At 76.3% G+C, this 43,026-nt stretch carries 20 protein-coding genes and 1 pseudogene; 11 read left to right on the top strand and 10 right to left on the bottom strand.

Translation table 11 applies throughout. The annotated features are described in order from the left end of the window. The 6 genes from ABZW30_RS37925 to ABZW30_RS37900 form a co-directional block, all read left to right on the top strand. The coding region (locus ABZW30_RS37925) for a condensation domain-containing protein (protein ID WP_355675837.1) at positions 1–1,866 on the top strand (1,866 nt) is incomplete at its 5' end. Between the two features lie 5 nt (positions 1,867–1,871). Next, the gene (locus ABZW30_RS37920; protein WP_355675836.1) at positions 1,872–17,939 is read left to right on the top strand and encodes an amino acid adenylation domain-containing protein; all 16,068 of its coding nucleotides are present in this window, start codon (positions 1,872–1,874) and stop codon (positions 17,937–17,939) included. 58 nt (positions 17,940–17,997) lie between these two features. Beyond that, positions 17,998–18,213 carry an MbtH family protein gene (locus ABZW30_RS37915; RefSeq protein WP_355675835.1) on the top strand — a complete coding sequence of 72 codons (216 nt, stop codon included), beginning with the start codon at positions 17,998–18,000 and terminating at the stop codon, positions 18,211–18,213. Between the two features lie 90 nt (positions 18,214–18,303). Then, a complete protein-coding gene (locus ABZW30_RS37910) occupies positions 18,304–19,065 on the top strand; it encodes an alpha/beta fold hydrolase (RefSeq protein WP_355675834.1) in 762 nt (253 codons plus the stop codon). A gap of 30 nt (positions 19,066–19,095) precedes the next feature. Next, entirely contained in the window at positions 19,096–19,620 is a 525-nt protein-coding gene (locus ABZW30_RS37905) for a thiamine pyrophosphate-binding protein (RefSeq protein ID WP_355675833.1), read from the top strand. Beyond that, on the top strand, positions 19,617–20,180 hold the full coding sequence (locus ABZW30_RS37900) for a thiamine pyrophosphate-dependent enzyme (RefSeq protein WP_355675832.1): 564 nt from the start codon (positions 19,617–19,619) through the stop codon (positions 20,178–20,180). Before ABZW30_RS37905 ends, ABZW30_RS37900 begins: the two co-directional genes overlap by 4 nt. A gap of 27 nt (positions 20,181–20,207) precedes the next feature. Here ABZW30_RS37900 and ABZW30_RS37895 read toward each other — a convergent pair. Continuing rightward, a pseudogene (locus ABZW30_RS37895) lies at positions 20,208–20,312 on the bottom strand (TetR/AcrR family transcriptional regulator); the annotation flags it as partial. Between the two features lie 142 nt (positions 20,313–20,454). On the opposite strand from ABZW30_RS37895, the gene ABZW30_RS37890 reads away from it, so the two are divergent. Then, the gene (locus ABZW30_RS37890; protein ID WP_355675831.1) at positions 20,455–23,148 is read left to right on the top strand and encodes a BTAD domain-containing putative transcriptional regulator; all 2,694 of its coding nucleotides are present in this window, start codon (positions 20,455–20,457) and stop codon (positions 23,146–23,148) included. A 67-nt stretch (positions 23,149–23,215) separates the two neighbouring features. On the opposite strand, the gene ABZW30_RS37885 is transcribed toward ABZW30_RS37890, so the two are convergent. Then, a complete protein-coding gene (locus tag ABZW30_RS37885; RefSeq protein ID WP_355675830.1) occupies positions 23,216–23,788 on the bottom strand; it encodes a hypothetical protein in 573 nt (190 codons plus the stop codon). Positions 23,789–23,942: 154 nt separating this feature from the next. On the opposite strand from ABZW30_RS37885, the gene ABZW30_RS37880 reads away from it, so the two are divergent. Together ABZW30_RS37880 and ABZW30_RS37875 are read left to right on the top strand one after the other, a co-directional pair. Further along, positions 23,943–24,212, top strand: coding sequence for a hypothetical protein (locus tag ABZW30_RS37880; RefSeq protein WP_355675829.1), 270 nt, complete (start codon positions 23,943–23,945; stop codon positions 24,210–24,212). Then, entirely contained in the window at positions 24,209–25,288 is a 1,080-nt protein-coding gene (locus ABZW30_RS37875; protein ID WP_355675828.1) for a hypothetical protein, read from the top strand. The genes ABZW30_RS37880 and ABZW30_RS37875 overlap by 4 nt, the downstream gene beginning before the upstream one ends. Before the next feature lie 27 nt (positions 25,289–25,315). Here ABZW30_RS37875 and ABZW30_RS37870 read toward each other — a convergent pair whose 3' ends face one another. The 3 genes from ABZW30_RS37870 to ABZW30_RS37860 all read right to left on the bottom strand — a co-directional run bounded on the left by ABZW30_RS37870 (position 25,316) and on the right by ABZW30_RS37860 (position 30,054). Further along, a complete protein-coding gene (locus ABZW30_RS37870; RefSeq protein ID WP_355675827.1) occupies positions 25,316–25,579 on the bottom strand; it encodes a pyridoxamine 5'-phosphate oxidase family protein in 264 nt (87 codons plus the stop codon). Between the two features lie 116 nt (positions 25,580–25,695). After that, entirely contained in the window at positions 25,696–27,630 is a 1,935-nt protein-coding gene (locus ABZW30_RS37865; protein ID WP_355675826.1) for a glycosyl hydrolase family 18 protein, read from the bottom strand. Positions 27,631–27,789: 159 nt separating this feature from the next. Then, positions 27,790–30,054: a BTAD domain-containing putative transcriptional regulator gene (locus ABZW30_RS37860; RefSeq protein ID WP_355675825.1), complete on the bottom strand. Its 2,265-nt coding sequence runs from the start codon at positions 30,052–30,054 to the stop codon at positions 27,790–27,792. Positions 30,055–30,382: 328 nt separating this feature from the next. Between ABZW30_RS37860 and ABZW30_RS37855 the strand changes: the two genes are divergently transcribed. Further along, the gene (locus ABZW30_RS37855) at positions 30,383–33,307 is read left to right on the top strand and encodes a BTAD domain-containing putative transcriptional regulator (protein ID WP_355675824.1); all 2,925 of its coding nucleotides are present in this window, start codon (positions 30,383–30,385) and stop codon (positions 33,305–33,307) included. Here ABZW30_RS37855 and ABZW30_RS37850 read toward each other — a convergent pair. The 5 genes from ABZW30_RS37850 to ABZW30_RS37830 form a co-directional block, all read right to left on the bottom strand. Then, entirely contained in the window at positions 33,247–33,834 is a 588-nt protein-coding gene (locus ABZW30_RS37850) for a sigma-70 family RNA polymerase sigma factor (RefSeq protein ID WP_355675823.1), read from the bottom strand. The genes ABZW30_RS37855 and ABZW30_RS37850 overlap by 61 nt on opposite strands. 213 nt (positions 33,835–34,047) lie before the next feature. Then, entirely contained in the window at positions 34,048–34,455 is a 408-nt protein-coding gene (locus ABZW30_RS37845; protein WP_355675822.1) for a hypothetical protein, read from the bottom strand. A gap of 143 nt (positions 34,456–34,598) precedes the next feature. Then, positions 34,599–35,777, bottom strand: coding sequence for a S8 family serine peptidase (locus tag ABZW30_RS37840; protein WP_355675821.1), 1,179 nt, complete (start codon positions 35,775–35,777; stop codon positions 34,599–34,601). Between the two features lie 73 nt (positions 35,778–35,850). Further along, positions 35,851–39,204, bottom strand: a complete 3,354-nt coding sequence (locus ABZW30_RS37835; RefSeq protein ID WP_355675820.1) for a right-handed parallel beta-helix repeat-containing protein — start codon at positions 39,202–39,204, stop codon at positions 35,851–35,853. A 46-nt stretch (positions 39,205–39,250) separates the two neighbouring features. Next, on the bottom strand, positions 39,251–40,777 hold the full coding sequence (locus ABZW30_RS37830) for a hypothetical protein (protein ID WP_355675819.1): 1,527 nt from the start codon (positions 40,775–40,777) through the stop codon (positions 39,251–39,253). Positions 40,778–40,989: 212 nt separating this feature from the next. Here ABZW30_RS37830 and ABZW30_RS37825 point away from each other — a divergent pair, with 212 nt between their 5' ends. Continuing rightward, positions 40,990–42,975, top strand: coding sequence for a hypothetical protein (locus tag ABZW30_RS37825; RefSeq protein ID WP_355675818.1), 1,986 nt, complete (start codon positions 40,990–40,992; stop codon positions 42,973–42,975). Positions 42,976–43,026 lie beyond the last annotated feature (51 nt).

Genomic DNA, 43,026 nt, shown 5'->3' with positions numbered 1-43,026 from the left:
GTCGATCTCGGATGCGTCCGCAAGCACCTCTCCACCACCCTGCCCGACTACATGATCCCCAGCGCCCTGGTCGTCCTGGACGCCCTGCCGCTCACTGCGAGCGGCAAGCTCGACCGCCGGGCCCTGCCCGCACCGGACTTCACAGCGGCCGTCTCCGAGCGCGCCCCCGGCACCGCCCGCGAGGAGCTGCTGGCCGGCCTGTTCGCCGACCTCCTCGGACTGGAGCGCGTCGGCGTCGACGACGGGTTCTTCGAACTCGGCGGCGACTCCATCAGCTCCATCCAGCTCGTCGCCCGAGCCCGCGCCGCCGGACTCGTCTTCACCGCCCGCGACGTCTTCACCCGCCAGAGCGTCGCCGAACTCGCCCTGATCGCAACGGAGTCGACCGAGACCGTCACCGAGGACGACGGCACCGGCGACCTCCCCGCCACCCCGATCATGCACTGGCTACGGGAACGCGGCGGCCCGGTCGACGGCTTCCACCAGGCGATGCTGCTCCAGGTCCCGGCCGACCTCGGTCTCGACCGGCTCACCGACGCCCTGCGCACCCTGCTCGACCACCACGACGCCCTGCGCGCCCGCCTGGTCACCACCGAGGACGACACCTGGACCCTGCACATCCCGCCGCGCGGCGGCACCGAGCCCCGGATCACCCGGGTCGACGCCACCGGCCTGGACGCGACCGCGCTGCGCGCCCGCTTCGAGGAGCAGGCGCGGGCCGCCCAGGCCCGACTGGCGCCCGCCGACGGCGAGATGGCGCAGCTGGTCTGGTTCGACGCGGGCCCGGACACCCCCGGCCGACTGCTGGTGATGATCCACCACCTGGTCGTCGACGGCGTCTCCTGGCGCATCCTGCTGCCCGACCTCACCGCCGCCTGGCACGGCGAAACCCTCCAACCCACCGGCACCTCCCTCCGCACCTGGGCCCACCTCCTCACCACCGAAGCCACCCGACGCACCGACGAACTCCCCTACTGGCAGAGCGTCCTGGCCGCCCCCGACCCACTGCTCGGCAGCCGACCGCTCGACCCCCGCCAGGACACCCGGGCCACCGTCGGCCACCTGGAACTGGCGCTCCCGCCGGAGCTGACCGAGCCGCTGCTGACCACCGTCCCGGCGCTGTTCCACGCCGAGGTCAACGACGTCCTGCTCACCGCCCTCGCCCTCGCCGTCCAGCGCTGGCGCGGGCAGGACGGCGGCGGCGTACTGATCGAGCTGGAGGCGCACGGCCGCGAGGAGTTCACCGAGGGCGTGGACCTCGCCCGGACGGCCGGCTGGTTCACCGTCGCCCACCCCGTCCGGCTGATGCCGGGAACCGTCGACTGGGCCGAGGTCACCGACGCCGGCCCGGCCCTCGGCCGGGCGCTGAAGGCGGTGAAGGACCAGCTGCGCGCCATCCGGGACCACGGACTCGGCTACGGGCTGCTGCGCCACCTCGACCCGGAGACCGGACCCACCCTGGCCGAACTGCCCTCCCCGCAGCTCGGGTTCAACTACCTCGGCCGCTTCGCCACCGGCGACCCCGGCGAGCCGGCCGACTGGGGCCCCGCCCCCGAGATGGGCGCGATGTTCGGCGGCGCCGACGACGCGGCCCCGCTGGCGCACACCGCCACCGTCAACGCGCGGACCGAGGACCGCGCCGACGGCCCCCACTTCACCGCCGCCTGGTCCTGGGCCACCGGGGTGCTCTCCGCGCAGGAGGTGCGCCGGATCGGCGAGTTGTGGTTCGAGGCGCTGACCGCCCTGGTGCGGCACGCCGGCACTGACGGCGTCGGAGGTCTGAGCACCTCGGACGTCTCCCTGGTCGAGCTGAGCCAGGACGAGATCGACCTGTTCGAAGACGAGTTCGCGGATTGGGACCTGTAAGCACCATGGCCAACGCACGTATCCAGGACATCCTCCCGCTCTCGCGGCTCCAGGAAGGCCTGTTCTTCCACGCCCAGTTCGAGGCCGAAGGCGTCGACGTCTACTCCTCGCAGCTCACCCTGCACCTGGACGGCCCGCTGGATGCGGCCGCGCTCCAGGCCGCCGGACTCGCCCTGCTGGAACGGCACCCGAACCTCAAGGCGGCTTTCCGCCAGGCGGATTCGGGCAAGGCCGTGCAGGTGATCCCGCGCCGGGTCAAGCTGCCCTGGCAGGAGGTCGACCTCGCCCACCTGCCGGCGGCCGAGCAGGCCGCCGAGGTCGAACGGCTGCGCGCGGAGGACCGCGAGCGCCGCTTCGACCTGGCCAAGCCGCCCGCGCTGCGCTTCCTGCTGCTGCGGCTCGGCGCCGAGCGGCACGTGCTGATCCTCAACCACCACCACATCCTGTGGGACGGCTGGTCCAACGCCCTGCTGATGGGCGAGCTGTTCACGCTCTACCAGCGCGGCGGGGACGCCACCGGACTTCCCAGGGTCGCCCCGTACAAGAGCTACCTGGCCTGGGCCGCCGCCCAGGACCGGGGCGCCGCCGAGGCGGCCTGGCGGGAGGCCTTGGCCGGACTGGAGGAGCCCGGCCTGGTGGCGCCCGCCGAAGGGGAGCGGGCCGCCGTCCTGCCCGGCCGGGTCGAGCGGGAGCTCACCGAGCCGGCCACCGCCGAACTGGGCGCGCTCGCCCGCCGTCTCGGTGTCACCGTCAACACCGCGGTGCAGGCCGCATGGGGCCTGCTGGTCGCCCAGCTGACCGGGCGCGACGACGTGGTGTTCGGCGCGACCGTCTCCGGCCGCCCGGCCGAACTGCCCGGCGTGGAGCGGATGGTCGGGCTGTTCATCAACACCCTGCCGGTGCGGGTGCGGACCTGCGCCGCCGAGCCGGTCGCCGGGCTGATCACCCGGCTGCAGGCCGAGCAGTCCGCGCTGCTGCCGCACCAGCACGTCGGCCTCGACGAGGTACAGCGCTGGTCCGGCCTGGGTGAACTCTTCGACACCAACGTGGTGTTCGAGAACTACCCGCTGGACGCCGAGTCGCTCGCGATGACCGGTTCGGCCGTCACCGTGACCGCCGCCGACAGCCGGGAGGCCACCCACTACGCGCTGAACCTCGCGGTCGTCCCGGGTGCCCGGCTCAGCCTGCGACTGGACCACCGCCCCGACCTCTTCGACGACGCCGTCGCCCACCGCCTGCTCGACCGACTCGCCGACCTGCTGGGCCAGTTCACGACCGACGCCGACCAGCCGGTCGGCCGGCTGCGGCTGGTGGACGCCGGCGAGCGGCACCGCCAGCTCGTCGCCTGCAACGACACCGCCTCCGAACTGCCCGGCACCACCCTGGCCGAACTCTTCCAGGCCCGCGTCACCGCCACCCCGGACGCCGTCGCCCTGCTCTTCGACGGCGGTGAGCTGAGCTACCGCGAACTCGACGCCCGCGCCAACCGCCTCGCCCGGCACCTGGTCGAGCGGGGCGTCCGGCCGGAGACCGGCGTCGCACTGCTGATGCGCCGCTCCCCCGACCTGGTGGTGGCGATCCTCGCCGTCGTCAAGGCCGGCGGCTTCTACGTCCCGCTCGACGCCCGCTACCCGCTCGCCCACCGCCGGCTCATCCTCGCCGAGACGGCCGCCCGGGTGCTGCTCACCGACCGGAGCCTCGCCGAGGAGGCGCGCGGCCTCGACGAGAGCGGCGAACTGCCCGTGCTGGTGGTCGAGGACTTGCCCGCCGACGGCGACCCGACCGACCTCGCGGTGCCCGCCGCCGGGGACCGGCTCGCCTACGTGATGTACACCTCCGGTTCCACCGGCCGCCCCAAGGGCGTGGCCGCCACCCATCAGGGCGTCGTCGCCCTGGCCACCGACCGCCGTTTCACCGGCGGCGCCTACCGGCGCGTCCTGCTGCACGCGCCGTACTCCTTCGACGCCTCCACCGCCGAGCTGTGGGTGCCGCTGCTGGCCGGCGGGCAGCTCGTGGTCGCCCCGGACGGCGTGCTCTCCGCACAGGAGCTGGAGCGGCTGCTCGCCGAGTACACCGTGACCGGCGTGTTCGTCACCGCCGGCCTGTTCGGCCTGGTCGCCGAGGAGCGCCCGGAGTGCTTCCGGGGCGTGCGCGAGATCCTCACCGGCGGCGACGTGGTCTCCCCGACCGCCGTCGCGCGGGTGCGCGCGGTCAGCCCGGAGACCTCGGTGGTGATCGGCTACGGGCCGACCGAGGTCACCATGCTCGGCACCACCCATCCGGTGGACGGCACCGAGCCCGGCGCGATGCCGATCGGCCGCGCGCTCGACAACACCCAGGGGTACGTCCTCGACTCGGCGCTGCGCCCCGTCCCGGCCGGTGTCACCGGGGAGCTGTACCTCGCGGGCGTCGGCACCGCCCGCGGCTACCTCGACCGGCCCGGCCTCACCGCCGAGCGCTTCACCGCCGACCCGTACGGCCCGCCCGGCACCCGGATGTACCGCACCGGTGACTTGGTGCGCCGCCTCCCGGACGGGGTGCTGGCCTTCGTCGGCCGGGCCGACGAGCAGGTCAAGATCCGCGGCTTCCGGATCGAGCTGGGCGGGGTCGAGGCCGTACTGGCCGACCACCCGGCGGTGGCCCGCGCGGTCGTGGTGGTGCGCGAGGACCGGCCCGGATCCAAGCAGCTGGTCGGGTACGCGGTGCCCGCGCCCGGCGCCGCCGTCGACGCGGCCGAGCTGCGCGCGCACATCGGCGAGACGCTGCCCGAGTACATGGTGCCCAGTGCGGTCGTCCTGCTGGACACCCTGCCGCTGACCCCCAACGACAAGGTCGACCGGCGGGCACTGCCCGCGCCGGACTTCGGCCCGAGCGGGCCCGGCCGCACCGCGCGCACCGCCCGCGAGGAGCTGCTCGCCGGGCTGTTCGCCCAGGTCCTCGGCCTGGCGGAGGTCGGGATCGACGACGGCTTCTTCGAGCTGGGCGGCGACTCCATCACCTCGATCCAGCTGGTCGCCCGGGCCCGCAAGGCCGGCCTGGTGTTCAGCGCCCGGGACGTCTTCACCCGGCAGAGCGTCGCCGCCCTGACCGAGGCCGCGCGCGGCGCGGAGGAGGCCGTCGCCGCCGACGGCGACGCGGCGCTCGGCGGGGTGCCCGCCCTGCCGATCCTGCACGCGCTGCGCGAGCGCGGCGGCGAGGTCGACGGGTTCCACCAGGCGATGCTGCTCCAGGTCCCGGCCGGTCTCGGCCTCGACCGGCTGACCGCCGCCGTACAGACCGTGCTCGACCACCACGACGCCCTGCGCGCCCGTCTGGTCACCGCCGAGGACGGCACCTGGACCCTGCACGTCCCGCCGCGCGGCGAGGTACGGGCCGCGGGCCGCCTCTCCCGGGTCGACGTGGTCGGCGCCGGGCCGGCGGAGCTGCGGGCCGCCGTCTCCGCGCAGGCCCGGGCCGCCCGGGCCCGACTGGCCCCGCGGGCCGGGCTGATGCTCCAGGTGGTCTGGTTCGACGCCGGTCCGGACGCCCCGGGACGACTCCTGGTGACGGCCAACCACCTGGTGGTGGACGGGGTCTCCTGGCGCGTCCTGCTGCCCGATCTGGCCACCGCCTGGCAGGGCGGAGAGCTCCAGCCGGTCGCCACCTCGCTGCGCGGCTGGGCTCGCCTGCTGACCGCCGAGGCCGACCGCCGCACCGGCGAACTCCCCTTCTGGCAGGGCGTGCTGGCGCCGTCCGAGCCGCTCTTCGACCGTCCGGCGAAGGCCACCCCCGGCGGCCGGATCGAGCTGACCCTGCCCTCCGAGCTGACCGCACCCCTGCTCACCACCGTCCCGGCACTGTTCCACGCCGAGGTCAACGACGTCCTGCTCACCGCCCTCGCCCTCGCCGTCAACCGGGTGCGCGAGCGCACCGGCGGGGTGCTGATCGAGCTGGAGGGCCACGGCCGCGAGGAGTTCACCGACGGCGTCGACCTGTCCCGCACGGTCGGCTGGTTCACCAGCGCCTTCCCGGTCCGCCTCGACCCGGCCGGCACAGAGTCGGGCTGCACCGATCCGGGCGCCGCGCTGAAGGCCGTCAAGGAACAGCTGCGCGCCCTGCCGGACCGCGGCCTCGGCTACGGCCTGCTGCGTCACCTCAACCCGGAGACCGGCCCCACCCTGGCCGAACTTCCCGCCCCGCAGCTCGGGTTCAACTACCTCGGCCGGATCGCCACGGGCCGTCCCGGCGGCACCGACTGGGCCCCGGCACCCGAGCTGACGGCGGACCCGGCCGAGGCCGGCGCCCCCGCGCACGCCGTCGCCGTCAACGCCTGGACGGCGGACGGCGACACCGGCCCCCGACTGACCGCCGCCTGGACCTGGGCCGAGGGCGCGCTCACCGAGCCCGAGGTGCGCGAGCTGGGCCAGGCCTGGTTCGACGCCCTGGTCGCCCTGACGGCGCACGCCCGGCAGCCGGGCGCGGGCGGGCCGACCCCGTCCGACGTCCCACTCGCCGGCGTCACCCAGGCCGACCTCGACCTGCTGGCGGACCAGCCCATCGCCGATGTGCTGCCGCTGACGCCGCTCCAGGAGGGCCTGCACTTCCACGCCGGGTACGACACCGAGGGCCTCGACGTCTACACCACCCTGCTGTCGCTCGGCCTGGACGGCCCGCTGGACGCCGCCCGGCTGCGCGCCGCGTTCGGCGCACTGCTCGACCGCCATCCTCAACTGCGCGCCGCCGTCCGCCCGTTGGCCGACGGCCGGGCGGTGCAGGTGATCCCGCGCGAGGTCGAACTGCCCTGGTGCGAGGTCGACCTCGGCCACCTCGACGAGGACGGGCGCACGGCCGAGCTCGACCGACTTCGCGAGCGGGAGCGCGGCCACCGCTTCGACCTCGCGGCGCCGCCGCTGCTGCGGGTCACCCTGGCCCGGCTGGCCGAGAACCGGCACGCGCTGCTACTGACGAACCATCACATCCTGTGGGACGGCTGGTCCCTGGGCGTCCTGATCGACGAGCTGTTCACCCTGTACCGGGAGGGCGCCGACGCCCGGCTGCCCCGGGTCGCGCCGCTGCGCGACTACCTCGCCTGGGCCGCCGCCCAGGACCGCGAGGCCGCCCGGCAGGCCTGGCGGACCGCACTCGCCGACGTCGAGGAGGCCACCCTGCTGGCGGCTCCCGGGGAGCGCGGCGCCGCCCTGCTGCCGGAGCGTCTGCAGACCCTGCTCCCGGCGGAGGCGACCGAGCGGCTGAGCGCCGCCGCCCGCCGTCTCGGCGTCACCGTGAACACCGTCGTCCAGGCCGCCTGGGGCCTGGTGCTGGCCCACCACACCGGCCGTGAGGACGTCGTCTTCGGCGCCGTGGTCTCCGGCCGTCCGGCCGAACTCCCGGGCGTGGAGCGGATGGTCGGCCTGCTGGTCAACACCCTGCCGGTGCGGCTGCGCACCGCCCCCGGCGAGCCGCTGGCCGCGCTGGCGGCGCGCCTGCAGAACGAGCAGTCCGCCCTGCTGGCGCACCAGCACGTCGGCCTCGCCGAGCTCCAGCGCTGGGCCGGCACCGGCGAACTCTTCGACACCGTCCTCGCGTTCGAGAACTATCCGGTGGACGCCGACGCCCTGGCCGGCCCCGCCGACGGCCTGCGGATCGGCTCGGCCCACATCCAGGACGCCACCCACTACCCGCTCACCCTCGTGGTGGTGCCCGGCGCCCGCCTCGACCTGCGGCTCTCCTACCGGCCCGACCTCTTCGACCGGACCGCCGCCGAACAGGTGCTGGCCCGGGTGGAGCGGGCCCTGGCCTCCTTCGTCGCGGACGCCGCACTGCCGACCGGTCGGCTCGACCTGCTCTCCCCCGCCGAGCGCGCCACCGCACTGCCGCCGGCCCGGCCGCACACCGCGCCCGACCCCGCCACGATCCCCCGGCTCTTCGAGGCCCAGGCCGCCCGCACCCCGGAGGCCGTCGCCCTGAGCTGCGAGGGCCGCGAGCTGAGCTACGCCGAGCTGAACGCCGCCGCCAACCGGCTCGCCCGGCTGCTGGTCGCCCGCGGCGCCGGCCCCGAGCGCACCGTCGCCCTGGCGCTGCCGCGCTCGACGGACCTGGTGGTGGCCGTGCTCGCCGTCCTCAAGACCGGCGCCGCCTACGTCCCGGTCGACCCCGACTCGCCCGCCGAGCGGACCGCCTTCATCCTGGCCGACGCCGCCCCGGCACTGCTGCTCACCGAGCGGGCGACCGCCGCCCGGCTGCCCGAGGCCGCCATCCCGCTCCTGCTGCTCGACGACGAGGCCATCGCCGACCAGGCGGACACCGACCTCGCCGACACCGACCGCCGCTCCCCGCTGCTGGCCGACCACCCGGCATACGTCATCTACACCTCCGGCTCGACCGGCCGCCCCAAGGGCGTCGCCGTACCGCACCGCAACGTGGTCCGCCTGCTCGCCAGCACCGAGGAGCTGTTCGGCTTCGGCCCGCGGGACGTCTGGACGCTCTTCCACTCCTACGCCTTCGACTTCTCGGTCTGGGAGCTCTGGGGTCCGCTGCTCCACGGCGGCCGGCTGGTCGTCGTGCCCTATCTGGTCAGCCGCTCACCCGCCGACGTCCTGGCGCTGCTGCGCCGCGAGCGGGTGACGGTGCTCAACCAGACCCCGTCCGCCTTCTACCAACTGCTCGACGCCGAGCGCGAGTGCGCCACCGGCGCGATCGCCGCGCTGCGCACCGTGGTGTTCGGCGGTGAGGCGCTCGACCCGGGCCGGCTCGCCGACCACGGGCTACTCGACACCGGGCGAACCCACCCGGCGGACGGGCCACGCCTGGTGAACATGTACGGCATCACCGAGACCACCGTGCACACCACCCACCACCCGCTCGCCCCGGCCGACGCCGCCGCCTCGGGCAGTGCGATCGGCCGCGCCCTGCCGGACCTCGACCTGTACGTCCTGGACGGCAGCCTGCGCCCGGTGCCCGCGGGCGTCCCCGGCGAGCTGTACGTGGCCGGCCCGGGCCTGGCCCGCGGCTACCGCGGCCGGCCCGGGCTGACCGCCGAGCGGTTCACCGCCGACCCGTTCGGCGCCCCCGGCACCCGGATGTACCGCTCGGGCGACGTGGTCCGGCGCACCGCCGACGGCTGCCTGGAGTACCTCGGCCGGGCCGACGAGCAGGTGAAGATCCGCGGCTTCCGGATCGAACTCGGCGAGATCGAGGCCGCGCTTCTGCGGCACCCGGCCGTCCGCCAGGCCGCCGTGGTCGTCCGCGAGGACCGGCCGGGCGACAAGCGCCTGGTCGGCTACCTGGTCCCGGCCGAGGGCTGCGACCTGGCGACCGTCCGGGAGCACCTCACCGCCGCCCTGCCCGGGTACATGGTGCCCGCCGCGCTGGTGGAGCTGGCCGCGCTGCCGCTCACCGGCAACGGCAAGCTGGACCGCCGGGCCCTGCCCGCCCCCGGGCAGCCGTCCGACCCTGCGGGCCGTGCCCCGCGCACCGAGCGCGAGGCCGTGTTGTGCGGGCTGTTCGCCGAGGTGCTGGGCCTGCCCGAGGTCGGGATCGACGGCGACTTCTTCGCCCTCGGCGGCCACTCGCTGCTCGCCACCCGGCTGGTCGGCCGGGTCCGCGCGGTGCTCGGCGCCGAGCTCGGCGTCCGCGCCCTGTTCGAGGCGCCGACCGTCGCCGCACTCGCCGCGCGCCTGGCCGAGGGCCTCCCGCAGACGCGCCCGGCCCTGCGCCCGGCGGAGCGGCCCGAGCGGCTGCCGCTCTCCTCCGCCCAGCAGCGGCTCTGGTTCCTCGGCGCCCTGGAGGGCGCCGGCGCCGCCTACAACATCCCGATGGCCGTCCGCCTCACCGGCCCACTGGACCGTACGGCCCTGCGGCTGGCGCTCGGCGACGTGCTGGCGCGCCACGAGGCGCTGCGCACCGTCTTCCCGCAAGCCGCCGACGGCACGCCGTACCAGCGGATCACCGACGCGCCGGCCGAGCTGACCGAGGTGGCCGCCACGGCGGAGCAGCTGCCCGTCCTGCTCGCCACGGCGGCCGGGCGGGGCTTCGCCCTGTCCCGCGACCTGCCGCTGCGCGCGACGCTCTTCGCACTCGCCCCGCAGGAGCACGTCCTGCTGCTGACCGTGCACCACATCGCGGGCGACGGCTGGTCCATGGGCCCGCTGGCCCGCGACCTGTCCACCGCCTACGCCGCCCGGCTCGACGGCACGGCCCCCGCCTGGGCGCCGCTGCCGGTGCAGTACGCCGACTACACCCTCTGGCAGCGCGACCTGCTCGACGGCGACCTGACCGGGCGCCAGCTCGACTACTGGCGCGAGACCCTGGCCGGCGCCCCGGAGGAACTGGCGCTGCCGACGGACCGCCCGCGCCCCGCCGTGGCGAGCCACCGCGGCGAGCGGATCGACTTCGCCACGGACGCCGCCCTGCACCGGGCGCTCGGCGAGCTGGCCGTCGCGCACGGCACGACCGTCTTCATGGTCGTCCAGGCCGCCTTCGCCGCCCTGCTCTCCCGGCTCGGCGCGGGCACCGACATCCCGCTCGGCACCCCGGTCGCCGGGCGCACCGACGAGGGGCTGGACGACCTGGTCGGGTTCTTCGTCAACACCCTGGTGCTGCGCACCGACCTGTCCGGGGACCCGAGCTTCACCGAACTCCTGGGCCGGGTGAGGGAGTCCGTGCTCGGCGCCTACGCCCACCAGGACGTCCCGTTCGAGCAGGTGGTCGAGGCGGTCAACCCGACCCGCTCGATGGGCCGGCACCCGCTGACCCAGACCATGATCGCCTGGCAGAGCAACGCCGACCCCCGGCTCGACCTGCCCGGTCTGGCGACCGAGCCGGTGGCCACCGGCGCGGTGGCCGCCCGCTTCGACCTCTCGCTCAGCCTGGGCGAGCGGACCGCCGGGGACGGTTCCCCGGCCGGGCTGGCGGGCAGCTTCGAGTACGCCACCGACCTGTTCGACCGGAGCACGGTGGAACTGCTCGCCGAGCGCTTCCGCCGGCTGCTCACCGTCGTCACCGCCGCGCCGGACACCCTGGTCGGCGCGATCGAGTTGCTGACCGGCACCGAGCGCACCCGGCTGCTGGAGGCCTGGAACGCCACCGCCGTACCGGTCACCCCGGCCACCCTGCCCGCGCTCTTCGAGGCGCAGGCCGCCCGCACCCCCGAGGCCGTCGCCCTCGCCTGCGAGGGCCGCGAGCTGAGTTACGCCGAGCTGAACGCCGCCGCCAACCGGCTCGCCCGGCACCTGATCACCCTCGGGGCCGCGCCGGAGCGGCGGGTCGCCATCGCGCTGCCGCGCTCCGAGCGCTTCCCGGTGGCGCTGCTCGCCGTGCTCAAGTCCGGTGCGGCGTACGTCCCGGTGGACCCGGCGTACCCGGCCGAGCGGGTCTCCTACCTGCTCGCGGACGCGGCTCCGGTGCTGCTGCTGACCGACGGCACCACCACGCTGCCCGCGCACCAGGTGCCCACGGTCGACCTGGACGTGCTCGACCCGGCCGCACTGCCGGAGCACGACCTGACGGACGGTGAGCGGCACACGCCGCTGCGGCCGGACCACCCGGCCTACGTGATCTACACCTCGGGCTCGACCGGCCGCCCCAAGGGCGTCGTGGTACCGCACCACGGCCTCGCCGGCCTGGCCGGCGCCCAGATCGAGCGGTTCGCGGTGGAGCCGGGCAGCCGGGTCCTGCAGTTCGCCTCGACCAGCTTCGACGCGGCGGTCTCCGAGCTGGCGATGGCCCTGCTCTCCGGCGCCACCGCCGTCCTCGCCCCGCAGGAGCGGCTGACCCCCGGCGTCCCGCTCGCGGAGCTGGCCGCCGAGCAGCGGATCAGCCATGTCACGCTGCCCCCGGCCGCGCTGGCGGTCCTGTCTCCGGCGGACCTGCCCTCGGTGACCACCCTGGTCACGGCCGGTGAGGCCTGCCCGGCGGCCCTCGCCGAGCGCTGGTCGGCCGGCCGCCGGATGATCAACGCCTACGGTCCGACCGAGTCCACCGTCTGCGCCACCATGAGCGAGCCGCTCTCCGGCGCCGGCACCCCGCCGATCGGCCGACCGATCCGGAACACCCGGGTGTACGTCCTGGACGCCCGGCTGCGGCCGGTGCCGACGGGTGTGCCCGGCGAGCTCCACCTCGCCGGGGACGGCCTGGCACGCGGCTACCTCGACCGGCCCGGTCTGACCGCCGAGCGCTTCACCGCCGATCCGTACGGCCCGGCCGGTAGCCGGATGTACCGCACCGGCGACCTGGTGCGCTGGACGGCCGACGGCACGCTGGTCTACCTGGGCCGCACCGACGACCAGGTGAAGCTGCGCGGGTTCCGGATCGAACTCGGCGAGGTGGAGGCCGCGCTGGCCGCCCACCCGGCGGTCGGCGGGTCGGCCGCGGTGGTCCGGGAGGACCGGCTGGTCGGCTACGTCGTCCCGGCGGCGGGCGGCTCGGCCGACCCGGCCGCGGTCCGCGCCCGCCTGGCGGAGCGGCTGCCGCAGCACCTGGTCCCGGCCGCGGTGGTCGTCCTGGACGCCCTGCCGCTGACCCCGAACGGCAAGCTGGACCGTCGGGCCCTGCCCGCACCGGACTTCACAGCGGCCGTCTCCGAGCGCGCCCCCGGCACCGCCCGCGAGGAGCTGCTGGCCGGCCTGTTCGCCGACCTGCTCGGACTGGAGCGGGTCGGCGTCGACGACGGGTTCTTCGAACTCGGCGGCGACTCCATCAGCTCCATCCAGCTCGTCGCCCGAGCCCGCGCCGCCGGACTCGTCTTCACCGCCCGCGACGTCTTCACCCGCCAGAGCGTCGCCGAACTCGCCCTGATCGCAACGGAGTCGACCGAGACCGTCACCGAGGACGACGGCACCGGCGACCTCCCCGCCACCCCGATCATGCACTGGCTGCGCGAGCACGGCGGCCCGGTCGACGGCTTCCAGCAGGCCGTGCTGGTGCGGCTCCCGGCGGGCGCGGACCTCGACCGGCTCACCGGCGCCCTGCGCACCCTGCTCGACCACCACGACGCCCTGCGCGCCCGCCTGGTCACCGCCCAGGACGGCACCTGGTCGCTCCACGTCCCGCCGCGCGGCGGCACCGAGCCCCGGATCACCCGGGTCGACGCCCGCGTCGAGGACCGGTCGGACCTGCTCCGGCGCGAGGCGCTGGCCGCACAGGGCCGGCTCGACCCGGCGGCGGGTGCCATGGTGGAGGCGGTCTGGTTCGACGCGGGCCCGGACACCCCCGGCCGACTGCTGGTGATGATCCACCACCTGGTCGTCGACGGCGTCTCCTGGCGCATCCTGCTGCCCGACCTCACCGCCGCCTGGCACGGCGAAACCCTCCAACCCACCGGCACCTCCCTCCGCACCTGGGCCCACCTCCTCACCACCGAAGCCACCCGACGCACCGACGAACTCCCCTACTGGCAGAGCGTCCTCGACGGCCCCGACCCACTGCTCGGCAGCCGACCGCTCGACCCGGGGCAGGACACCGTCGGGACGGCCGGCCGGCTCGACCTCGCCCTGCCCGCCGACGTCACCGGCCCCCTGCTGTCCACCGCGCCCGCGCTGCTCCACGCCGAGGTCAACGACGTCCTGCTCACCGCCCTCGCCCTCGCCGTCCAGCGCTGGCGCGGGCAGGACGGCGGCCTGCTGGTCGAGCTGGAGGGCCACGGCCGGCGGGAGTTCACCACCGGGGTGGACCTCACCCGGACCGTCGGCTGGTTCACCACCGCGCACCCCGTCCGGCTCGACCCGGGCACCGGCGGCCCCGGCGACGCACTCAAGGCCGTCAAGGAGCAGCTGCGCGCCGCCCCCGACCACGGCCTCGGCCACGGCCTGCTGCGCCGCCTCAACCCCGAAACCGCCGCCGTCCTCGCCCAACTGCCCACCCCCCAGATCGGGTTCAACTACCTGGGCCGCTTCGGCGGCGCCCCGGACGGCCCCGCCGCCGACTGGTCCGCCCTGCCGGTCGGCACCGAGCACGGCGGCCTCGACCCGCGCGCGCCGCTGGCGCAGGCCCTGACCGTCAACGCCCGCACCGAGGACCGGCCGGAGGGCCCCGCCCTGGTCGCCGCCTGGTCCTGGGCCGCCGGGGTGCTCCCCGAGGAGCGGGTCCGCGAGCTGGCCGGGCTCTGGTTCGAGGCGCTGCGCGAGCTGGTGGCGTACGCGGCGCAGCCGGACGCGGGCGCGCTCACCCCGTCCGACGTCCCGTTGGCCGGGCTGACCCAGCCCGAGCTGGACCGGCTGGCCGACGAGCCGCTGGCCGACGTGCTGCCGCCCGCGCCGCTCCAGGAGGGCCTGTACTTCCACGCCCGCTACGACGACCGGGGGCCGGACGTCTACACCGCGCAGTTGGCACTCGACCTGGCCGGCCCGCTGGACCCGGCGGCGCTGCGCCGGGCCGCCGCCGCCCTGCTGGAACGGCACCCGCAGCTTCGGGCGGGCTTCCGCCAGGCGGCGGACGGCCGGCTGCTCCAGGTGATCCCGCGCGAGGTCGAACTGCCGTGGCGGGACGCCGATCTGAGCGGCCTGCCGGAAGACGGGCAGGCCCCCGCGCTGGAGCTGCTGCGCGCCGAGGAGCGGGCCCGCCGCTTCGACCCGGCGGCCCCGCCGCTGCTGCGCCTGGCGCTGGTCCGGCTGGCCGCCGAGCGGCACGTGCTGGTGCTGACCAACCACCACCTGCTGTGGGACGGCTGGTCGATCGGTGTGCTGATCGGCGAGCTGGCCGAGCTGTACCGGGCCGGCGCGGCGGCGCGGCTGCCCCGGCCGACCCCGCTGCGGGACTACCTCGGCTGGCTGGCCGGGCAGGACCGGGAGGCCGCCCGGACCGCCTGGCGGGCGGCGCTGGCCGGGGTGGAGGAGCCGACCCTGCTGTCCGGCGCCGCCCACCGAGAGCGGCAGGAGCTGCCCGAGCGGGTGCTCGACCGGCTGCCGCGGGACCTCACCGCAGCCGTCGAGGCGGCGGCGCGCCGGCTGGGCGTGACCGTCAACACCGTGGTCCAGGCCGCCTGGGGCCTCGTCCTCGCCCAGCTGACCGGGCGCACGGACGTCGTCTTCGGCGCGGTGGTCTCCGGCCGTCCGGCCGAACTGCCCGGTGTGGAAAGGCTGGTCGGTCTGCTGATCAACACCTTGCCGGTGCGGGTCCGGCTGGACCACGCCGAGCCGCTGGCCGGCCTGCTGACCCGGCTCCAGGCGGAGCAGTCGGCGCTGCTCGCCCACCAGCACCTCGGTCTCGCGCAGCTGCAGCGGCTCGCCGGAGTGGGTGAACTCTTCGACACGGCCTACGTGTTCGAGAACTACCCGGTGGACCCGGCGGCGCTCTCCGACGCTCCCGGCGGGGGCCTGCGGATCACCGGCGCGGACGGCCTGGACGGGACGCACTACCCGGTGACCGTCGCCGTCCTGCCCGGCGAGCGGCTCGGGCTGCGGGTGGACCACCGGCCGTCCCTGGTCGGCCGGGCCACCGCCGAGCGGATCGTCACCGGCCTGCGCGCGGTGCTCGCGGCCGTCGTCGACGACCCCGCACTCCCGGTCGGTCGGCTGGCGCTGCTGGACGAAGGGACCGCCCGCACGGTCCTCACCGACTGGAACGACACCGCCACCGCCACCCCGGCCGGCACCCTGCCGGAGCTGTTCGCCGCCCAGGCCGCCCGCACGCCGTTCGCGACCGCCGTCGTCTCCGGCGCGGAAGAGCTGAGCTACCGGGAGCTGGACGAACGGGCGAACCGGCTCGCCGCGCAGCTGCGCCGGCTCGGCATCGGCGCCGAGGACGCCGTCGCCGTCCTGATGGAGCGGTCCGCGGACCTGGTGGTGGCGGTCCTCGCCGTCCTCAAGGCGGGCGGCTGCTACGTGCCGCTGGACGCCCGGTACCCGCTGGCCCACCGGCGGCTGATCCTGGCCGACACCGGCGCCGCCGTGGTGCTCACCGACCGGGCCCTGGGCGCCGAGGCCGACCTGCTCGGCCTGCCGACGCTGCTCGCCGACGACATCCCCGGTGGACCGGCCGCATCGGCCGCCGACCCCGGTCTGCCGCCGTCGCCCGACGCCCTCGCGTACGTGATGTACACCTCGGGCTCCACCGGCCGCCCCAAGGGTGTGGCGGTCACCCACCGCAACGTCGCCGAGCTGGCCGCCGACCGCCGCTGGCCCGGCGGCGCGCACCGGCGGGTGCTGCTGCACTCCTCCCCCGCCTTCGACGCCGCCACCTACGAGCTGTGGGTGCCGCTGTTGTCCGGCGGCACGGTGGTGGTGGCGCCGCCGCAGGCACGGACCACGGCCGAACTGGCCGAGGTGCTCACCGCGCACGGGGTGACCGCGCTGTGGGCGACGGCCGGCCTGTTCGCCCTGATCGCCGAGGAGCGGCCGCAGGCCCTGCGCGGGGTCCGCGAGGTGCTGGCCGGTGGTGACGTGGTGTCACCGGCCGCGGTGGCCGGGGTCCAGGAGGCCTGCCCGGGCACCCGGGTGGTGATCGGCTACGGCCCGACCGAGACGACCACCTTCGCGACCTGCGCCCCGCTCGGCCCGGTCACCGACCCGGCCGCGGCACTGCCGATCGGCCGCCCGCTGGACAACACCCGGGTACGGGTACTGGACGCCGCGCTGCGCCCGGTCGCGCCCGGCACGGTCGGCGAACTGTACGTGGCGGGCACCGGAGTGGCCCGCGGCTACCTGGCGCGCCCGGGGCTGACCGCGGAGCGCTTCATCGCCGACCCGTACGGCCCGCCCGGCTCCCGGATGTACCGCACCGGCGACCTGGCCCGGTGGAGCGCGCAGGGCGAGCTGCTGTTCGCCGGGCGCGCCGACCAGCAGGTGAAGCTGCGCGGGTTCCGGATCGAACTCGGCGAGGTGGAGGCCGCGTTGACCGCCCACCCGGCGGTGAACCGGGCCTGTGCGGTGGTCCGTGAGGACCGCCCCGGCGACCGCCGCCTGGTCGGCTACCTGGTGCCGGCCGACGACGAGCGGCCCGACCCCGGGCTGCTGCGCGAGCAGCTCGCCGAGGACCTGCCCGCGTACCTCGTCCCGAGCGCGCTGGTGCTGGTGGACGCGCTGCCGCTGACGCCCAACGGCAAGGTGGACCGGCGCACGCTGCCCGCGCCCGAGGCGGACCACCGCCCGGCCGGGCGCGAGCCCGCCGACGGCACCGAGCGGGAGCTGTGCGAGCTGTTCGCGCAGGTGCTGGGGCTGCCCCGGGTCGGCGTCGAGGAGGACTTCTTCGGCCTCGGCGGCGACTCGCTGCTCGCCACCCGGCTGGCCGGGCGGCTGGCCGCGCTCGGCCACCGGGCGGGGCTGCGCGACCTGTTCGAGGCACCCACGCCCGCCGCGCTGGCCGGCCGGCTGAGCACGGGCGGGGCCGCGGACCCGTTCGACGTCCTGCTCCCGCTGCGCACCGGCGGCGACCTGCCTCCGCTGTTCTGCGTCCACCCGGGCTTCGGCCTCGGCTGGTCCTTCCGCGGCCTGGCCGCGCACCTGCCGGACGGGCACCCGCTGTACGCCCTCCAGGCCCGCGGGCTGCGGGAGTCGGACGGCCTGCCGGACGACGTGGAGCAGATGGCCGCCGAGTACGTGGCCCGGATCCGCGAGGTCCGGCCGAGCGGCCCGTACCACCTGCTCGGCTGGTCCTTCGGCGGCGCGGTCGCGCACGCGATGGCCACGCGGCTGCAGGCGGCCGGCGAGCGCGTCGACCTGCTCGCGGTGCTGGACTGCTACCCCGGCGTCGGGGTCGCCCGGCCGGACACCGCGGAGCTGCGGCAGGAGCTGCTCGCGGTCCTGCTGCGCGCGCTGAACGGTCCCGCCGCGGCGGGCCCGCTGACCCCGGACCAGGTGGCGGCGCTGGCCGGCACGCCGGGGCTCGCGACCGGCGCCGAGGTGGCGGCCGTCGTCGAGACCTTCGTCCGCAGCACGATTCTGCTGGACAAGTTCACCCCGGCGACGTTCCACGGCGACCTGCTGTTCTTCACCGCCGATCATGGTCGGTCCGAGACCGCGCCGACCTCCGAGGTGTGGCGCGCTCACTGCACCGGGCGAGTGGTCGACACCGCCGTCGCGTGCGCCCACCACGACATGACCCGGCCCGCGGCCCTGGCCGCCATCGGCCGCGTGGTGTCCGCCGCCCTGCGGCGCGCCTGACCACCACCCGACGTACCGAAGTACCGAAACACCGCAGTCCGGAGAGGAAACACACCCCATGGCGAACCCGTTCGAGGACACGGACGGCACCTACCTGGTGCTGGTCAACGACGAGAACCAGCACTCCCTGTGGCCCGCCTTCGCCGAGGTCCCGGCCGGCTGGACCACCGTCCACGGCCCCGACACCCGGCAGGCCTGCCTCGACCACGTCGAGGCCAACTGGACCGACATGCGGCCCGCGAGCCTGGTCCGGGCGATGGCCGAGGCCGGCTGACCGCCCTCCACCGCGGGGCCCGGACCACCGCATCCGGGCCCCGCGCCCTGCCCCCGACCAATCAACCGACCGACCGAATGGCCCTGCCGCATGCCGCACCACCCCGCCCCCGCCGTGACGGCGGGCGCCTGGGCCCGCACCCCGCTGCCGCGCCCGAGGGCCCGGCTCCGGCTGCTCTGCCTGCACCCCGCCGGCGCCGGTCCCACGCTGTACCGCTCCTGGCCCGCCGCCCTGCCCGCGGACGTCGAGCTGGTGGCCGTCCAACTCCCGGGCCGGGAAAGCCGCCTGGCCGAAGCGCCGCTGACGGACTACCGCGAGGCCGTGACCGCGCTGCACACCGCACTGCGGCCCTACCTGGACGAGCCGTACGCGCTGTTCGGCCACAGCATGGGCGCCCTGCTCGCCTACGGCCTCGCCCGCGCCGCCGTCCGTCCCCCGCTCCGGCTGTTCGTCAGCGGCGCGGCCGGACCGGGCTCCGAACAGGAGAAGCCCGGCCGGGCGAACTGGTCGGAGGCCGAACTCGTCGCCGAGCTGCGGGAGAACGGCGGCACCCCGGAGGCCGTGCTCGCCGAACCCGAGCTGCTCGACCTGATCCTGCCGACGCTGCGGGCCGACTACGCGATCTGCGACTCCTTCGACTCCCACGCGGGGCCCGCGGGCCCGCTGCTCGACTGCCCGGTCACCGTCCTCGGCGGCCTCGCCGACACCGTCTCGGCAGCGGACCTGCGCCGCTGGGCCGCCACCACCACCGGGCCGACGACCTGCCACACCTACGCCGGCGGGCACTTCTTCCTCACCGGGGACTCGGCACCGGCCGTCCTCGCCACCCTCGCGGCCGCACTCGTCGGCTGAACCCCGCCACCCACCCTCCAAGGAGCCCGCTTGTCCGCCTCCGCCCCCGCCGCCCCAGGCGTCGACCTCGCCACCGAGCTGGCCCGACTGCTCACGGCCGAAGGGTTCGGCCCCTTCTTCGGCACCCCCTGCGGCATCCTCGAACCGTTCTACGCCGCCCTGGAGCGCGACTGCGGGCTGCTCACCGTGCCGCGCGAGGACGCCGCCGTGGGCGTCGCCGCCGGAGCCGCCGCGGCCGGCCGGCTCCCGGCCGTGCTGATGCAGAACTCCGGCCTCGGGCAGTCGGTCAACGCGCTCGCCTCGCTGACCGTCCCCTACCGCGTCCCGATGCTGCTGATCGTCAGCCTGCGCGGGGTGGACCCGGACCCGACCCCGGAGAACCTCGTCATGGGCCGCCTCACCGAGCCGCTGCTCGACGACCTCGGCGTCCCCGCCGTCCGGATCGACGCCGACCACCCGGCCGACCAGGTCCGGTGGGCCCACCGGCTGGTCGCCGGGGAGGGACGCCCGGCGGCCCTCCTCGTCACCCCCTCGCTCTTCGGATGGCGGGCATGAACAAGACCACCGCGATCGGCACCGTCCTCGCCGCGACCACCGACCAGCCGGTCGTCTTCACCACCGGCTACGCCTGCCGGATCGCCAAGCACCTCGCCGACCGGCCCGGCCACTTCTACATGACCGGCTCGATGGGCCTCGCCGCCTCCATCGCCACCGGCATCGCCCTCGCCACCGGCCGCACCGCCGTGGCCGTGGACGGCGACGGCAGCCTGCTGATGAACCCGACCACGCTGGTCACCGCGGGCGCGCTGCACGAGCTCCCGCTCGTCCACCTCGTGCTCGACGACGCCTCCTACGCCTCCACCGGCGGGCAGCGGACCCCCGCCGCCGCCACCGACTTCACCGCCTGGGCCCGCGCCTGCGGCTACCCGTCGGTCGCCCGCACCGACCGACCGGACGAGCTGGCCGCCCTGCTGCGGGAGGCGCTGGAGCGGCCGGCCCAGACCCTGATCCAGTGCGTCCTCACCGACCCGGACGACGGGGTGCCGCCGCGCATCGACCTCGACCTCGCCGAGCACCACCGGGCCTTCACCCGGCACGTCAGCGCCCTCACCTGACGGTCAGCGCCGCGGCGTGCGCTGCGCGCTCGGCGGGGCGCCCGGATCGGGAACGCCCCGCCGAGCGCGCAGCGCGTCCACCGCCTCGCGGACGACGTCGGCGCAGGCGTCCGCCGCCGGCGCCTCCCGATCCGTACCCTCCCCGGCCCCGGTCGTCCGGCCGGCAGCCGGCCCGGCTAGGGTGCAGGCCAGGGGGCCGAGGACGGACTGAGAACACGGGTGCGGCGTGCGGATACTCCTGTTGGGACCGTTGGAACTGCGGACCGACCAAGGCGTGCCCGTCCACGTCGGGGGCTCCCGGCGCCGCGCCGTCCTGGCCGCGCTCGCGCTGGAGGCCAACCGGGTCGTCCCGGTCGAGCGGCTGCTCGACCTCGCCTGGGACCACGCCCCGCCGTCCACCGCCCGGGCCGCGCTCCAGGGCCACATCGCCCGGCTGCGCACCCTCCTGGACGGCGGGCTGCGACTCGACACCCGCGCCCCCGGCTACGTCCTGCACGCCGACCCCGAACTGATCGACGCCCACCGGCTGGACCTCCTGCTCGGCCGCGCCCGCGCGGCGGCCGGGGACGAGACGGCCGTACCACTGCTGCGCGAGGCGCTCGCGCTCTGGCGCGGGCCCGCCCTGGACGACTGCGGCTCGGCCGCGCTGCGCGGGGCCGCCGCCGGACGCCTGGAAACCCTGCGGATCGAGGCGTTGGAACAGCTCGCCGAGCGCACGCTGCGCACCGGCCGGGGCCGCTCCGTGACCGCCGAACTCACCGCGGCACTCGCCGACCACCCGCTGCGCGAGTCCCTCATCCGCGTCACCCTGCTCTGCCTCCAGCAGGAGGGCCGGCCCGCCGAGGCCGTCGCCGTGTACGAGGAGGCCCGCCGCCGGCTGGCCGAGGAGGCCGGGATCGACCCGGGACCGGCACTCCGCGAGGCCCTGGCGCAGCTCCGGTCCCCCGCCGACGAGGCACCCGCCCCGGCCCCCGCCCGACTGCCGCGCGCGCCCGGCCGGTTCATCGGCCGCGAGAGCGAACTGGCCTGGCTGAGCGACCGGTGCGGCACCGACCGCGCCACCGGCCGGCTCCTGCTGGTCACCGGCCCCGCCGGGGTCGGCAAGACGGCCCTGGTCCTGCGCTGGTCCCACCGGCTCGGCCCGGCCTTCCCGGACGGGCGGATCGCCGTCAACCTGCGGGGCTTCGACGAGACCGAACCGCTGCGCCCCGAGGAGGCACTCGCGGAGCTGCTGCGGGCGCTCGGCGCCGACGAAGGCTCGATCCCGGCCACCCGGGAGGAGGCCGCAGCCGCCTGCCGTCGGCTCCTGACGGGCCGCAAGGTCCTGATCGTGCTGGAGAACGCCCGCGACGCCGCGCAGGTGCGCCCGCTGCTCCGGGCCGAACCCGGCTGCGTGGTCGTGGTGACCAGCCGCAACCGGCTCACCGAACTGGTCGCCGAGGAGGGCGCCCGCGCGCTGCCGCTCGCCTCGCTGCGGGCCGACGACGCCTTCGGCGTGCTCGCCGGGGTCGCGGGCCTGCCCAGGCTGCAGGCGGAACCGGAGGCCGCGCAGCGGGTGGTCGAGCTGTGCGAGGGGCTCCCGCTGGCCCTGCGGATCGCCGGCTCACGGCTGGCGACCCGGCCGCACTGGCGGGTCGCGACCCTGGCCGACGAACTGTCGGACGAGCGTTCCCGGCTGACCGCGCTGGCCACCCAGGGCGCGCTGAGCGTCGCGGCGGCGCTGGAGCTGACGGTCCGCAGCCTGCCCGGGCCGGCCGCCGAACTGTTCCGGCTGCTCGGCATCCACCCGGGCCAGCAGGTCGACACCCGGGCCGCGGCCGCGCTGGCGGGCACCGACCTGCGGGCGGCGGCCGGGGTGCTGGAGCACCTGCACCTGGCCCACCTGGTCGCGGAGACCGCCCCCGACCGGTTCGAGCGCCACGACCTGGTCCGGCTGTACGCACGGCAGGCGGCCGAGGAACTGCCGGCCGGGACCCGGGACGCCGCCCTGGCCCGGCTGTTCGACCACTACCTCGCCGCGACCGCCGCCGGCCTCGTACTGGCCCGGCCGGACGCCCGCCATCACCGCCCGACCGGCCGGCTCCACGGCGGCGCACCGGAGTTCGGGACCTCGGCGGACGCGCTGGCCTGGTTCCGGGCCGAGGAACCCGCCGTCCGCGGCCTGATCACGCTGGCCTGCCAGTGGGGCCGGTACCGACACGCCTGCCGGATGGTCGAGAACGCCGGCTACCTGTACCTGGACACCGGCCTGTTCCGCGCCTGGGAGGAGGCGGCGCGGACGGCGCTCTGCGCCGCGGAGGCCGCCGGGGCCGACCGCGACTGGCCGCACCTGTACTCCAACCACAGCCTGTCCCTCGGCTGGCTGGGCCGGCGGTCGGAGGCACTGGAGCAGTCCGCCCGGGCCGTCGCCGTCGCCGACCCCGAGAGCCGTCCGGTGCTCAGACACCGCTACCTGAGCATGCGGAACAGCTTCATGGACGACCACGGCGACCCCGGGACCGCCCTCCCCGGCATCGCGGAGACGGTCGCCGAGGCCCGGGCCGTCGGCGACGACCGGATGCTCTCCCAGGCGCTCAACAACCTCGCCGACGCCCTGCTGCGCGCCGGACGGGCGGCGAACGGCCTCGCACCGATCGAGGAGTCGCTGACCCTGCTGGCGGGCCGGGAGGCCGACCCGTACCTGGTGATCTCGACCAAGACCCACGCCCAGGTCCTCAGCGCACTGGGCCGGTCCGACGAGGCGGTGGAGCAGATCCACCGCGCCCTGGAACTCGGTCGGGCGCAGGGCAACCACGCCCACGCCGAGTTCGACTTCGCCGACGTCATGGGGCAGGTGCTGTACGACCGGGGGCGCAAGGCCGAGGCACGTGTGCACTGGGAGCGGGCCCTCGAACTCGCCGCCGAGCAGGGGCGGGTGACCCGGCAGGTGGAACGGGTGAAGGCGCGGCTGGCGCAGTGCGGGCAGTAGGGCCTGTCTCTTGGGTTCTGTCGGATCGGGCAAGGACCCACGAGACAGGCCCTGGACGGGCGCGCGGTCAGGCGCCCAGGGGCCGGTACGGCGAGGCCGGCAGGCCGGCCGCGGCGGCGGAGGTGGCGGACGTGGCCTCGCGGGCCGGGGCAGCGGGGCGCAGGAAGTCCGGTTCGGCCGCGGAGGTGGTCGTCCGCAGGCCTGAGGTCGCCGTGCCGGCCGCCGTCCCGGTCGCTGTTCCGGCCGTCCTTCCGGCCGTCGCGGTGCGGCGCGCGACCGGGAGTCCTGGCACGATCGCGGGCGCGCCGCCGTCCGGCTCGACCCGCTCGATCCGCAGCACCAGGTTGCGGTCCCGGCGGTCGCCCGCCCGGTCACGGTTGCGACTGTGCACCGACTGCGTCAGCACACCCTGGAGATCCTGCCAACGCCCCTGCACCGCACGAATGTTGGGGCACCACTCACCCCCGTACCGGTGCTCCAGCTCCAGCTGCCAGCTCTCCGCCTCCACCAGGTGGACCGCGCCCACCGTCGCCGGGATCTCCACCGGCGCGGCGCCCCGGACGGTCACCACCGCCCGCTGCGACCACTCCCCCTCCACCGCCGTCACCGTGATCCGGCTCGGCCCCTGGTACCAGGCCATCGCTGCTGTCCTCCCGCATCCGTCCTCGCCGGCGGTCGACCGGCCTCGGCCGGTAACACGGACGCCGACCCCGGTGGGGTTCGAGCCGACCTGAACCGGGCGGCGGGCGCTGGCCGTGCAACAGGGCGGACACCGTCACCCGGGGAGAGAGCACGTGACCAGTACGGATTCACCGAGGCGAGTCGACCTGGTCTGCTGCGCGGCGGCCCTCGGCCTCGCCGCGGCGGGGCTCCTCGCCGTACACGTCCCGCCGCCCACGCCCGCCCGCCCGCGGCCGCACCCGGCCGGTGCCGCGGGGCCCGCCGTGGCCGGCGCCCCGGCCCGGCTGCCCTCCGGCCCGACCCGCACCGGGGTACGGGCGCTCCTGCCGGGCCCGGTGACCACCGGTTTCGCCGTTGCGGCCCTTGCCGGAGGCCTCCGTTGAGCGGACCGGACGAGACGCCCCAGGGCCCCGGACTGCAACTGCCCTGGATCGCCGAGGAACCCACCCCGTCGAAGCCCACCGCCGCCGAACGCCTGCGGGCGGCCGTCGACGTCGTCGCCGCACGACTGACGACCGGCCTCGGCCGACTGGGTGACCGGTCCCGCTGGGACGCCCGCCGGGTGGCGATGACCGCGTCGATGGCCACCGGCGCGGTCCTCCTGCTCATCGCCCCGTTGCTCAGGCCGGAGGCCACCACCGGGGACCCGGCCGCCGCGGCCGCGCCCACCGGCCGCTCGCCCCTCGGCACCCACGGCCGGGCCCACCCGCCGGCCCCCTCCCCCACCGACCAGCCCACCTCGGCGACCCCCACCCCCTCCGAGAGCCCCTCCGCCACACCGACGGAGAGCCCCTCGGCCACCGCGTCACCCACCGACACCCACACGCCGTCGCCCACACCCACACCCACCCGCTCCAGCGCCCCGGCCCCCCAGTCCGCCGTCCCGGCCCCGCCCGCTCCCGCCGCCCCCGCCACGGCAGCCCCACCGGCCCCGCAGCCCGCCGTCGGCTACCGGGCCGTGGCCGGGCTCGGCTGCACCGGCCCGGGCGCGCACTTCCAGGAGGTCGGCGCGTTCCGCCAGGGCACCGACGGCTGGGTGACCGTCAACAGCGGCGGCTACAGCGGCGATTCGTGCAGCGGCCAGTACGACGCCGTGCCGATGTCCGGCGACCGCGCCAAGGACGACAACAGCACCTACGCGCTCTGGACCTTCGACGTCGGCGCGGGCTCGGCCGGTTGCGCGGTCGCCGTCTACGTACCGGACTCCTCCTCGGGCCAGCAGGTCGGCGGCGCCCCCGCCTACTACACGGTCGCCGGCGCGTCCGGCGCCGACCTCGGCTCCTTCACCGTCGACCAGGTCGGCCGCCGCGGCACCTGGGTGGACGCCGGCACCTTCCGCCCCCAGAGCGGCCCACTGACCGTCCGCCTCCACAACCGCGGCCAGGACTGGACCGGCTCCGGCCAACCCACCCACGCCCACCTCGCAGCGGCCGCGGTCCGGGTGACCTGCCAGGGTTGAACCACCGCCGCCCCGACCGCCCCCGCGTCACTCCACGGCGCGGGCGGTGGTCCCCCGCGCCTCCAGGTTCCAGGTGTTCACCCGCCGGGGGTGAACGCGGATGATGTCGCTGCTGAAGTGGTCGGGCGCCACGGGCGGCACGTCGACGGTCAACACCTCGGCCCAGCCCCTGATCTCGACCCCGCGCCCCCATCCGCCCGCGACCGGGTCGTCAGCCGGAGCCAGGTCGTCCACCAACACGGAGACCTCGGGACGCGCCTGCACGTTGCGGTACTTCCGACTGCGAGCCATGGCGGGCCCGCCGATGTCGACGGTGCCGTCGCCATTGAGCCGCGATCCGCGGTGACCGTGACGGTCGGCAGCCCGGGCTCACCGGGCTGCCGACCGCCCACGTTCCTGTGGAGTTGCTACTGGGCCCGCTCGGCCTCGCGGCGGCGGCGGGTGCCGACCATGCCGAAGCCGCCGCCGATCAGCAGCAGGGCTCCCGCGCCCTCCAGGAGGACGCCGGTGGCGTCCCCACCGCCGGTGGACGCCAGCGGCTGGCCGTTGCGGGTGTCCCCGTCTGCGGTGGCGGCCGGCAGCGCGACTGCGGTCGTGGTGGCCGAGCCGGCCGTCGGGCGCGGGGGCGTCGGGGCCGTGCTGGTGGCGTCGGCCGTCGGTGCCGGACCGGTGGGGGGCGCCGTCCGGGTGCGGGTCGGGGTCGGGGTCGGGGTCGGGGTCGGGGTCGGGGTCGGGGTGGGGGTGGGGGTCGGCCGGATGGTGCCGGTGGCGGGGGCCGGGTCGGCCGACGCGGGGGTCGTCGGCTGGGTGTCCGGGGTGGTCGGCGGGGTCACCGGGGTCGACGTCGGGGTGCAGTCGGCAGTGGCGGTGCCCGTCGGCGAGGCGGGCCGCTTCGTGGGGGACGCCGCGGGCGTGGTGGGCTTGGCGGCCCCGTGCCGTGGCCGGTCGGCCGTCGGGCTCCCGGTGGGTGCACCTGACGTGTCGCCGTCCGTCGGCTCGCCGGAGGCACCCGTGGGCTCGGCCGTGGCGGCCCGGCGGGCCGCCTGGCGAGTGCCGGGCTCCGGCGAGCCGACGTCGTCCGCGGGTTCGGCGGAGGCGGTCGTCGCTGCGAGCCGGGCCGCCTTCGGGCTCTCCGACGGGCCGCTGTCCGCACCGCCGTCCGTCGGCTTCGCCGTGGCCGCCCGCCGCACCGCCTGGCGGCTGCCCGGCGTCGGGCCGGCCCCGGGCTCCGGGGTCTCGCCGTCGTCGGCGGGCTTCGCGGTGGCGGTGAGGCCGGTCGAGGGCTTCGGGGCCGGGCAGTGGGTGCTGTCACCGATGGGCCCGGAGGGGGTGGAGTCGATGTGGTAGCCGGCCACGATCTTCGTGAAGGCGTACGGGTCCTGCTGGATCCCGCTGCACGCGGAGGCGGACTCCTCGGTGAACTCCCCGCTGCAGGAGCGGTCCCGGTTGACGGCCCAGTAGGTGAAACGGGCGAGGTGGTGGGCGGCGGCGAAGTCCCGCATGGCGCGGAAGTCCGCGGGGGTCACCACCTCGTCCTTGCTGTCGGAGTGCCCGTTGATGGAGGACAGGCCGGTGTGCCGCCAGGCGGTGTCGGCGTCGTAGCCGTAGGCGCGGACGAGGGTCTGCTGGAGGCCGGTGAGGGCGGAGACGGTGGCGTCGACCATGGTGCCGGGGTGGTTGTCGAAGTCGAACGGCATCACCACCCACCCGTCCACCTGCACACCGGTCTTGGCGGCCCTGGCGATCAGGTCGGCTCCGGCCGCGTCGGGGCCGTTCAGCTCGGCGCTGAGGGTGACGTAGACCCGCAGGCCGGGGTTCTTCGCCTTGACCACCCCGAGTGCCTCGACGACCCGCTGCCGGGCGTCGGCGCTGTTCAGCTCGGTGTCCTCGATGTCGATGTCGATCGCCTTCAGCTGGTAGGCGTCGATCACCTTCTGGTAGGCGGCGGCGAGTCGGGTGGAGTCGGCGCACTTCTCGCCGAGCTTGGCGCCGTCCCAGCCGCCGAAGGAGGCCACCACGTCACCCCCGGCGGCGCGGATCTCCTTGATCTTGGTGTCCTCCTTACTGCCGGTCAGTGGGCGCTTGCCGTCCCACAGTGGTTCGCAGCCGCCGTCGGAGAGCAGGAAGGCCAGGGTGAACTGCCTGAGCCCGGTCGCCTTCATCACCTCGACCGGGTCCTGGGCGTCGCCCCAATCCAGGTATTCGTAGGCGGCGTTGAGGCCGACCGGGTCGATGGCGGCGGCCGGGGCGTCGTTCTGCGCGACGATCAGGACGCCACCGGCGGCGAGCGCGGTGGCGGCGGCGGCGATCCGACGGCGGCGGCTGAGCCGGTGTTTGGGCATGACAGGGGCTCTCCTGAGCTGGGACGGGACCGGGACCGGCTGCTCGGGGTCCGGTTCGAGGTGCCACCGCGGCCGACGGCAGGGGCCCGGCCCGTCCCGGGCCCCTGCCGCCCGCGGGGTTTCCTCGACGGGGGATACGGCGCTGCACCCCCGGCCGGTTCACGGCCCTTGCGGGGGCCCGTCGGGTCGCGGGCCGGGCGCCCGGGCGTCCGCCGCGACGGTCGTCCGCGCGTCATCGCCCGCAGGCTCGGTCCGCGGCACCGCGGGTGCGCTGCGGAGCAGTTCGGCGAGCAGCCGGTCCATCAGGTCGGACTCCCCTCGTTCGGGGAGCGCGGCGTCCGCATCGGCCCCGCCGACCGCCTCGGCGGCCGGTTCGCGGCGGACCTCCGCGAGGGTGCGGCTCAGCCGGTCCACCAGCCGTTCCGGCCCGCCGTCCACCGTCCCGCCCACCGTGCGCCCGGCGGCGGCCCGCTCGGCCTCGGCGCGCTCGGTCACCTGCCGGGCCAGGCCGGTGACCAGTGCCCGGGCCAGCTCCAGGGCCTGCTCGGCGGTTTCGAAGACCCGCGCCGAGACGCACTGCGGCGGGACGGTGCGGGTGAGGCGTTCCAGCGCCGAGCCGGCCGCGTCGACAGCGTGGTCGAGCAGCCGCCGGGTGGCCTCGGCCCGGTCCCGGTCGGGCAGTTCGGCGGCGAGTTCGGCGGCGTAGAGGCCCGCCAGGCGGTCGCCCCGGAAACGCCCGGGCGAGGACTCCTGGACGAGGTGGGCCGCGTCCAGTTCCGCCAGCAGCTCGCGGGCCCGGGCGCGGGGGACGCCCGCGAGGGCGGCCGCGGCCGCGCTGTCGAGCGTCCCGCCGGGGTGGAGCCCGGAGAGGGTGAACAGCCGGCGCGCCTCGGCGGGCAGCGCTCGGACGGTCCGTCCGAGCGCCGCCGCCATGCCGAGGGTGCCGCCGGTGGCCAGCGCGGCCAGTCCGGTGCTCCGGTCGGACATCTCGCGCACGAGGTCGCCCAGGGTCCAGGTCGGCCGGGAGGCCAGCCGGGCGCCGGCGACCCGCAGGGCGAGCGGCAGCCGGTCGCAGAGGGCGGCGAGCCGGCGGGCGGCGCCGGGGTCGGCCGTGATGCGCTCGGGGCCGGCGATCCGGCCGAGGAGTTCGACGGCCTCCTCCTCGGGCAGGCCGGCGACGGGCAACGGGATGGCGGCCTCGCGCACCACGAGGTCGGCCAGCCGCGACCGGCTGGTGACGACGACGACCGGTTCGGGGGTGCCGGGCAGCAGCGGTTCGACCTGTTCGGCGGAGCGCGCGCCGTCGAGGACGAGCAGCAGCCGCCGACCCTCGGTCAGCCGGCGGTACAGGGCCGCCGCGTGGGCGGGGTCCTCGGGCAGCTCGGCGACCGGGACGCCGAGCCGGGCGAGCAGCAGAGCGAGGCCGGCGGCGGGCGTGAGGGGTTCCTCCTCTCCGAAGCCGCGGAGGTCGAGATGGATCCGGCCGTCGGGGAAGCGGTCGGCACGGGCGTGCGCCCAGTGCAGGACGAGGCTGCTCTTGCCGGCCCCGGCGACCCCGGTGACCAGCACCGGGCGCCCCTCGGCGCGGCAGGCGGCTTCGTCCAGGCGCCGTAGTTCGGCGGCGCGTCCGACCAGGCCGGTGCCCGGCCGAGGCAGGGTGTCGCCGGGCCCTGCGGGGCGGTCGGCGGAGCGGTTCGCGGCGCGGGCGGGCGGATCGACGGCCTCGGCGGCCCGGCGCAGCAGGTGGCCGGGCGTCAGGCCGTGGGCGGCCAGCCGGGCCTGGGCCCGTTCCTGGGCCGCCCGGGCGTCGGCGGCCCGGCCGGCCTGGTGGAGGCAGCGGACCAGGAGGGCCGCGGCGGGCTCGCGCAGCGGGTCGGCGGTGACGGCCGCCCGGAGGTCGTCGAGGGCCTCGGTGCCGCGACCGACCGTCAGCAGTCGTTCGGCGAGCCGCTCGACGGCGAGTGCGCGGGTGGTGTCCAGTCGCCGTCCGGTGGTCTCGGTGAGGGTCCGCGAGCCACAGTCGGTCAGGGCCGGCCCGTCCCAGAGGTCGAGGGCCTCGCGCAGCAGTGCGACGGCCCGGCCGGTGTCGGCGGTCTCCTCGGCGGCGGCCGTGAGCCGTTCGAAGTGCTTGGCGTCGACCAGGTCCGGCTCGCCGACCAGGACGTAGCCCTGGGCCCGGGTGAGCAGGGTCAGGCCTTCGCCGAGGCTGCGCCGGACGGCGGAGACGTGCCCTTGGAGGGCGGCGCGCGCGGTGGGCGGCGGCGCGCCCTCCCACACCGTGTCGAGCAGTCGCTCGACCGGGACGTGGCCGTTGAGCTCGCTGGCGAGCAGGGCGAGCACGGCTCTGCGGCGCGCGCCCGCCAGGGCGACGGGACGCCCCTGCCCGCATCGGAGTTCGACTCGGCCCAGCAGCCGGACGCGCACACCCACTCCCTGAGTGCCGAGGACGTGACGGAACGCGCCGAGAATACGAAGCGGGCCGATCTTCGTCCAAGCCCCCGGATCGATTGGTAAGGAAACACAACTACCAAGCCCCGATTGGGATTGAGGCCCGAAAAGGGCCCGTCGGGCAACACCCAAGGTTCGTGCGGAGTTCACCCTGTGATCATCATGCCCGCGACATCCGTGCCGCGTTCGAGGATGATCACCCCGCCTAATTGACGCGCGTAGACTCACATACCGGACAGGATGATTGAATGACCCGTCCCGGCCACTCCGCCGGGAGCCGCAGACATGCAGACATGGGGAGCGCATGCGCATTCGGCTGCTCGGGCCCACCGAGCTGAAGGCCTCGGACGGCCGCACCGTGCCGATCACCGGGGCCAAGCGCCGCGCGGTGCTGGCCCTGCTGGCCCTGGAGTTCGGCCGGTGCGTGCGGATCGAGCGGTTCTACGACCTGATGTGGGCCGAGGAGCCCCCGGTCCAGGCCAAGGCCGCGCTCCAGGGGCACATCGCCGCGCTGCGCAAGCTCCTGCACGGCACCCCGCTCACCCTGCACACCCAGGCGCCGGGCTACCTCCTCGACGGCGACCGCGAGTCGGTCGACCTCCACCGCCTCAGCTCCCTCACCACCCGCGCCGCCGCCGAACCGGACGACACCCTCGCGGCCGCCCTGCTCGGCGAGGCCCTCGACCTCTGGGACGGGCCGGCGCTCGCCGACCTGCCCGACACCGAGCAGCGGCGCAGCCTGGCCAACCGGCTGGACGGCGTCCGCGAACAGGCCCTGCACGACCGGGCGGAACGCCTGTTGCGCACCGGCCGCGGGGCCGCCGCCCTCCCGGCGCTCGAACAGCACCTGCACACCGACTGGCTCCAGGAACCGACCGTCGCGCTGCTGGTGCGCTGTCTGCACCAGGCCGGGCGCCCGGCCGAGGCGCTGCGGCTCTACCACCACACCCGCGCCGGACTCGCGGCCGAGCTGGGCCTCCACCCGGGCACCGCGCTCCAGGCGGCCCTCGCGACGGTGCTGGCCGACGAGCGGGCCGTGGCGGACGGCGGCGCACCGGTGAGCCTCGACGAACCGAGCCTCGACGAACCGAGCCGCGACACCCACGCGAACCCGCCGCAGCCGCCGACACCCCTCCCCCGCCCGGCCGCCCCCGCGCCCCGACCCGCCACCGGCCCCCTCCCCCGCCGGACGGCCTGCTTCGTGGGCCGCGAGGCCGAACTGCGCTGGCTCGACCAGGCCTGCGGCCCCGACCGCCCCGACCACGCGCTGGCCGTCGTGGTGGGCGCGGCCGGGGCCGGTAAGACCGCGACCGTGGTGCGCTGGGCCCACGCCGCCACCGACGGCTTCCGCGACGGGCACCTGCACTGCGATCTGCGCGGCTTCGACCCGGCCCGGCCCAGCACCCCCGCCGAGGTGCTGGGCCGCTTCCTGCGGGCGCTCGGGCTCGCCGAGGCCGAGATCCCCGACGACCACGCCCGGCGCGGGGCGCTCTACCGCACGCTCACCGCCGAGCGCGAGCTGCTGGTGCTACTCGACAACGTCCGCAGCGCCGAGGACGTCACCGAACTGCTGCCCGCCGGGCCGCGCTGCGCCACGGTGGTGACCAGCCGCCACACCCTGGAGGACCTCATCGTCACCGAGGGTGCCGCCCTGCTGCGCCTGGAGGCCCTGCCGGAGGCGGACGCACTGGCGCTGCTCGGCCAGGTGCTCGGCGAGGACCGGCTGGCCGCCGAACCCGCCGCCGCCCTGCGATTGGCCGGACTCTGCGACCACCTGCCGCTCGCCCTGCGGATCGCCGCCGCCCGGCTCGCCGCCCAGCCCTCGTGGACCGTGGGCGACCTGGTGGCCGAGGCGGAGGACGACCGCACCCGGCTGCCCGCCCTGGACGCCCAGGGCGGCGTGAGCGTGCGCTCGGCCCTCAATCTGACGCTGCGCCGCCTGCGGCCCACCGCCGCCCGGCTGGTCGCGCTGCTGGCGGTCCACCCCGGCCCGGAGATCGACGTACCGGCGGCCGCCGCGCTGCTGGAGGCCCAGCCGGTCGAGGTGCGCACCGCGCTCGGCGCCCTGGCCGCCCACCACCTGCTCACCGAGACCGCCCCGGGCCGCTACGGCCGCCACGACCTGATCCGGCTCTACAGCCGGGAGTTGCTCGACGCCGAGCCGCCCGCAGAACGGCACGCGGCACTGACCCGGCTGCTCGACCACTACCTCGCCGCCGCGATGGCGGGCGCCGGCCGCCTGCAGCCGCACCTGACCGAGTTCGAGCAGCCGGTGGAGTTCCCGCCGCCCGCCCTGCCCGACCTTCCGGACGTGCGCACCGCCCTGGACTGGTTCCGCACCGAGGAGCCCACCGTCCGGGCGTTGGTGGCCGCCGGTGCCGAGGCCGGCGAGCACGACCGCTCCTGGCGGCTCGCCTTCCTCGCCAACTGCCTCTACTTCGGGGCCGGTCGACTCACCGACCGGCTGGACTGCCTGCGACACGGCCTCACCGCCGCCACCCGCACCGGGGATCCGGTCGCGACCGCCCTGGTGGAGGCGGCCACCGCGCGAGCGCTCAGCGGCAAGCGGCGCCCGGTCGAGGCCCTCGCCCTGGCCCGACGCGCCGCCGACCGGACCCGGGACCACGACGGCCCGGCCCAGATCTACACCATGGCGGTGCTGGCGGTCGCCCTCGCCGACCACGGCGACCTGGCCGAGGCCGTCCGGCTCTCCGCCGCCACGGTGCGCCGACTGGACGGCCTGGGCCTGCACGACGCGGGCGCGGCCGTGCTGAGCAACGCCGCCACGCTGGCCGCACGGGCCGGGGACGGGGCGACCGCGCTGCACCACGCCCGCGAGGCCCGGCGGCTGCTGGCCGCGCACCCGCACGCCACCTTCCACCTCTTCGCCCTCGCGGACGAGGCGCACGCCCTTCAACTCCTCGGCCGCCAGGCGGAGTCGGAGCGGGCCTGGACGGAGGCGGCGGAGCGCTGCCGGGCCAGCGGGGCGCTGCACCTGGAGGCCTCGGTGGAGCAGCGGTACGCGGACTTCCTGCTGGCCACCGACCGCCCGCTGGAGGCGGCCGAACACCTGCGCAGGGCCGAGGAGTTCCACACCCGGACCGGTGACACCCGGGGCGCCGCCGAACTCGGGGCGCGGATCGCCGTGATCGAGCGGGCGGCCGGGGTTCAGACCGCGACGCCGATGCCCCGCGCCTCCAGGATCGGACGCAGCGCACGCACGGCGTAGAAGCTGCGGGACTTGACCGTCCCCACCGCCACGCCGAGCACCTGGGCCGTCTCGGCCATCGAGCGGCCGTTCAGGTGCAGTTCCACCAGCACCTCACGATGGTGCGGCTGGAGCTCGGCCATCGCCGTCTCCAAGTCCCGTGCGGCGAGCACCTGGTCGTACGCGTCGTGGGCGGCGGCGTGGTCCTCGGGCGTGTCGTCGGCCACCTCCTGGACCCGCGCGGTGGCCATCCGGAAGTGGTCGATCGCGATCCGGCGGGCCACCGTGAACAGCCAGGGCCGGCTCTGTTCGAGACCCCGCTCGATGGCGGCCGGATTCTGCCAGGCCCGCAGCAGGGTCTCCTGCAGGATGTCCTCGGCCTTCCCGCGGTCACCGCTGGTGACCCGCAGCAGGGCCCGCATCAGGTACGGACCGTGCAGACGGTACAGCTCCGCCAAGGTGTCCTGGTCCAGGGTCGCACGGCCTCGGGAGGGCTGGTCGGTGCCCTGCGGGGCGCCTTCGGGGGAAGCGGCGGCTTCCACGGCCACGGCTCTGTCCTTCGCTCCGGTACAACGGCGTCGGCGAGGAGCGGCGGGGGTCCCGTTCGGTGTGGTCCCCGGGGCCTCGCCCTGACGGTATTACCGTCCCAGCCGACGCCAAATTCCGCCCAACGATCGACCAACGACCCCCGCTCGCGGCCCCGTTGGCGGCCGTTGGCGCACGTTGGCCGCCGTTGGCCGATCAGCGCCGGTCAGCGCCGGTCAGCGCCGGGCCGCCAGTGCGGCGGTGAGCCGCTGGACGCCCTCCTCCCCGCAGCGCTGCATCAGGACCGCGACCCAGCCGCCGAGTTCGACACGCTCGCGCTCGGTCCAGGCGTTCACGGACGGGTGCTCGTCGACCACCAGGACCCGGGCCAGCACCAGGTGGGCGGCGGCCGGCACCGGCCACGCGCGCCCGGCCAGGCCTTGCACGGCCAGCCTTCGGGCCACCGCCACGACCTCCCGGGCGGGGGCCGGCGGCACGTTCCAGCCGGTCGGGCCCGCCTCCGCGGCCCGCTCCGGTGCGCTCTCCCGCCCGGCGTCCTCGGCCAGCCAGCAGGCGATCAGCCGCCGCGCCGTCTCCTCGTCGTCCCGTCCTGCCACCGTGACCGCCGTCGTCGTCGTCGCCATCGGATCCCGCCTCACCCGTCTGCCCGGTCCTGGACGCGGGCCGTTCCTCTCCTGTCACGTAGTTGAACGGATAACTTGCTAGCGGATGTTCAGCACTTCGTAGCCGTCCGGATCAGCGATGTTGGGCAGAAGGCAAAGCTCCGTCAGGCGCCGGGGCGGCGGGGCTCCTCCGCCGCCCGTCGACGGCCGAGGCGTACGGTCAGTCCACCGAAGGCCACCAGCAACAGCACGCCCGTGCTGCCGCCCGCCACCGCCAGGGCGCGCCAGGCGCCCGAACGGTCCGGGCCCGGGGGGATCGCCACCGGAGCGGCGGCGGCCGGTGCGGGGGCCGCCGAGGGCCAGGAGGCGGTCACGGCCGCCACCGGGTCCACCGTGCCGTAGCCGACGGCGGCGTCCGGCAGCCGGGTGCCCGGGTGGTAGGCGGTGGACTCCAGCCGGCGGGTGAGCTGCTCCGGCGTCAGCTCCGGCCGCAGCGCCAGGACCAGGGCGGCGGTGCCGGCCACGTAGGCGGTGGCGCAGCCGGGTCCGGAGGCGGTGAACACGCCGCCGCCGGGCCCGGGGCCGGTCACACCCTCGCCGGGTGCGGCGAGGTCCACCCGCCCGTCCGGGGTGCCGGCCGCGCCGCCCGAGTCGACCGAGGCGACGGCGAGCACCCCCGGGTAGGAGGCGGGGAACACCGGGGCGCCGCCCGTGCCCCGGCCGTCCGGGCCCACCGGCGCCACCAGCAGCGCGCCGTGCGCCGCCGCGTACTTGACCGCCTCGCCGAGCGCGTCGCCCGGCCCGGGCACCGGCACCACGACCGCGATCACCCGCGCGCCCCTGTCGACGGCGGCGCGGATCCCGGCGGCCAGCAGGTCGGGGGTGGTGGCGCCCGCGTCGTCGGTGACCGCCACGGCCAGCACCCGGGCGTCGGGGGCGAGCCCGGACGGACCGCCGTCGGCCGTGCTGCGCCCGGCCACCAGCCCGGCCGTGAAGGTACCGTGGCCGACGCAGTCCCGGCCGGCGTCGCCCGAGCCGTACAGCCGGGGCCCGAGCTGCAGCCGCCCGGCCAGCGCCGGCGACCCGGCGTCCACACCCGAGCCGACCACCGCGACCGTCACCCCGGCGCCCCGGCTCAGCGGCCAGGCGTCCTCGGGGCGCAGCTCCGCGCGGGCCCAGCCGGCGGTGTCGGCCGGGTGGTCCGAGGGTTTCAGGCAGCCGTTCTTCTGGACGTCCTGCCGGGTCTGGGTGACGACCGGCGTCGCCTCCGGGCCGCCCGTGGCCGTCGGGGTGGGCGCGGCCGCCGCGGGGGCGGCGCCCACCAGCAGTGCACCGACGAGCACCAGCCCGGCTCCCCGCCGCCCGCTCACCCGGCACCGCCCCGGAACGCCCGCGCGGATCCTCCCGGCCGGCCGCTCATACCGCGCTGCCCGACCGCACCGGGGCCACGTCCTGCGGCAGCAGCAGGCTGAGCTCGGCCAGGTCGGAGACGTCCAGTCGGCTGAGCCGGCCGGCCTGCCGGGTGATCATGCCCTCCAGCGTCTGCCGGGCGGTGCGCCCGTTGCCGAAGGTCCGGTCGCGCGGCATCGCGGCGAACGCCCCGGTGAGCGCGTCGACGGTCTCCGGCGCCAGGACGTACCCGGCCTTCTGGGCGTGCAGGCCGACGATCGTGACGAGTTCCTCGTCGGTGTAGTGCTCGAACTCGATCTGCCGGGAGAACCGCGAGGCGAGGCCCGGGTTGGAGGCGAGGAAGCCGCGCATCTCGTCCTCGTAGCCGGCCACGATCACCACCACCTCGTCGCGGTGGTCCTCCATCAGCTTCATCAGGGTGTCGACCGCCTCCTGGCCGAAGTCGTTGCCGGCGCCGCCGCGCGGGGTGAGCGTGTAGGCCTCGTCGACGAACAGGACGCCACCGCGGGCCCGGTCGAAGGCCTCCTTGGTGAGTTGGGCGGTGTGCCCGACGTAGCGGCCGACCAGGTCGGCGCGGGCGGTCTCGACCAGCTGGCCGGTGGGCAGCACACCGAGTTCGGCGAGCAGCCGCCCGTAGAGCCGGGCGACGGTGGTCTTGCCGGTGCCGGGCGGCCCGGCGAAGACCAGGTGGTGGCTGATCGCGGCGGTCGGCAGGCCGGCCTCCTCGCGGCGGCGGACCTGGGTGATCAGGTTGACCAGGTCCTCGACCTGCTCCTTGGCGGCCGGCAGGCCGACCATGGCGCGCAGTTCGGCCAGGATCTCGGTGCTGTCGACGGCCTTGGCGGGCCCGGAGTCCGTCACCCCGGTGTCCGCCGCGACCAGCACCGCCAGGTCCTCGTCGGCGATCTCGGGCTGCCGGGCGAGCCGGGTGGCCTGCCGGTCGACCATCTCCTCGAAGACCTTGCGGGCGGCCCGGCCGTTGCCGAAGTCCGGGCCCTTCGGCATCCGCTCGAACAGCGCGGTGAGCGCCTCCCGGGTGCCGTCCGCGAGTTCGTAGCCGTGCCCGGAGGCCGCCGTCTCGACGATCGTGACCAGCTCGTCCACCGCGTAGTTGGCGAACTCCACGGTCCGGCTGAACCGGGAGGCCAGGCCGGGGTTGCTGGCCAGGAAGTCGGTCATCTCGGCCGAGTAGCCGGCCACGATCACCACGATGTCGTCGCGGTGGTCCTCCATCAGCTTGACCAGGGTGTCGATGGCCTCCCGGCCGAAGTCCGGGCCGGTGCCGCCGACCCCGGCGGCGAGGGTGTACGCCTCGTCGATGAAGAGCACGCCGCCGAGCGCCTCGTTGAACACCTCGGTGGTCTTGATCGCGGTCCCGCCGACGATCGCGGCGACCAGGTCGGCGCGGGCGACCTCGGTCAGGTGCCCGCTGCGCAGGACGCCGAGTTCGGCCAGGATGCTGCCGTAGAGCCGGGCGACGGTGGTCTTGCCGGTGCCGGGCGGCCCGGCGAAGATCAGGTGTCGGCTCATCGGGAGGGCGGGCATCCCGGCGAGTTCACGCCGCCGCGCCAGCCGGTTGAGGTTGACCAGGGTGGCGACCTGCTCCTTCACGGCGGCCAGGCCGACCAACGCCTCCAGCACCTCCAGCGGGCCCCGGGCCGCGGCGGCGGGCGCCGGTGCGGCCTCCGCCGCCTGGACCGGCTCGCCCGGTGTGCCCGCGACCGCCGCGCGCGGCGCCCCGGCGTCGGCGCTCGCCGAGCCGTGCGCGTCGGGGTAGCCGTTCTCCCGACTGTGCAGGTTCTCCACCGACAGCCGGGTGCTGGGAGTGGTCTGCCGCAGGCCGGAGCCGCGGTTGCCGGTGGCGGTGCAGCCGGTCGCCCTTACCGCGTCGGTGGAGTCGACCCGGATGCCGTCGGCCGTGTTGTCCAGCGCCTCCAGCTGGGTGAGGACGGCGCGGGCGCCGGCCCCGATCCTGATGCCGTGGCGGCCGTTGGCGCGGGCCCGTACCCGGGTGCAGGTCAGCTCGCCCGCGTCGTCGACCGCGAGGCCGTCCTCGGTGGACTCGGCCACGTCGCAGTCGCGCAGCGTGGCGACGCCGCCCGCGCCGACGTGCACGCCGACACCCTCGGCGCCGCGCACGGTGGTGCCGCCGACGAAGGTGTTGGCGCCGTCCTCGATCAGCACGCCGGTGCGGCCGGCCGCCAGCACGGTGGAGTCCTCCAACCGGCCGCGGCCGTCCCGGACGGCCTCGACCCCGTTGCCGCGCGCGGAGGTGACGGTGATCCGACGCAGCAGCGGATTGGCGCCGTCGCCGATCCGCACGCCGGCGCCGCCGACGTCGCTGACCTCCAGTCGGACCAACTCGGCGGCGCTCTCGCCGCCGAGATCGACCCCGGTGTCACCGCAGTCACGCACGGCGAGCCCGGTCAGCACCGGTCCGGCGGAGTCGTCGACGTGCACGCCGACGCTCTCCGCTCCGGTCACCTCGCAGTCCTCGAAGGTGCCGCGCGAGCGCCCGGTGACGTGGATGCCGTGGCCCCGGGTGCGCACCGCGCGGCAGCGGCGCAGCAGTGGGTCGGTGCCGTTGCCCAGCACGATGCCGTGGCCGGTGGTGGCGGTGACGGTGCAGTCCTCCAGTTGCACCCGGGCGGCGGAGCTGATGTAGACGCCGAGCGTGGTGTCGCGGACGGCGGTGCGCAGCACCCGGGTGGTGCTGTGCTCCTCCAGCGCGATGGCCGGCTTGTCCGTGGTGGAGATCTCGCAGTCCTCGATGCTGCCCCGGGCCTCGCCGTTGGCGCAGATGCCGTTGCCGCGCGCGTCGCGCATGACGCAGTTGCGGACGACGGGGTTGGCGCTCTCACCGATCACCAGCGCGGAAGTGCCGAGGTGCTCGATGACGGTGTCCTCGATGACGCTGGCGCCGGTCGAGGTCTCCACGATGCCGGCCCCGGCCGAGTTGACGATGCGGCAGCCGCGCATGGCCAGCGCGCCCTGCTGGCGGGTGAGCACGGCCGTCCAGGAGTTGCCGACCACCTCGCAGTCCTGGAGGGCGGCCTGGCCGCGCGGCACGTCGACGGCGGGCAGTTCGTCGTCCTGGCCGTGCAGCACCAGGCCGGTGAGCTGGACGGCCTCGGCGACCACCTGGACCACGCAGCCGCGCCGCGGGGTGATCCGGACCGTCCCCCGGACGTCCTCGGCGGCGATGGTGACCATCTTGGTGATCACCAGGTTCTCCTCGTACCGCCCGGGGCGGACCGAGATCACCGCCCCGGCGCGGGCGGCCTCCAGGGCCTCGCCGATCGTGCGGTAGGTGCCGCCGGCCCCCTGCTCCTGGCACACCGTCAGCACATGGCGCGACATGGCTCGCCTTCCCTTCCGTCTGCTTGCTTCGTCCGCTGCGGGCGGGTCATCCGGCGCAGTCGACCTTCACGGTCGAGGCGGCCAGGCGGGCGCCCGCGGTGCTGCCCCAGTCGATGCCGCGGGTGTGCAGCATGACGCCGATCCGGTTGCCGCTGAGCTGGTAGGTGCCGGCGCTCACCCACTGCCCCAGGTTCTGCGGCTGGTTGATCGTGAACGAGCCGATCGTGCCGCTGCCGGGGCTGCTGCCGTTCTGCACGGTGTAGTAGGCGGGGGCGCCGCCGACCGCCTTGAGGTCGCGGTTGTTCGGGATGTACACCGAGACACGGCAACTGCCGGAGGAGACGGGGCCGGTGGAGAAGGTCCAGAACGCCGAGTTGCCGTCGTCCTTGTTCCGGTCACCGGACATCGGCACCGAGGTGTAGTCGCCACCGCAGTCGGTACCGCCGTCGTAGTTGGTGACCCAGTCGCGCGAGCCGGCCGAGCGGCCGTTCTCGCGGTAGCCGGTGCTGGTGGTGGCGCAGCCCGGTCCGGCTTCGCCGGCGTAGGACGGCGCGGCCGGCAGGGCGGGCACCACGGGCGGCTGCTGGGGCGGCTGTTGGGGCTGCTGCTGCGGCGGCTGCGGGGCGGCCGGCTGGGCCGGGGGCTGCACCGAGGCCTGCGGGGCGGGGCCGGACTGGGGGCCGGTGGCGGGGCGGTCCGCGGCGCCGTTCCCGGCGCGGACCGCGGGGGCCGCGCCGACGGCCAGGCCGGCCGGCGCTCCGGCGGCCGGGGCGGCGCCGGGGGCGAGCTGCTGGTCCGGTGCCCCGGGGGCGGGCGTGCCGGGGGCGGGGGTGGCCGCCGGGTCGGTCGGCGGCCCGCTGGGGGTCGCGGGCCCGGTGGTCGCGGCCGGGGTGGCGGGCGTCCCGGTCGGGGTGCCGGGCGCGTCGGGCTCCGGCGCGGGCGTGTCGGGGCGGCTGGTGCCGGTGCCGCCGAGTGACTCGACGGCGTCGGTGCCGACCTCGCCCCGGCCCATCACCAGCGGCAGGCCCATCAGCACGACGCCGACGGCGGCGGCCGCGACGGCCGGCCGCGGCACCCGACGGCGGCCGGAGCGCTCCTCGGCGGGCTCGGGCGCTCCGGCTTCGTCGGTACTGCTGGTGCCGGACCCGGTGGCGGCCGGGCCGGCGGCTGAGGGGGCGACCGAGGCGAGTGTCCTCGCCGCCCGGGCGGGGGCCTGCGTGATGGCGCGCTTGAGCGCGACGAGCCGGGCGGCGCCGGGGGCGCCGGGCCTGGCGGGAGCGGCCGACTTCGGCTTCGACTCCGGTTCCGACGCCGACTTCGGCTCCGACTTCGACTTCGGCTCCGACTCCGGCTTCGACTCGGAATCCGCATCCGGTTCGGCGACGGGCTTGGCCGGAGCGGCGGGCGCGGCAACAGCGACAGGGGCGGCTTCGGCCTCGGGCGCGGGCGCGGGAGCCGCCGGTTCGGCGGAGCCGCTCAGGCCCTCCGGCCCGTCCTCGTCCATCCCCCAGGCCACCGCCGGCAGCTGGTACCCCGTCGACGCGCCGCCGTTCCCGTCCTGGCTCGTGCCCACCACAGCTCCCTGGCTCCCGTCGAGTTCCCGATCCCGGGAGACGCCGGCGCCGTGCCGCCGAAGTCTCCGCCACGGAGCACGGACGGACCACCCCGCGCGGTTCACCGCCGCCGCCGAAAGTTTCCACGGGCATCGCGCGGGCCGCTGAACCGCCCGGCCCGGGCGGGGCGTTCACCCTGTCGACCTGTTTCAGGCCCGACCGAGGAGAGTCCATGTCCCACGCCCGTGCCGGCCGGCCCGCCGCGCTGCGCGCCGCCGTCGCCGTCTCCGCCCTGGCCGGACTGGCCGTCAGCTGGGCGGCCCCGGCCGCCCTGGCCGCCGAACCGCGCCCGGCCCCCGGCAACGCCGCGCCCGACGCGCCCGCCGGCGACGCGACGGACTGGCTGCACGTCGCCGACGGCCGCCTGGTGTACGGCCACGACGCGCAGGGCAACCGGATCCCCGACTTCTCCTACGCCGGGTACCGCAACGGCGCCCAGCCGCTGCCGCCCGCCAAGGTCGCCGTCACCCTGGACCCGGCCTCCGCCGGCGACGACGCGGACCGGATCCAGCAGGCGCTGGACAAGGTCGCCGCGCTGCCGCTCGGGGCGGACGGGCTGCGCGGCGCGGTGCTGTTGTCGGCCGGCGCTTACCGGGTCGGCAAGCCGCTGCGGATCAAGGCCTCGGGCGTGGTGCTGCGCGGCGCGGGCAGCGGGAGCGGCGGCACCAGGCTGGTCGCCTCCGGCGAGCCGCGGCCGCTGGTCGAACTCGCCGGCGAGGGCGCGCCGCAGAAGAGCGGTGCCGAGCACGCCGTCACCGACGACTACGTCCCGGTGGGCGCGACCACGCTGACGCTGGACTCGGCCGCGGGCCTCAAGGTCGGCCAGCAGATCGTCGTCCAGCGCCCCCAGGAGGACGCCTGGATCAAGGCGATCGGCATGGACCACATCCCGCCCCGCCCGGACGGCACGCCCTCCAAGCCGTGGACCCCCAACGACGGCCTGCAGTTCCAGCGCACCGTCACCGCGGTCGACGGGAACAAGATCACCCTGGACATCCCGCTGACCAACGCCCTGGAGAAGGAGTTCACCCACGCCAAGGTGTGGGCGTACGACTTCCCGGGCCGGATCTCCCAGGTCGGGGTGGAGGGCTTCAGCGCCGACGGCTCGGCCTTCGTCTCGGCGCCCGGCTACGACGAGCACGGCTACTTCGCCAGCCGCTTCGTGGACTTCGCCGCCGTGCAGGACGCCTGGGCCCGTGACATCGCCGCCGACGAATTCGGCGCGGGCATCGGCTCGATCGGCGCCACCGCCTCCCGGGTCACCATCACCGACACCAGCGCGACCGGCATGGAGCACGCCGTCCCCCAGCGGGCGCCGTTCGCCCAGCCCGGCGCGTACAGCATCGACGGCCAGCAGAGCCTCGTCGTCAACTGCAAGGTGAGCGGCAGCAATGTGCACGCCTGGCTGACCGGCGCCCGGGTCGCCGGGCCCAATGTGTTCTCGCACTGCAGCTCGGACAACACCGGGGGCTTCCGCCTGGACGCCGGCCCGCACCAGCGCTGGGCCACCGGCACCCTGTACGACGACATCACGATGCTCCACTCGCGCGGCCCGAGCGACGACCTCGCGCTGACCAACCGCGCGAACGCGGGCTCGGGCCAGGGCTGGGCCGGCGCCAACCAGGTGATGTGGAACGCCGATGTCGGCTTCTACGGCGTGGAGAACCCGCCCACCGCGCACAACTGGGCGTTCGGCACCCGGGGCACGCCGGTCGAGGGCCGCCAGACCGGGGTCCTGGTCTCCACCGGCACCCCCGTGCAACCCGAGAGCCTGTACGCCCAGCAGCTCGCCGAGCGCGGCGGCAGCGCCCCCACCCCGGCCCCGACCCCGACCGGCGGCCCGACGGCCACCCCGACCGGCACCGCGGTCCCGAAGCCGAGCGGCACCGCCAAGACGACCGCCCCCGCTGCAGCCGGGTCCGCGCCCACCTCCCCGGCCGCCACCACGGCGGCACCGACCGGCACCGGCTCCGGCACGCCGTCCGCGTCCGGGGGCAGCAGCACGGCGGCCGCGACCGGCTCCTCCGGCAGCAGCCTCGCCTCGACCGGCTCCGACGGCCTCTCCACCGTGCTGACCGTCGCCGGCGGCACCATGATCGTGGGCGGGGTCGCCCTCGGCCTGGCCCGCGAGCGCCGCCGCGGCCGACACTCGGGCTGACCCGGCGCCATGACCGGAGCGGCCCCCGGCCGGTGGGATCCCACCGGCCGG

The sequence above is a fragment of the Kitasatospora sp. NPDC004669 genome, assembly GCF_040609455.1.
Lineage (GTDB): Bacteria > Actinomycetota > Actinomycetes > Streptomycetales > Streptomycetaceae > Kitasatospora.
This window is presented reverse-complemented; position numbering and strand designations above follow the sequence as displayed.

Coding starts and splice junctions, on each gene's coding strand:
- ABZW30_RS37920 (WP_355675836.1), top strand. CDS start 1,872: ATGGCCAACGCACGTATCCAGGACATCCTCCCGCTCTCGCGGCTCCAG.
- ABZW30_RS37915 (WP_355675835.1), top strand. CDS start 17,998: ATGGCGAACCCGTTCGAGGACACGGACGGCACCTACCTGGTGCTGGTC.
- ABZW30_RS37910 (WP_355675834.1), top strand. CDS start 18,304: ATGCCGCACCACCCCGCCCCCGCCGTGACGGCGGGCGCCTGGGCCCGC.
- ABZW30_RS37900 (WP_355675832.1), top strand. CDS start 19,617: ATGAACAAGACCACCGCGATCGGCACCGTCCTCGCCGCGACCACCGAC.
- ABZW30_RS37885 (WP_355675830.1), bottom strand. CDS start 23,788: ATGGCCTGGTACCAGGGGCCGAGCCGGATCACGGTGACGGCGGTGGAG.
- ABZW30_RS37870 (WP_355675827.1), bottom strand. CDS start 25,579: ATGGCTCGCAGTCGGAAGTACCGCAACGTGCAGGCGCGTCCCGAGGTC.
- ABZW30_RS37865 (WP_355675826.1), bottom strand. CDS start 27,630: ATGCCCAAACACCGGCTCAGCCGCCGCCGTCGGATCGCCGCCGCCGCC.
- ABZW30_RS37855 (WP_355675824.1), top strand. CDS start 30,383: ATGCGCATTCGGCTGCTCGGGCCCACCGAGCTGAAGGCCTCGGACGGC.
- ABZW30_RS37845 (WP_355675822.1), bottom strand. CDS start 34,455: ATGGCGACGACGACGACGGCGGTCACGGTGGCAGGACGGGACGACGAG.
- ABZW30_RS37835 (WP_355675820.1), bottom strand. CDS start 39,204: ATGTCGCGCCATGTGCTGACGGTGTGCCAGGAGCAGGGGGCCGGCGGC.
- ABZW30_RS37825 (WP_355675818.1), top strand. CDS start 40,990: ATGTCCCACGCCCGTGCCGGCCGGCCCGCCGCGCTGCGCGCCGCCGTC.